General features: G+C 72.0%; 40 protein-coding genes, 2 pseudogenes and 1 riboswitch. Of the genes and pseudogenes, 21 read left to right on the top strand and 21 right to left on the bottom strand.

Annotated elements, in window-relative coordinates:
- Positions 1-116 precede the first annotated feature (116 nt).
- The 5 genes from AB0H82_RS33400 to AB0H82_RS33380 form a co-directional block, all read right to left on the bottom strand.
- The gene (locus AB0H82_RS33400) at positions 117-1,871 is read right to left on the bottom strand and encodes an ABC transporter substrate-binding protein (protein WP_362999266.1); all 1,755 of its coding nucleotides are present in this window, start codon (positions 1,869-1,871) and stop codon (positions 117-119) included.
- Positions 1,872-1,973: 102 nt separating this feature from the next.
- Positions 1,974-2,978, bottom strand: a complete 1,005-nt coding sequence (locus tag AB0H82_RS33395; protein WP_362999265.1) for an ABC transporter permease — start codon at positions 2,976-2,978, stop codon at positions 1,974-1,976.
- Positions 2,979-3,276: 298 nt separating this feature from the next.
- Entirely contained in the window at positions 3,277-4,044 is a 768-nt protein-coding gene (locus tag AB0H82_RS33390; protein WP_362999264.1) for an enhanced serine sensitivity protein SseB C-terminal domain-containing protein, read from the bottom strand.
- A gap of 78 nt (positions 4,045-4,122) precedes the next feature.
- Positions 4,123-4,905 (bottom strand): enhanced serine sensitivity protein SseB, encoded by a 783-nt coding sequence (locus AB0H82_RS33385; RefSeq protein WP_362999263.1) that lies wholly within the window; start codon positions 4,903-4,905, stop codon positions 4,123-4,125.
- 63 nt (positions 4,906-4,968) lie between these two features.
- The gene (locus AB0H82_RS33380) at positions 4,969-5,646 is read right to left on the bottom strand and encodes an AAA family ATPase (RefSeq protein WP_362999270.1); all 678 of its coding nucleotides are present in this window, start codon (positions 5,644-5,646) and stop codon (positions 4,969-4,971) included.
- 161 nt (positions 5,647-5,807) lie between these two features.
- Positions 5,808-5,914: riboswitch (glycine riboswitch) on the top strand.
- 148 nt (positions 5,915-6,062) lie between these two features.
- Here AB0H82_RS33380 and gcvT point away from each other — a divergent pair.
- The 6 genes and pseudogenes from gcvT (at position 6,063) to AB0H82_RS33350 (ending at position 11,464) form a co-directional block, all read left to right on the top strand.
- Positions 6,063-7,196 carry a glycine cleavage system aminomethyltransferase GcvT gene (gcvT, locus tag AB0H82_RS33375; RefSeq protein WP_362999262.1) on the top strand — a complete coding sequence of 378 codons (1,134 nt, stop codon included), beginning with the start codon at positions 6,063-6,065 and terminating at the stop codon, positions 7,194-7,196.
- A 58-nt stretch (positions 7,197-7,254) separates the two neighbouring features.
- Entirely contained in the window at positions 7,255-7,632 is a 378-nt protein-coding gene (gene gcvH, locus AB0H82_RS33370; RefSeq protein WP_362999261.1) for a glycine cleavage system protein GcvH, read from the top strand.
- Positions 7,633-7,655: 23 nt separating this feature from the next.
- Positions 7,656-8,915, top strand: a complete 1,260-nt coding sequence (gene glyA / locus AB0H82_RS33365) for a serine hydroxymethyltransferase (RefSeq protein WP_362999260.1) — start codon at positions 7,656-7,658, stop codon at positions 8,913-8,915.
- A gap of 159 nt (positions 8,916-9,074) precedes the next feature.
- Positions 9,075-10,460, top strand: a complete 1,386-nt coding sequence (locus tag AB0H82_RS33360; protein WP_362999259.1) for an L-serine ammonia-lyase — start codon at positions 9,075-9,077, stop codon at positions 10,458-10,460.
- Between the two features lie 41 nt (positions 10,461-10,501).
- Positions 10,502-10,717 (top strand): annotated as a pseudogene (locus tag AB0H82_RS33355) (alpha-glucosidase); the annotation flags it as partial.
- 162 nt (positions 10,718-10,879) lie between these two features.
- Positions 10,880-11,464: an SUKH-4 family immunity protein gene (locus tag AB0H82_RS33350; protein WP_362999258.1), complete on the top strand. Its 585-nt coding sequence runs from the start codon at positions 10,880-10,882 to the stop codon at positions 11,462-11,464.
- A gap of 46 nt (positions 11,465-11,510) precedes the next feature.
- Here AB0H82_RS33350 and AB0H82_RS33345 read toward each other — a convergent pair whose 3' ends face one another.
- Complete coding sequence (locus AB0H82_RS33345) at positions 11,511-13,052, bottom strand: alpha/beta hydrolase (RefSeq protein ID WP_362999257.1); 1,542 nt, start codon at positions 13,050-13,052, stop codon at positions 11,511-11,513.
- Between the two features lie 277 nt (positions 13,053-13,329).
- Between AB0H82_RS33345 and AB0H82_RS33340 the strand changes: the two genes are divergently transcribed.
- Complete coding sequence (locus AB0H82_RS33340) at positions 13,330-15,633, top strand: hypothetical protein (protein ID WP_362999256.1); 2,304 nt, start codon at positions 13,330-13,332, stop codon at positions 15,631-15,633.
- Here the strand turns inward: AB0H82_RS33340 and AB0H82_RS33335 are convergent.
- Positions 15,615-18,539, bottom strand: a complete 2,925-nt coding sequence (locus AB0H82_RS33335; protein ID WP_362999255.1) for an AAA family ATPase — start codon at positions 18,537-18,539, stop codon at positions 15,615-15,617. The two genes, AB0H82_RS33340 and AB0H82_RS33335, sit on opposite strands and share 19 nt — an antisense overlap.
- Positions 18,540-18,735: 196 nt before the next feature.
- On the opposite strand from AB0H82_RS33335, the gene AB0H82_RS33330 reads away from it, so the two are divergent.
- Positions 18,736-18,954: an EF-hand domain-containing protein gene (locus AB0H82_RS33330; protein ID WP_362999254.1), complete on the top strand. Its 219-nt coding sequence runs from the start codon at positions 18,736-18,738 to the stop codon at positions 18,952-18,954.
- 54 nt (positions 18,955-19,008) lie between these two features.
- Here AB0H82_RS33330 and AB0H82_RS33325 read toward each other — a convergent pair whose 3' ends face one another.
- Positions 19,009-19,809 (bottom strand): ATP-binding cassette domain-containing protein, encoded by an 801-nt coding sequence (locus AB0H82_RS33325; RefSeq protein WP_362999253.1) that lies wholly within the window; start codon positions 19,807-19,809, stop codon positions 19,009-19,011.
- Positions 19,806-21,509, bottom strand: a complete 1,704-nt coding sequence (gene leuA, locus AB0H82_RS33320; protein WP_362999269.1) for a 2-isopropylmalate synthase — start codon at positions 21,507-21,509, stop codon at positions 19,806-19,808. The genes AB0H82_RS33325 and leuA overlap by 4 nt, the downstream gene beginning before the upstream one ends.
- A gap of 263 nt (positions 21,510-21,772) precedes the next feature.
- Here leuA and AB0H82_RS33315 point away from each other — a divergent pair, with 263 nt between their 5' ends.
- Positions 21,773-22,462, top strand: coding sequence for an FCD domain-containing protein (locus AB0H82_RS33315; RefSeq protein WP_362999252.1), 690 nt, complete (start codon positions 21,773-21,775; stop codon positions 22,460-22,462).
- A 4-nt stretch (positions 22,463-22,466) separates the two neighbouring features.
- On the opposite strand, the gene AB0H82_RS33310 is transcribed toward AB0H82_RS33315, so the two are convergent.
- A complete protein-coding gene (locus AB0H82_RS33310) occupies positions 22,467-22,859 on the bottom strand; it encodes a Dabb family protein (protein ID WP_362999251.1) in 393 nt (130 codons plus the stop codon).
- A gap of 77 nt (positions 22,860-22,936) precedes the next feature.
- On the opposite strand from AB0H82_RS33310, the gene AB0H82_RS33305 reads away from it, so the two are divergent.
- Both AB0H82_RS33305 and AB0H82_RS33300 read left to right on the top strand, forming a co-directional pair.
- A complete protein-coding gene (locus tag AB0H82_RS33305; RefSeq protein ID WP_362999250.1) occupies positions 22,937-23,563 on the top strand; it encodes a TetR/AcrR family transcriptional regulator in 627 nt (208 codons plus the stop codon).
- A gap of 61 nt (positions 23,564-23,624) precedes the next feature.
- On the top strand, positions 23,625-23,831 hold the full coding sequence (locus AB0H82_RS33300) for a hypothetical protein (RefSeq protein WP_362999249.1): 207 nt from the start codon (positions 23,625-23,627) through the stop codon (positions 23,829-23,831).
- A gap of 5 nt (positions 23,832-23,836) precedes the next feature.
- Here the strand turns inward: AB0H82_RS33300 and bla are convergent, their stop codons facing one another.
- A complete protein-coding gene (bla, locus tag AB0H82_RS33295; RefSeq protein WP_362999248.1) occupies positions 23,837-24,814 on the bottom strand; it encodes a class A beta-lactamase in 978 nt (325 codons plus the stop codon).
- A gap of 126 nt (positions 24,815-24,940) precedes the next feature.
- Here bla and AB0H82_RS33290 point away from each other — a divergent pair, with 126 nt between their 5' ends.
- Positions 24,941-25,624 (top strand): NAD(P)-binding domain-containing protein, encoded by a 684-nt coding sequence (locus tag AB0H82_RS33290; protein WP_362999268.1) that lies wholly within the window; start codon positions 24,941-24,943, stop codon positions 25,622-25,624.
- 45 nt (positions 25,625-25,669) lie between these two features.
- Here AB0H82_RS33290 and AB0H82_RS33285 read toward each other — a convergent pair whose 3' ends face one another.
- The 7 genes from AB0H82_RS33285 to AB0H82_RS33255 all read right to left on the bottom strand — a co-directional run bounded on the left by AB0H82_RS33285 (position 25,670) and on the right by AB0H82_RS33255 (position 32,959).
- Positions 25,670-26,224, bottom strand: coding sequence for a glycoside hydrolase family 25 protein (locus AB0H82_RS33285; RefSeq protein WP_362999247.1), 555 nt, complete (start codon positions 26,222-26,224; stop codon positions 25,670-25,672).
- A gap of 90 nt (positions 26,225-26,314) precedes the next feature.
- Complete coding sequence (locus tag AB0H82_RS33280; protein WP_362999246.1) at positions 26,315-27,520, bottom strand: PQQ-binding-like beta-propeller repeat protein; 1,206 nt, start codon at positions 27,518-27,520, stop codon at positions 26,315-26,317.
- Positions 27,520-28,305 (bottom strand): polysaccharide deacetylase family protein, encoded by a 786-nt coding sequence (locus AB0H82_RS33275; RefSeq protein WP_362999245.1) that lies wholly within the window; start codon positions 28,303-28,305, stop codon positions 27,520-27,522. Before AB0H82_RS33275 ends, AB0H82_RS33280 begins: the two co-directional genes overlap by 1 nt.
- Before the next feature lie 388 nt (positions 28,306-28,693).
- Positions 28,694-29,197, bottom strand: coding sequence for an ATP-binding protein (locus AB0H82_RS33270; RefSeq protein ID WP_362999244.1), 504 nt, complete (start codon positions 29,195-29,197; stop codon positions 28,694-28,696).
- Positions 29,198-29,470: 273 nt separating this feature from the next.
- Positions 29,471-30,238, bottom strand: a complete 768-nt coding sequence (locus AB0H82_RS33265) for an enoyl-CoA hydratase-related protein (RefSeq protein ID WP_362999243.1) — start codon at positions 30,236-30,238, stop codon at positions 29,471-29,473.
- An 88-nt stretch (positions 30,239-30,326) separates the two neighbouring features.
- On the bottom strand, positions 30,327-31,568 hold the full coding sequence (locus AB0H82_RS33260) for an Ig-like domain-containing protein (RefSeq protein ID WP_362999242.1): 1,242 nt from the start codon (positions 31,566-31,568) through the stop codon (positions 30,327-30,329).
- 221 nt (positions 31,569-31,789) lie between these two features.
- A complete protein-coding gene (locus tag AB0H82_RS33255) occupies positions 31,790-32,959 on the bottom strand; it encodes an Ig-like domain-containing protein (RefSeq protein ID WP_362999267.1) in 1,170 nt (389 codons plus the stop codon).
- A gap of 196 nt (positions 32,960-33,155) precedes the next feature.
- Between AB0H82_RS33255 and glgX the strand changes: the two genes are divergently transcribed.
- From glgX to AB0H82_RS33215, 8 genes and pseudogenes are all read left to right on the top strand, one after another.
- Positions 33,156-35,462 (top strand): glycogen debranching protein GlgX, encoded by a 2,307-nt coding sequence (gene glgX / locus AB0H82_RS33250; protein ID WP_362999241.1) that lies wholly within the window; start codon positions 33,156-33,158, stop codon positions 35,460-35,462.
- 70 nt (positions 35,463-35,532) lie between these two features.
- Complete coding sequence (locus tag AB0H82_RS33245) at positions 35,533-36,486, top strand: LysR family transcriptional regulator (RefSeq protein WP_362999240.1); 954 nt, start codon at positions 35,533-35,535, stop codon at positions 36,484-36,486.
- A gap of 143 nt (positions 36,487-36,629) precedes the next feature.
- Positions 36,630-38,006: a carbohydrate-binding protein gene (locus AB0H82_RS33240; protein WP_362999239.1), complete on the top strand. Its 1,377-nt coding sequence runs from the start codon at positions 36,630-36,632 to the stop codon at positions 38,004-38,006.
- A 106-nt stretch (positions 38,007-38,112) separates the two neighbouring features.
- Positions 38,113-40,008 carry an ABC transporter ATP-binding protein gene (locus AB0H82_RS33235; protein WP_362999238.1) on the top strand — a complete coding sequence of 632 codons (1,896 nt, stop codon included), beginning with the start codon at positions 38,113-38,115 and terminating at the stop codon, positions 40,006-40,008.
- Positions 40,005-41,888, top strand: a complete 1,884-nt coding sequence (locus AB0H82_RS33230; protein WP_362999237.1) for an ABC transporter ATP-binding protein — start codon at positions 40,005-40,007, stop codon at positions 41,886-41,888. The genes AB0H82_RS33235 and AB0H82_RS33230 overlap by 4 nt, the downstream gene beginning before the upstream one ends.
- Positions 41,889-41,917: 29 nt before the next feature.
- Positions 41,918-42,532, top strand: a pseudogene (locus AB0H82_RS33225) (RHS domain-containing protein); the annotation flags it as partial.
- Between the two features lie 604 nt (positions 42,533-43,136).
- Positions 43,137-45,206 carry a M4 family metallopeptidase gene (locus AB0H82_RS33220; RefSeq protein WP_362999236.1) on the top strand — a complete coding sequence of 690 codons (2,070 nt, stop codon included), beginning with the start codon at positions 43,137-43,139 and terminating at the stop codon, positions 45,204-45,206.
- Positions 45,207-45,468: 262 nt separating this feature from the next.
- Positions 45,469-47,091, top strand: coding sequence for a M4 family metallopeptidase (locus AB0H82_RS33215; RefSeq protein WP_362999235.1), 1,623 nt, complete (start codon positions 45,469-45,471; stop codon positions 47,089-47,091).
- 100 nt (positions 47,092-47,191) lie between these two features.
- Here AB0H82_RS33215 and AB0H82_RS33210 read toward each other — a convergent pair whose 3' ends face one another.
- From AB0H82_RS33210 to AB0H82_RS33200, 3 genes are all read right to left on the bottom strand, one after another.
- A complete protein-coding gene (locus AB0H82_RS33210) occupies positions 47,192-47,611 on the bottom strand; it encodes a hypothetical protein (RefSeq protein WP_362999234.1) in 420 nt (139 codons plus the stop codon).
- Complete coding sequence (gene glgP / locus AB0H82_RS33205) at positions 47,608-50,235, bottom strand: alpha-glucan family phosphorylase (RefSeq protein ID WP_362999233.1); 2,628 nt, start codon at positions 50,233-50,235, stop codon at positions 47,608-47,610. The genes AB0H82_RS33210 and glgP overlap by 4 nt, the downstream gene beginning before the upstream one ends.
- Before the next feature lie 162 nt (positions 50,236-50,397).
- Entirely contained in the window at positions 50,398-51,735 is a 1,338-nt protein-coding gene (locus AB0H82_RS33200) for a carboxylesterase family protein (protein ID WP_362999232.1), read from the bottom strand.
- A 295-nt stretch (positions 51,736-52,030) separates the two neighbouring features.
- Here AB0H82_RS33200 and AB0H82_RS33195 point away from each other — a divergent pair.
- Positions 52,031-54,038: alpha-1,4-glucan--maltose-1-phosphate maltosyltransferase (locus AB0H82_RS33195; protein WP_362999231.1), on the top strand; the 2,008-nt coding region annotated here is incomplete at its 3' end.

Raw genomic sequence — 54,038 nt, 5'->3', positions numbered from 1 at the left:
GTGGCCGGGGCCCCCTTGTGAGGGGTCCCGGCCACCGCCCGGGGCCATCACCTGCCCTTCGGACTGGCGGGATTCGGCGGCGGTGGGACGGTCAACTGCGGTTCGTACGGCGCCTGTTACTTGACGACGCCGAGCGAGACGTAGTCGTACCGGCCGTTGTAGGCGTCGGACATGTAGGCGTTGGTCAGCCGCGATCCGCGCCAGGTGATGTTCTTCTCGTAGAGGAAGGGCATCCAGTCGGCGTTGTCGAGGATCCGCTTGTCGAGCTGCTTGTAGATCTCACCGGCCTTGGCCGGGTCGGTCTCCGCGATCGCCTTGTCGAAGAGCGCGTCGATCTTCTTGTCCTTGATCTGCGACTCGTTGTAGTTGCCGTTCTCGATCAGGAAGCGGCTGTCGAACAGCGGCTGCGCGTAGCCCTGGCCGGACGGGAAGTCCGGGCCCCAGCCGCTCATCTGCATGCTGTAGCCGCGCTTCTTCACGACGGAGGGCGAGCCGGTGATGCTGGCGGAGTCGGCGCCGTCGAGGGACTCGACACTGACGTCGATGCCGACCTTCTTCAGCTGGGCCTGGAGCGCCTCGGCGGCGTCGACCTCACCCGGGTTGTTGTTGCGGGCGGTGAGCTTGGCCTTGAAGCCGCTCGGCTTGCCGCACTTCTTCAGCTCGTCCTTGGCCTTGGCCGCGTCGGGCTTGCCCTTGCGCGCCAGGACGCCGTACGGGTCGTAGTCGCTGTGACCGGGGATCGCCTCGGGGAACGTGCTGTTGGCGATGTCACCGGCCGCGACCTTGCCGCCGCGGGTCTGCTGCAGGCTCGCGAAGTCCGTGCCGTAGAAGACGGCCTTGCGGCAGTGGACGTTGTTGAAGGGCTCCGCGGTGTGGATCAGCGCGACGTAGCGCACGAAGGACGTGTGCATGTTGTCGACGTTGTCGCGGTGGTCCGAGACGGCGGAGACGCGGCCGGACTGGGTCATGCCCGTGCCGTTGAGGTCGACGTCGTAGTCGCCCGCCATCAGCTTCTTGTCGTTCTCCTCCAGGTTGGCGGAGATCGTCACGTCGATCTTGTCGGGCAGCGCGGCGCGGATCGGGTCCGAGGACTTCTTCCAGGCCGTGTTGCGGACCAGCACGATCTTCTTGCCGGACTTGTACGACTCGAACTTGTACGGGCCCGAGGAGAACGGGCGCGCCGTGTACTTCGCCTTGGTGTCCTTGGACGCCTTCACCGCCGAACCGGTCGGCATGGCGAGGAACTGCTCGAAGTCACCGTTGCGCTTGGGCAGTTTGAAGATGATGGTCTGGTCGTCGGGCGTCTCGATCGCCTTCAGACCGCCCTTGTCCTTGTAGGGACCCTTGTACTTCTTGTCCGGGTCGAGCGCCTGGCGGATGTAGCCCGGGCCACCGGTGATGGTGTCCGTCGCCCAGGAGCGCTCGATGCCGTACTTGACGTCCTTGGAGGTCAGCTTGGAGCCGTCCTCCCAGGTGACCCCGTCACGCAGCTTGTACGTGTAGGTCTTGCCGTCGTCCGAGATCTTCGCGGTGGAGGTGGCGAGGTCCGGGACCAGCTTCGTGCCCGCCTTGCCCGGCTTGGTGTCGTAGGACACCAGCTGCCGGGTGTAGAAGCGCATGAAGTCCCAGGACATGCCGTAGTAGGCGCGCTGGGGGTCGGCCGAGTCGAGGTCCTGCTTGCCGACCATCCTCAGCGTCCCCCCCTTCTTCTTCGACGGGTTGGCGACCTTGTCGAGCGCGGCGTTGTAGCCGGCGCCCTTCGAGTCGCCGTCGCCACCGTCACCGCCGCCGCACGCCGTGGTGGTCACCAGCGCCGCGACGACGAGGGCCGCACCGCTGGTGAGCCGTCGTTTCGAGGAAACTGTGGGCATTTTCTCGTAACCTCCGAGATTCGCGGTCCCTGGCCATGTGCTGCCGGAGAACCATGGTGAAAGCCACCTGACATGCGGCAGGGGCAAGCCGGTTGGGCGCTTCTAGCGCGTCCCCTTCGGGTCGAGCGCGTCCCGCAGCGCGTCGCCGAAGAGGTTGAAGGCCAGCACGGTGATGAAGATCGTGACGCCCGGGAAGACCATGAACATCGGGTCGTGCTCGTACGTTTCGAGCGCGTCCCGCAGCATGCCGCCCCAGGACGCCGTCGGCGGCTTCACACCGGCGCCGAGGAAGCTCAGGGCCGCCTCCGTGAGGATGTTGGTCGGGATCATCAGCGTCGCGTAGACGGTGATGGGGGCGACCAGGTTGGGCAGCAGCTCGCGGAACAGGATGTGGCGCCGTCCGCCGCCGAGGCTGCGGGCCGCCTCCACGTACTCGCGCTCACGGAGCGAGAGCGTCTGGCCGCGCACGATCCGGCCGACGTAGGGCCAGCCGAAGAAGCCGATGACCAGCACGAGGATGCCGACCCGCACCCCGCTGCCGGTGAGCCCGAGCAGGTCGTCCGGCAGGACCGAGACCAGCGAGATGATGAAGAGCAGCTGCGGGAACGAGAGCAGTACGTCCATCACGCGGCTGATCAGGGCGTCGATCCAGCCGCCGAAGTAGCCGGCGATGATGCCGAAGAGCGTGCCGAGGGCGACGGCGACCACGGCGGCCAGGAAGGCCACGAGCAGCGAGATGCGTGCTCCGTAGACGATCCGGCTGAAGATGTCGCGGCCCTTGTTGGGCTCGACGCCGAAGAGGAAGTCGCCGCTGACACCGCCGAGCGCGCCCTTGGGGAGGTTGGTCAGCTCGTCGAGCTCCTCCTGGTGGAAGTCGTTGGGCGGGTGCCCCAGCAGACTCACGATCAAGGGCGCGAAGACGGCGACCAGCACCAGGAACAGCACCGTGATGCCGCCGGCCAGGGCGACCTTGTCCCGCTTCAGGCGGTTCCAGGCGATCTGCTTGAGGGACCGACCCTCGACCTTCTTCACCCCTGCATCAACTGCGGGGGCGACGTCCTCGGTCGGGTCCGCGTCCGCAGGTGTGTCATGCAATGGTGCCGTCATCGTGGCAGGGACCCCTCTCAACCGGTGGTGACCGGCCCGCACTTGCCGCTGTAGCGACGTGATCAGTCCGTCGTACACAGGGGGCGAAGGCCCCTGGAGCGGGAGTCTTCATCCACGTCGCGATCTGTTACCAGACTTGACGGGGAAAGGATGCGCAACCGTGATGCTGATCGAGGTGTTCCGTTATGCGGACGCGGGTGAACGAGGGGCGAACACGGGGCAGTTGGGGCGCAAGGCGCCACGGGAGCCCATAGGGCCCCACCGGCACCAGAACGGACATCGCGTCCGTCGGCGCTGCTCAGTACTGCGCGGGGTAGCCGTAACCGCCGGCCTGGGCGGGGGCCGCCTGTGCCTCGCGGTCGTAGAACGGGCGGGCGTTGGCGCGCAGCCACATCGCGACCGGGTCGTAGTCGTCGGACATCGCGACGGTCGAGACGGGCAGGCCCTCCGGGACGGCGGGGATGGACTGCCGCATCATCGTCCGCACCGCGTCGACCGACGGCGGCGACGTGTCGTATACGTCCAGGCCGATGGCCAGATAGGGCGCCCCCAGCGCGGGCTGCACCCAGGCGCGGCGCAGGGAGCGCACCGCGGGGGTGCGGTGCGCGTTCTGCGTCAACAGGGCGTAGAACTGGGGGATTTCGATGCTGGGCTCGGTGAGCCTGAGCGGTCCCGCGGGCAGCAGGTCGAGGCCGGTGGCGATGCGGCGCAGGTCGAGCCAGGGGATGCCGACGCCGCCGCCGGGCGCGTGCGGGTTGAGCCAGAGGCCGTAGTGGTCGGGGTAGAGGGTGCGGGCGATGTCGGTGCCGCGCACCACTTCATAGCTGCGGTTCCAGCCACTGGCGGAGAGTTCCTGGGCGGAGGTCACACAGGGGGCGTAGCCGAGGCCGTCGACCTCCATGTTCCCGTACTGGGCGTCGGGGGAGCCGGCCTGGCCGTGCCAGAGCAGCATCCACACCCGGTCGGCGGCGAGGGCGCGCAGCAGCGCCTCGTACGCGTCGTAACGCCCCGGCGTCACCTGGCGCAGCAACTGCTCCAACTGCCCGGCCGTGCCCGACGCACTCACCCGTAACCGCTCCTTCGTGACGATCTCGGTGGACCCGAGGAATGGACCCGAGTAATGGACCCAAGGAATGGAACCAGCTTAAGCGGCGATCCGGTGGTAGAACGGCCGCACCTTCGCACGCAGCCAGTCGCCGACCGGGTCCTGCGCCACGTCGAGCAGCACGAGGTTCACCGGCCACGGGGCCGGGACCTGGCCGAGGGCGCGGCCGAGGGCCGCCATGGGGAGCTCGCGGGCGTTGCCGTCCCAGGTGGCCAGTTCGACGCCGACGAAGAGGACCGGGGCGTCCGTCTCGATGTCGGCCAGGCAGCGGCGCGCGGTGAGCACCACGCCGGTCGCCTCGAACTCACGGCCGGCGGCGGCGAGGAAGTCGACCGGGTCGTGCTGCCAGTCCGGTTCGTAGAGGCGGACCCGGCCGCCGGTGGCGGGGCCGTCCAGCGGGGTGCGGCCGACTCGGCTGAGCTCGGCGACGGCGGGCGGCGGCAGCGGGACGCCGACGGTGCCGTCCGGGTTCAGCGCGATGCCCAGCTGCGGGGGGAGGCCGCGGGCGAACTCCACGGCGGGCGCCACGGTGCGGCCCATCCGGTCGGCGGCGTCGCCGAGGGCCTGCCGGAACTGCTGTTCGGAGCTGAAGACGGGGACGTACGCCTGGCCGTCGATCTCCAGGGTCGGCAGGTCCAGGGTGCCGCTGTCGGGGCCGCCGCCGTTCGGCAGCGGGATCCAGATCTGGCTGCGGCCGAGCACCTCGACGATCCGGCCGCCCGCCGACGCGTCGGCACCGAGGGAGGCGGCGAGGACCTCCTCCAGTTCGTTGCCCGGCCATCCGCCGTACGGATGGGCATGTGCCTGCGCCGGAAAGTCCATCTGTCCGTCCAACCCCTGCTCGCGACCGCTCTGCCTGCGGCTCGAACCCTAGCGCCGCTGGACTCAGCGGTCGAAGGCGATCGCCCGGAGCGCCTGTGCCGCGTCGCGGTCGAGCAGTACCGCGGAGTGGCAGCCGCGCGGCAGGTCGCCGCGCTCGGTGGCGCCGACGAGGCGGCCGACGGTCCTGCGGTGCCGCGTGAACGCGTACCGCGAGACGCCTCTGCCGCGCTCGCGCTGGCCCTGGAGCGCCGTGTCCACGGGGACGTCGAGCAGCAGCAGGTGCAGGGCGGCGCCGCGGCGGGCGGCCTCGCGGGCGAGCCAGCGGCGCACCCACGCCTGGGTACCGCAGTCGTGCACGACGACGCCGGCGCCGGTGCGCAGGGTGCGGCGCAGGCCCGCGTAGTGCGCGAGGCGGACCAGGGGGCGGTAGACCGCGTAGGGCAGCAGGCGCGGCATGCGGCGGGCCCAGCGGTCGCGGGTGTCCTGGGAGTCGATGCGCGGGCCCGTGACGGCCTGCCGCATCAGCGTCGACTTTCCGCCACCGGGCAGGCCGGAGACGACGACGAGGTCGCCCTCGCCGAAGGTGAGGCGGCGGGGGCTGTGGCCGGCCCGGTGCCGCAGGTCCCGGACGACGGCCACGGGGAGCGGGCCGCAGCTCTCCGCGGCCGGGGTGGTGGCCTGCTTGGGCAGCGCCACCCCCGTGGTAGTGGCAAAGACACTGGTCCTGCTGCGCACCGTGATCGGCCTCCCCGTAGCGGTCACGTACTGCTTTCCCCAGCAAGTGTAAAGAGAAGGTAATGCGGCACAAGAGCATTCCGGGCAGTGCGCTCCGTATCCGGGCACCACTCCCCGTGGACAGGGTCGCGTGCAATGATGTGCCCGCCAACTCCATACCGGCCGTTTGAATCCGCGCGGGAGAGTCCCCGGAGCCAGCACGCACGCGTGCCCGGGGCGCCGAAGGAGCAAGTCCCTCCCTTGAATCTCTCAGGCCCCGTACCGCGCGGGCGAGGCACATCTGAAAAGCGGGCCGCCCCGGTGGTCCCACCCAAGGTGCAAGCCGGGCGTCTCACATATCGGGACACGCTCGGCGAACCTCTCAGGTTCCGATGACAGATGGGGAGGATCGACCTCGCCCGTCATGCCCTGGGAGTTCCTTCATGAGCACTGCCCCCCGTCTGACAGCCCTCGATGCCGTGCATCGTGCGCTCGGCGCGACCATGACCGACTTCGCGGGCTGGGACATGCCGCTGCGGTACGCCAGCGAGCGCGACGAGCACAACGCCGTGCGCACCAAGGCCGGTCTCTTCGACCTCTCCCACATGGGTGAGATCACGGTCACAGGACCGGAGGCCGTGGACTTCCTGAACTTCTCGCTGGTCGGCAACATCGGCTCCGTCGGTGTCGGCCGTGCCCGCTACACGATGATCGTCGCCGAGGACGGCGGGATCCTGGACGACCTGATCGTCTACCGCCTCGGCGAGGCGGAGACCCCCGAGTACATGATCGTCGCCAACGCCTCCAACGCGCAGACCGTGCTGGACGAGCTGAGCGACCGCGTGGCGGAGTTCGACGCCGAGGTGCGTGACGACCGCGAGGCGTACGCGCTCCTCGCCGTCCAGGGCCCCGAGTCCCCCGGCATCCTGAAGTCAGTCACGGATGCCGACCTGGACAACCTGAAGTACTACGCGGGCCTGCCCGGCACCGTCGCGGGCGTCCCCGCGCTGATCGCCCGCACCGGCTACACCGGCGAGGACGGCTTCGAGCTCTTCGTCGCCCCCGGTGACGCCGAGCAGCTGTGGAACGCGCTGATGGAGGCGGGCACGCCGGTCGGCATGGTCCCGGCCGGCCTCTCCTGCCGCGACACGCTGCGCCTGGAGGCGGGCATGCCGCTGTACGGGCACGAGCTGACCGCCGAGCTGACGCCCTTCGACGCCGGGCTCGGTCGCGTCGTCAAGTTCGAGAAGACGTCACAGGCGGACTCCTTCGTGGGCCGCGCGGCCCTGGCCGCCGCCGCCGAGCGCGCCGAGACCGCCCCGCCGCGCAAGCTGGTCGGCCTGGTCGCCGAGGGCCGCCGGGTCCCGCGCGCGGGCTTCTCCGTGGTCGCCGACGGCAAGGTCATCGGCGAGGTCACCTCGGGCGCCCCGTCCCCGACGCTGGGCAAGCCGATCGCGATGGCGTACGTCGACGCCGAGCACGCCGCTCCGGGCACGCCGGGTGTCGGTGTGGACATCCGCGGTACGCACGAGCCCTACGAGGTCGTGGCCCTGCCGTTCTACAAGCGCCAGAAGTGACCCCCCGCACATCGTCCCCGTTCCGCAGCACCCACCCGCGTACAGGAGAATTCGACTCATGAGCAACCCCCAGCAGCTGCGTTACAGCAAGGAGCACGAGTGGCTGTCGGCCACCGAGGACGGCGTGGCGACGGTCGGCATCACCGAGCACGCGGCCAACGCGCTCGGTGACGTCGTCTTCGCCCAGCTGCCCGAGGTCGGCGACACGCTGATCGCGGGCGAGTCCTGCGGCGAGCTGGAGTCGACCAAGTCGGTCAGCGACCTCTACTCCCCGGTGAACGGCGAGGTCGTCGCCGCCAACCAGGAGGTCGTCGACGACCCCTCGCTGGTCAACTCCGCCCCGTTCGAGGGCGGTTGGCTGTTCAAGGTGCGCATCACGGACGAGCCGGACGACCTGATGTCCGCCGATGAGTACACCGCCTTCACCGCCGGCTGACCCATACCGATAGGGATCGTGTGATGTCGCTTCTGAACACCCCTCTCCACGAGCTGGACCCGGACGTCGCCGCCGCCGTCGACGCCGAGCTCCACCGCCAGCAGTCCACCCTGGAAATGATCGCCTCGGAGAACTTCGCTCCGGTCGCCGTCATGGAGGCCCAGGGCACCGTCCTCACCAACAAGTACGCCGAGGGCTACCCCGGCCGCCGCTACTACGGCGGCTGTGAGCACGTCGACGTCGCCGAGCAGATCGCGATCGACCGGCTCAAGGAGCTGTTCGGCGCCGAGTACGCGAACGTCCAGCCGCACTCCGGCGCCTCCGCGAACCAGGCCGCCCTCTTCGCAATCGCCCAGCCCGGCGACACGATCCTCGGCCTCGACCTGGCGCACGGCGGCCACCTCACCCACGGCATGCGCCTGAACTTCTCCGGCAAGCAGTTCAACGTGGTCCCCTACCACGTCGACGAGGCCGGTCTGATCGACATGGCCGAGGTCGAGCGCCTGGCCAAGGAGAACAACCCGAAGGTGATCATCGCGGGCTGGTCGGCCTACCCGCGCCACCTGGACTTCGCCGAGTTCCGCCGGATCGCCGACGAGGTCGGCGCGAAGCTGTGGGTCGACATGGCGCACTTCGCCGGGCTCGTCGCCGCCGGTCTGCACCCGAACCCGGTGCCGTTCGCCGACGTGGTGACCTCCACCACGCACAAGACCCTCGGCGGCCCGCGCGGCGGCATCATCCTGGCCCGCAGCAAGGACTTCGCGAAGAAGCTGAACTCCGCGGTCTTCCCCGGCTTCCAGGGCGGCCCGCTGGAGCACGTGATCGCGGCCAAGGCCGTCTCCTTCAAGGTCGCCGCCTCGGAGGAGTTCAAGGAGCGCCAGCAGCGCACCCTGGACGGCGCCCGCATCCTCGCCGAGCGCCTGGTCCAGGACGACGCGAAGGCCGTCGGCGTCGACGTCCTGTCCGGCGGCACGGACGTGCACCTGGTCCTCGTCGACCTGCGCAACAGCGAGCTCGACGGCCAGCAGGCCGAGGACCGCCTCCACGAGGTCGGCATCACGGTCAACCGCAACGCGGTCCCGAACGACCCGCGGCCCCCGATGGTCACCTCGGGCCTGCGGATCGGCACCCCGGCGCTCGCCACGCGCGGCTTCCAGGAGGCGGACTTCCGCGAGGTCGCCGACATCATCGCCGAGGCCCTCAAGCCAGGCTTCGACGCGGACGCCCTCAAGGCCCGGGTGACCGCTCTGGCCGACAAGCACCCGCTGTACCCCAACCTGTAGCATTTTCGTACGCTTTCCTTCGTACGAAACGACGGGGCACCGCGCACACTGGAAGTGAACACAGTGAGTGCGGTGCCCCGGCTCGTGTCCGGCTCACGCCCCGCTCTCTGCACCACCCCGGCAGACAACGGCGTCTACCAACCACCCTTTGGAGTTCTCGTGGCCATCTCGGTCTTCGACCTGTTCTCGATCGGCATCGGCCCGTCCAGCTCCCACACGGTCGGTCCGATGCGCGCGGCCCGCATGTTCGCGAGCCGCCTCAAGAACGAGGGCCTCATGGCCCACACCGCCGCGATACGGGCGGAGCTGTACGGCTCGCTCGGCGCCACCGGCCACGGCCACGGCACCCCCAAGGCCGTCCTGCTCGGCCTGGAGGGCGAGTCGCCCCGCACGGTGAACGTGGAGACGGCCGACGACCGCGTGGAGGAGATCAAGAGCGGCGGCCGCCTCAACCTGCTCGGCATGCACGAGATCGGCTTCGACTTCGACGAGGACCTGATCCTGCACCGCCGCAAGGCGCTGCCGTACCACGCCAACGGCATGACGGTCTTCGCGTACGACCACGAGGGCGCCCTCCTCCTGGAGAAGACGTACTACTCCGTGGGTGGCGGCTTCGTCGTGGACGAGACCGTCCTCAATCAAGAGGGCGCGGCCGGTGAGAACCCGATCGTGCCGGACGACACCGTCCTGAAGTACCCCTTCCGCACCGGTGACGAGCTGCTCCGGCTCGCCGAGGAGACCGGCCTGTCCATCTCCGCGATGATGCTGGAGAACGAGAAGGCCTGGCGCACGGAGGAGGAGATCCGCGAGGGGCTCCTCGACATCTGGCGGGTCATGCAGGCGTGCGTCTCCCGCGGCATGTCGCGCGAGGGCATCCTGCCGGGCGGCCTGAAGGTGCGCCGCCGGGCCGCGAACTCGGCCAGGCAGCTGCGCGCCGAGGGCGACCCGCAGGCCCGCGCCATGGAGTGGATCACCCTCTACGCGATGGCCGTGAACGAGGAGAACGCGGCCGGCGGCCGGGTCGTGACCGCCCCGACGAACGGCGCGGCGGGCATCATCCCGGCGGTCCTGCACTACTACATGAACTTCATCCCCGGGGCCGACGAGGACGGCGTGGTCCGCTTCCTGCTCGCCGCGGGCGCCATCGGCATGCTGTTCAAGGAGAACGCCTCGATCTCCGGCGCCGAGGTCGGCTGCCAGGGCGAGGTCGGCTCGGCCTGCTCGATGGCGGCGGGCGCGCTCGCCGAGGTCCTGGGCGGCTCCCCGGAGAAGGTCGAGAACGCGGCCGAGATCGGCATGGAGCACAACCTCGGCCTGACCTGCGACCCGGTCGGCGGCCTCGTCCAGATCCCGTGCATCGAGCGCAACGGCATGGCGGCGGTCAAGGCCGTCACCGCGGCCAAGATGGCGATGCGGGGCGACGGCTCCCACAAGGTCTCCCTCGACAAGGTCATCAAGACCATGAAGGAGACGGGCGCCGACATGAGCGTCAAGTACAAGGAGACGGCCCGCGGCGGCCTTGCGGTCAACATCATCGAGTGCTGACGCGCTGCGCGGTCGAGCCGCGCACGACCAGCTCGGTGTGCTTCGGCGTCCCCACCGACCCGGCACTCGGCACCCGCAGGGCCCGCGCCGCCGCCCTGCTCACCCTGGCGCTGCCCGGCTCGCTCTACCTGTACCAGGGCGACGAGTTGGGGCTGCCGGAGGCGGACATCCCCCGCGACCGCATCCAGGACCCGATCCACGCCCGCTCCGGCGGCCTCGCCCCGGGCAGGGACGGCTGCCGGGTGCCGCTCCCCTGGGACGACGGTCTGGTTGCGGGCGTGAGGTCCGGGGGGGGGCGGGTGACCGGGTGGATCAGGGGGCGTCGCCGGATGCGCCGTGATCGGTAACGTTGTCGTGGGGATCGCTTCGGTCCGTCCAGAGTCCTGCGGCGCCCGCGCCGCCGAGTTCGGAGTTCGGCAGTGCTTTTCGACATCACCCGCGGCGAGATCACCCGTTCTTCCGGCGCGGACCGGCTCGCGACCCTGCGGGCCGTCGGCGCTCCCACCGGGACGCTCCACCTGCGGGAGCCCGACCCGGACTCCGGCCTGCTGCCCGTCGTCCAGGACGTCGTCGACGTCGCGGACTTCGAGGACGCACCGGAGGGCGCGGGCGGGTGGCCCGTCATCGGCTGGCTCCTCAACGCCCACCTCGCCCTCGCCCCCGGGTCCGGCAAGGTCTACGCCTTCGACGCCGACGAGGAGACAGCGCGAGAACTCCATACGGACGTCTCCTCCCTCCTCCAGGTCACCCTCCAGTTCCAGCGCCTGCTGGAGGAGTTCACCTTCGGCGACGGCGACGGCGACGGCAGTGACGGTGACGGTGGCGAGGAGGCCGGCTTCGAGCGGCTGGAACGCGAGGTCGAGCGCATCCGTGAGGAGACGAGCCGCGTCGACCCGCTCCCCTTCCAGGACGACGACACCGTCTGGTCGGTGATCGCCGACGAGATCGCCGAGGGCCGGCGCTTCGCGGGCGACAGCCCGGGGGCCCGCTCGCTCTACGGGTGACCGTCGGCCGGTGCCGCCGAGATACCGCGAGATGCCGTGAGGTGTCTCAGCAGGTCGTGCCGCGGCGGACCGGTTCGAGGGCGATGAGGTAGGCGTCGACGGCGTCCGTGACGCAGGAGTTGCCGCGGCCGTACGCGGTGTGGCCCACGCCCTCGTACGTCAGGAGCATGCCGCCGGGGAACTGCCCGGCGAGGCTCTCGGCCTCCTCGTACGGGGTGGCGGGGTCGCCCGTCGTGCCGATCACCAGGACCGGCGGCACTCCGTCGGCCTCGACGCGGTGGGGGCGCTGGGTGCCCGCGGGCCAGTCCTTGCAGGTGAGTTCGTCGACGACGCTGGACGTGCCGTAGACGCCCGCGGCCTTCCCGGCGGCGTCGAGGGCGCTCCAGTAGGGGCCCGGGGTGCGCGGGTGCGGCACGTCCAGGCAGCTGACGGCGAGGATGGCCTCGTCGTCGTTCTCCGGGCTCCGCGCGCGGCGGCTGCCGGTGGCCGGCTCCTCGGCTTCGGCCAGTTCGGCGAGCTCGGTCGCGTCCCCCTCCCCCGCCTCGCTCAGCGCCTCCGACAGGCCCTCCCAGTCGTCCTCCGGGGTGTACATCGCGGCCGTGACCACGTCGAGCAGCGTCCTGGCGTCCACGTCGTACGCGTCCTCGCCGGTGACCGGCAACGGCTCGCGCGCCGCCCGCTCGTACAACCCGTCGATCAGCTCCGCCGTCTCCTCCGGTGTCGAGCCGGGGCAGCTGTCGCCCACGATGTCGGCGCAGTGCTCGGCGTAGTCGTCGACGGCCCGGCGGAACCCTTTCCCCTGGCTCAGCGCGCGCTGCCGCCAGTCCAGCGCCGGGTCGACGGCCCCGTCCAGCGCGAGGGCGCGCACGCGCTCCGGGAACTGTTCGGCGTACGACGTGCCGAGGCTGGTGCCGTACGACCAGCCGAAGTAGGTCAGCTTCCGGTCGCCCAGGGCGGCCCGCAGGACGTCCAGGTCGCGGGCCGCGTCCGCGGTGCCGACGTGGGGCAGGATGCCGCGGCTGCCCTTCGCGCACGCGGCGGCCTGCTCGTCGGCGCCCGCGAGGACCCGGGCCCGCTCGGCGCCGCCGCGCGGAGCGACCGGTTCGGGGAGGTCGTCCTCCGCTTCGTCCGTCGCCGCGCACTTCACCGCGGGGTCGCTGCCCCCGACGCCCCTCGGGTCGAAGGAGACGATGTCGAAACGGGCCCGCACCGCGGCGCTGAAGGAGTCGCTGCCGTCCGCCTCCATGTCGCTCACGCCCGAGGCGCCAGGACCGCCGGGGTTGTAGACGAGCGAGCCGACGCGCCGTTCCGGGTCGGCGGCCGCCGCCTTGGCCACCGGCAGGACGAACGTCCTGCCGTTCTCCGGACGCGCGTAGTCCATGGGGACGGTGAGCCGCGCGCAGCGGAGCTCACCGCACGCCTTCCACTTCAGCTCCTGCGCGTAGAACCGCGCGAGCTCCGACCGGCCGCCCCCGGCCTTGTCGCCGCCCGCCTCACCCACCGCCGTACACCCGGCGAGCGAGAACGCGGCGAGGGCCGCGAGGGCGAGGCGGACGGGCTGGCGTCGGTGCTGGTCGGCGCGGTGCAACGGGATACTCCCCAGATCGGCTCCCACCAGCTTGCCCGCTCGGCGCGGCGGCTCACGCGCGGGGTGCGCGCGAGGTACGCGCGGCGGATTGCGTAGCGGATTGCGTAGTTCTACGGATGCCGGGGGCCGGGGTGTTTTGACAGGCTCGGTCACGTTGTACACGCATCCATGAAGCACCGGCCGTACGCGCATCCATGAAGCACCGGCCCCGAGCCGCCACGCCGCTTCCGCCCTCCCGCCGACCGCACCTCGACCGCACCCCGACCTAGGAACACACATGGGCCCGCTGGACGCGACCAGGAACCGCTCCGTCTCCCCGGGAGCCCCGGCACCCGCCCGCCCCCGCCGCGAGATCCTGGCCGACATCCGCCGGCTCGACGCCGAGCCGTACGGCAGGGCGCGCGACGCCCGCGCCGAGGCGCTCGCCGACGAGGCGGAAGCCACCGGCGACCGGCCGCTGCTCGTGGCGGCGCTGTCCCTCCTCGTCCACTCGTACAGTTTCGGCGGCGAGTGCGCCAGGACGTCGGGGCCGTTCACGCGGCTGCTGCGCATGTACGACGAGGACCCGGCGGACTTCGGCGAGGACGACGTCCGCCGGCTGCACTGGATGTTCAAGTGGGTGGTGACCGACGCGCGGCGGCGGCCCGACGTGCCGCTCGCCGAGGTCGAGGAGTGGCTCGACCGGATGCGGCACCGCTACCGCGCCGCCGGCTACTCCGAACGGGCCGTGCACGGCGCCGAGTTCCGGCTCGCGCGGCAGCTGGGTGACACGGGGCGCGCCACCCGCGCGTACGCCGCGTGGACCGCGGCCGCCCGCGACGCCATGGCCGACTGCCTCGCCTGCGAGTACGCGACGGAGGGCCTCCGGCAGCTGGACCGCGGCGACGACCGCGCCGCTCTGGAGGGCTGGGAGCCCGTCCTGGGCGGCACGCACAGCTGCCACCGCGAGCCGCACGAGACCCTCGCCCGTTCGCTGCTCCCCCTGGTGCGCGTCGGCCGCACGGACCAGGCACGCGCCCACCATCTGCGCGGCTACCGGATGGTGCGCTCCGACGAGGCGTGCGGCCCCGTCGTCGCCCTGCACATGGAGTTCTGCGCTCTCACCGGCAACGAACCGCACGGCCTGCGCATCCTCGCCGAGCAGAGCCGGCGCTGGGCGGAGACGGGCGACCCGTCGGCCCACGTGGAGTGGCTGGTGGGCGCGGCTCTGCTGCTGCGCCGCCTGGTGGAGCTCGGCCGGGGCGACAGCCCGGTGCCGGGGCCGCTCGGCGGCGCGTGGACCGCGGCGTCCCTCCTCGACCACGCCCGGGACACGGCCCTCGACCTCGCGGGCCGCTTCGACCGGCGCAACGGCACCACGGCGGTCTCCGAGCGCGCCCGGGCCCGCATGGCGGCCCGCCCCCTGCTCGACACCCCGCTGCCGCTGGGACTGCGGCCGAAGGACCCCCCGAGCGGGCTCCTGAGCGGGCTCCCGCCCGCGGCTTCTGAGAGCGCTCCAGCCGGATCTCCGCAAGGATCTCCGCACGCCGAGCGGCTGCCCCCGCTCGACCGGGCCCGCCTCTGCCTCGCCCTCGCACGGAACCTGCCGCACCCCGACGACGGAACCGGGTTCGGCGCCCGGGCGGAACGGCTCCTGATCGACGCCGCGCACTTCGCCGACCTGGCCGGGGACAGCGCGCGCACCGGTGTGCGGGCCCGGCTGCGCCTCGGCGGGCTGTACTGCGAGGCGGGCCGCCACGAGGAGGCGGTGGCCGTCCTGGAAACGGTGCTGCCCGACCTCGGCGACGGCCACGGCCCGCACGACCGCGTCCAGGCCCACACCTGGCTCGCCCGCAGCTACCTCGGCACCGACGAACACCGCCCGGCAGCGGAGCAGTTCACGCTCGCCGCCGACTCCGCGCGGGACGGCTCCGACGGGTACCACGAGGCATCCCTGGCCCAGCAGGCCGCACAGGCGCTCGGCAGGGCCGGTCTGCGCGCGGAGGCCGGGCGGGCCTACCTGCGGGCCGAGGAGCTGTGGCGCTCACTCGGCGAGCACGGCGCCCTGGTGCGCGCGATGCGGGCCCGCGCCTGGGAGACGCTGGCCGCACAGGGCCCCACCGCGGCCGAGGCCGTCATGACCGAGGCCCTGGACACCAACCGGCACTGCGCGGACCGTGCGGACCAGGACCCGGAGCGCACCGAACTGCTCGTCGAACTCGGCCGCACCCACGCGCAGTTGAGCCGCCTGGCGCTGGAGCACGCCGACGGTCCGCCGGCCGACGGCCGGGGAAGCGCCGAGCAGCACGCCGCCAACGTACGCGCCTTCGAGAAGGCCCTCGGCCACGCGGAGCTGGCGATCGAGGCGCTGCGCGCCTGCGGCGGCCCCGGCGTGGCCGACCTGCACCCCACCGAACTCCTCGCCGCCCGCCTTGAGTTCGTGCTCGGCAGGCACGGGGCGGCGGCGGACCGCGCCCGGCGCGTGGGCGCCGCCGTGCGCGGACGTCCCGACCCGGACGGCACGCTGGCGTCCCTCGCCGAGGAGTGCGACCTGCTGGCCGGGGCGGACGGCAGGCAGGGCCCCTATCCGCGCGAGAACTGAGCGCGGCCGCCGGAGCCGCGCGCCACCAGTGAGGCCAGGGCCGCACGGGAGGCCACACCCGTCTTGCGGTAGATGCGGCCGACGTGGCTCTCGACCGTGCGCGTGCTGAGGCAGAGCCTCGCGGCGACGGCTTGGTTGGTGAGGCCCTCGGCGACCAGTGCGGAGATCTCCCGCTCGCGCGGCGTCAGGGCCGCGAACGGTTCGGACGGCACGGGGTGCGGGGCGGAGTGGGGCGCGGGATGCGGTGCGGGGGCCGCCGGCGGTCGGGGCGTCTTAGGTGCCTGCGCGGTCTTCAGCGACCGGGGCGCGTCCGGCACGCCGGAGGGCCGCACGCAGACGGGCCGGCCCGTGGGGCCCGCCCCGTCGAGGAGCAGGAGCGCGCCGCCCTCCTCCGCGACGCGCCGCCCGCGGCGGGCCATCGCGGCGGCCCTGGCGCCTTCGCCCGCCGCCGCCACGAAGGGCGCGCCGAGCAGCAGGCTCCGCGCCTCGGCCAGGGCCGCTCCGGCCCGCGCGCTCTCCCGCGCCGCCTCCGTGAACGCCCGTGCCGCCGCGGCCTGTTCGCCGCGCCGGGCCGCGACAAGGCCGGCGCTCCGCAGCGCGGCGCCCCGCTGGACGGGCAGCCCGAGGCGGTCGGCCTCCTGGAGCGCGCGTTCCGCCCAGCGCTCCGCGTCGGTGACGTCCCCCGTGTCCAGCGCCGAAGTGACGAGCAGCTCAAGGAAGGCGGGGCGGATGGAGGGCTGTACGCGGGGCAGGTCGCGGCCGCCGCCCGCGTCCAGCAGGACGTCCCGTACGCGGTACGGGTCGCCCGCGCCGAGCGCGGCGTACGCGAGCAGGCACCGGGACAGCGTCGCCGGCCAGCCGTCCACCGTTCCCACCGTGGCGGCCGCCTCCTCCGCCGCGGCGAGGGCCTCCGGGTCGCCCGCCGGGCGCGTCTGCAGGAGGATCATGGCGCGCAGGGCGCGGCCGAAGCCGAGGAGTTCGGCGCCGCCGAGGGTCCGCGCGACCGCCACGGACTCGTCGGCCCACGCCAGCGCCTCGGTCACCCGGCCCGCCGTGCAGCGGACGTACGCGCCGCAGAGCAGCAGCTGCGACAGCGCGAAGGGGAGTCCGGTGCGCCGGGCGATGTCGACGCCGCGTTCCGCGTGGCGCAGCGCGGCGGCGCAGTCGTCGAGGAACACCTCGCTCCAGGCGAGGCGCACCAACGACTCGCACCGCCCGGCGAGGTCGGCGTCGGTGGTCACGTCGGTGAGCGCGGCGGCCTCGGTGGCGTGGCGGCGGGCCGTCGGGGTGTTCCCCTCGTACGCCTCTCCGAGCGCGGCCACCGTCAGGGCCTCCGCGGTGGCGAGTTCGTCGCCGCGGGACCGGGCGTCGGCGAGGGTCCTCGTGAGCTCGTCGCGCACTTCGGGGTAGCGGGCGGCGAAGAGGGCGCTGTTGCCCCATTCGACGACGAGGCCGGTGCGCTGGGCCGGCGGGGGGCCGGGGCGCCGGTCGAGTTCGCGCCGGAGGAGCGCGCCCGCCGCCGCGTACCGCCCCAGGTGGCGCTCCATGAAGGCGCACTGCACGACGGCGGCCGTACGCAGCGGGTCACCGCCCGAGGGTTCCGGGCCGCACATGCCGACGAGGCGGTGCAGCAGGTCCCTGCTCTCCCGCACCGCGCCGGTCATGCCGAGCGCGGTCGCGCGCCGGAGCGTCAACTCGCGTCGGGCGTCGAGGTGTTCGGCGTCGTCGGGCAGAACGCGCAGGACGGCTCCGAGGAGCCGGGCGCAGACCGCGGGTGCGGTGGCGGCCACCTTGCCCGCGGCCTCCGTCAGGACCGCGGCCGCCCGGGGGTCCCAGCCGGTCAGGGACTGTTCGATGTGGTGGGCGCGGTCGGCGAGGGGCGCGCAGGACCGGGTGAGCTCGGCGGCGGCCGCGCGGTGCAGCTCGTGGCGCCGCCAGGGGTCGACGGCCTCGTGCATCCGGGCTCGCAGGAGCGGGTGGCGGAACATGAGGCGGCAGCCGTCGGGGTGCGGTCGGAGCAGGTCGCGTCGTAACAACGTGCTGAGCGCGGCGACGAGTTCGGGGCGCGCGGCGCCGGTGACGGCGCCGATGAGGTCCGTGGTCGCGTGGTCGCCGAGCACCGCGACGGCGTCGGCGGCGGCCCGTTCCAGCGGGGTCAGCGCGGCCAGTTCGTCGAGCGGCAGCGGGGCGGGGCGCCCCCGGAGGAGGGCGAGGAAGTACAGGGGGTTGCCTTCGCTCGCCGCGTACAGCTCCTGGGCCCGCTCGCGCGGCAGGCCCGCGGCAGCGGTGAGCCCCTCGGTCAGCTCCTCGCTGCCGAGCGGGCCGAGCGCGGTCCGCAGCACGGCGCCGGTGTCGAGCCCCCGGGTGAGCGCGGCGCCGAGCGCGGCGGGCGACTGCCGCTCGCGCCGCGCTAGGGCGAGCAGGAAGGGTGCGCGGACGGGGTGCCGTACGAGGTGGTCGAGGAGTTCGACGGACGCCTCGTCCGCCCAGTGCATCTCGTCGAGGACGACGACGAGCCCGGGCCCGGTCAGTCCGCCGAGGGCCTCGGCGGTGGCCCGGCAGAGGCCGAAGAGGTCCCCGCCCGCCGCGTCGAGGGGCCCGTCGCCCCGCACGGCCGCGGGCAGCCCCGCCAGCGAGGGGAACGCCTGCCGGGCCCGCGGGTCCAGCTCGGCGAAGGCATCGGTGAAGGGCCGCAGCGGGCGTGTCCGTGCCCGCTCCGACGCCCGCCCCCGCAGCACGGTCACGCCCCGGGTGCGGGCCCGCGCCGCGAACTCGGTCAGCAGCCTGCTCTTGCCGATGCCCGGCTCCCCCACCACATCGACGACTGCGGCTCCCGCGCCCGGCCCCGTGCTGCCCATGCTCTCCAGAAGCGCTTCGAGGCGGCCCAGGTCAGGGGCCCTGCCCACGAACTTCTCCACCACGTCCCCCTCACGGGGACACGCGGCCCCCTCGGTGACGTTCTACCTCACCCGTCCCGCGCGGGACGCGGGCACGGATCTCGGTTCGTGAACAAGAATCGAGCGAAGATCTCATTTCGGGAACGAAGGCGCCCGGCCGTTACTCTGACCCCCGTCAGTAGTGCACCAAGAAGGGGTGGATCCGGTGGCGGACATCGAGGAAGCGCGCAAGACGTTCGACCAGTTCGACGCGGACGGCGACGGCTTCATAACGGCGGCCGAGTGGAAGAGCGCCATGGCCAGGATGGGCGACTTCTACGTGACCGAGACGGTGGCCGAGGCCGTGATCGGCACGAAGGACACCAACGCGGACAAGCGTCTGTCGTTCGACGAGTTCTGGGCGAGCCTGAACAAGCAGGCCTAGTACGGGCGGGAGAGGGGCCCGGCGCGTCAGGTGCGCCGGGCCCCTCCCGCATCCTCAGCGCCGCGTGCGCACGCTCCACCGGCCGTCCGTGCGCTCCAGCCGCACGGGGTGGTCGAAGCACTTGCCGACCTGGTCGCTCGTGAGCACGTCGTCGACGGCGCCGGAGGCGAGCACGCGTCCGTCGCGCAGGAGCAGCGCGTGCGTCGTCCCGACGGGCAGCTCCTCCAGGTGGTGCGTGACCAGCACGGTGGCGAGGTCCGGATGAGCCTCCCGCAGCGTGTCCAGGCTGTCGAGGAGACGTTCGCGCCCGGCGAGGTCGAGTCCGGTGGCCGGCTCGTCGAGCAGGACGAGGCGGGGCCTCGGCATCAGGGAGCGCGCGATCAGCGTGCGGCCGCGCTCGCCCTGGGACAGCGTGGGCCAGCGCGCGTCGGCACGGTGCGCGAGGCCCAGCAGGTCGATCAGGCGGCCGGCCTGCTCCTCCTGCTCCGGCGTGGGGCGCCACCGGGGCACCCGCTCGATACTGTTGGTGAGCCCGGTCAGGACGACGTCGCGCACCGGCAGCGGTGAGCGCAGCGGATGGCGCGGGTTCACATGCCCGACGTACGCCCGCAGCTCGCGCAGGTCGACGCTGCCGAGGCGGCGGCCGAGCACCTCGACCGTGCCGTGCGTGGGGTGGGTGACGGCGCCGCAGAGGCTGAGCAGGGTCGACTTGCCCGCGCCGTTCGCGCCGAGCAGCGCCCAGTGCTCGCCGGGGCGGACGGTGAGGCCGACCCCGTCGAGGATGGGCCGGCCCTCGCGGACCACGGTGACGTCGTGCGCGCGCAGGACGGGAGGGGCGGGGGCCTGCGGGGTCACCGCGCCGCGCCCGCCCGGTTCACGGCGGCGAGCACGGCCTGCACGGAAGCGGTCAGGACCGACGTGTCCAGGCCCGCGCCCCAGCACTCCACGTCCCCGACCCGGCACCGCACATACGCGACGGCCTCACTGCCACCGCCCTCCGTGACGGCGTGCTCGGCGTAGTCGAGGATGCCGACCGTGATGCCCGCGGCGGCCAGCGCGTCGACGAAGGCGGACAGCGGACCGTTCCCCGTGCCCTCGAAGTCACCGGTCCGCTCCCCCACTTGGAGCGTGCAGACGAAGCGGTGCGCGCCGTCCGGCGCCCGGTCGGTGGTCCACGCGCTCAGCGCCACCTCACCGTCGAGCCCCGGCGCGACATACGTCGCGCGGAACAGCTCGTACAGCTCCTTCGCCGTCGCCTCCTGCCCGCTGTCGTCGGTGGCCTCCTGCACGACCCGCGAGAAGTCGGGCCGCATCGCCCGCGGCAGGTCGAGGCCGTGCCGGGTCTGCAGCAGGTACGCCATGCCGCCCTTCCCCGACTGGGAGTTGACGCGGATGACGGCCTCGTAGGTGCGGCCGATGTCGGCGGGGTCGATGGGCAGATACGGCACGTCCCACGGCGCCTCACGCTCCGGCACACCCGACTCGGCGGCGCGCCGGGCGTGTGCGGCGAACCCCTTGCTGATGGCGTCCTGGTGGGTGCCGGAGAACGCGGTGTGCACGAGGTCGCCCGCGTAGGGGTGGCGGGGGTGCACGGGCAGCCGGTTGCAGTGCTCGACGACTTCGCGTACGGCGTCGATGTCGGAGAAGTCGACCATGGGGTCGACGCCCTGCGCGTAGAGGTTCAGGGCGAGGGTGACCAGGTCGACGTTGCCGGTCCGCTCCCCGTTGCCGAAGAGGCAGCCCTCGACGCGCTGGGCCCCGGCGAGGACGGCGAGCTCGGCGCAGGCGACGCCGGTGCCGCGGTCGTTGTGCGGGTGGACGGAGAGGATGACGGAGTCGCGGCGCGCCAGGTGCCGGTGCATGTACTCGATCTGGTCGGCGTACACGTTCGGGGTCGCGATCTCCACGGTCGCCGGCAGGTTGTGCGTCACGGGCCGGTCGGGGCTCGCGTCCCACAGCTCGGTGAGGCCGTCGCAGACTTCGAGCACGAAGTCGGGCTCGGTGAGGTTGAAGGTCTCCGGCGCGAACTGGAAGCGGATGTCGGCGTGCGGCCGCGCGTCGGCGAGCCGCGCCATGTGCGCGGCGGCCTCCTTCGCGACGCCGTACACCTCGTCGCGCGACCGCCCGAGGACGACGTCCCGCCAGACGGGCGAGGTGGGGATGTACAGATGGACGACGGCGCGCGGCAGCCCCTCGATCGACTCGAAGGTGCGGTCGATCAGCTCGGGCCTGGCGGGCGTGAACACGACGACGGTCACGTCGTCGGGCAGCCCGCCGCGAGCGGCACGCCCGGCCAGATACCGCACGAACTCGAAGTCCGTCCGGCTGGCCGACGGATAGCCGACCTCGATCTCCTTGAACCCCATCGACACCAGCAGGTCGAAGAAGCGCCGCTTGCGCTCGGTGTCCATGGGCTCGGCGAGCGCCTGGTTCCCGTCCCGCAGGTCGACGGGCACCCACAGGGGCGCCCGCTCGATCCGGGCACCCGGCCAGCTCCGCTCCAGCGCGGGGACGTCGACCCGCCGATGGTGGGGCCGGTAGCGGTGGTACGGCATGGGACCGGGGCGCTGCGGATTCCAGTCGTACGAGGGACTGCTGACGGTTTCGGTCACGGGACTCTGCTCCTGGGCTCGGTCGGGAAGACCGGCAGCACGGCACCCCGCGGCGGGGTGCCGGTCGCTTCAGGCCCCGCCGCGGCAGCCGAGAAGAAGGAGACCGCGGAAGATCATGGCGGTACACTAGCCACACGTCAGCTCCTCAGACAAGTACTCCTCAGACAAGTTCTCCCCGCGCGCACCGCCCGCCCGAAAAGGTCCCCATGCCGCTAGGCCCCGTACGTCCCAGCCCCCTCGTCGAGCAGGCCGCCACCCGACTCCGCGAGCAGATCACCGAAGGCACCTGGCCCGTCGGCACCAGGCTCCCCGGCGAGACGACCCTCGCGAAGGAGCTCGGCGTGGGCCGCTCCACGCTCCGCGAGGCCCTGCGCGCCCTCGCCGGCGCCGGCCTCGTGCAGCCGCGCCAGGGCGCCGGAGTCTTCGTGATCGCCACGGAACCGGTCGCGGACTGGCCCACCCGGCTGCGGCGGGCGGCGGTCACGGACGTGTACGAGGTGCGGATGCTGGTGGAGGTGCAGGCGGCCGGGCTCGCGGCGCTGCGCCGCACCGACGAGGACATCGCGGCGATGACGGCCGCGCTCACCGACCGCAAGGCGGCGGCCGCCGCGGCCGACCCGGAGTTCGTGGACGCCGACATCGCCCTGCACGCGGCGGTCGTGGCGGCGGCGCACAACCCCGTACTGACCGACCTCTTCGCGGAGTTCACCCCCGCACTCCGCCAGGGCCTGATCGACCTGCTCGAACTCACCGACGTACGGGCCGAGGAACGCGACCACGGAGACGCCGCGCACACGGCGCTCGTCCGCGCGGTCGAGTCGGGGGACCCGGACGCGGCGGCCCTCGTGGCCCAGCAGGAACTCCAGTCGACGCTCGACCTGCTGCGCGCCGCCTAAGAGCTCACGACGCCGCCAGCAGCGGGCCGAGTCCGGCGGCCCACTCCGGGTAGAGCGCGACCTTCTCCTCGTGCAGGGCCAGGGTGTCCGCGGCCAGGGTGGGCGTCATGTCGTCGGACACGTCCGGGCCGATGCCGATCCTGGCCAGGAAAGGCATGATCAGCGGGTCGCCGGCCAGGTGGACCGGGTCGTGCATGTACCGCCGCAGCGCCGGCAGGTCGGCGATGCCGACGCAGCAGGCATGGGTGAAGCCGTCGGAGTCGCCGAGTATCTGACCCACCGTCGAGAACGACACCGACTCGACGGAGGCCGTCCGCCGTATCACCGCGAGCACCTGCTCGCGCTCCTCCTCGGTCGCCGTCTCCTTGAACGCGAAACGCAGCATGTGAACGATCACGCCTGTCACCCTTCAGACACACTGAACCCACTGGTTCAGCAAACTATTCTTACTGGTTCAACAGCTACACTGAACCCATGGGTTCAGAAGTGTCAACCAGGGCCGGGCGTACGGCTCGTGGGGCGGTCGAGCGGCGGCAGGCGATCCTGGACGGCGCGTTCACCGTGTTCGCACGGCGCGGATACGCCCAGGCGTGCGTGAAGGAGATCGCGCAGGAGGCGGGTGTGGCCAAGCCGACCGTCTACAACCATCTGCACGACAAGGAGAGCCTCTACCGCGAGGCCGTCGAGGCAGCCGCCGACCGGATCGGCACGCGCACCCTCGCCGTCGTCGAGCAACTGCGCGAAACCGCCGCCGGCACCGGCCCGCGCGCCGCGCTCACGGCCGTGGCCCGCGGCCTGCTGCGGGAGTTCGGCGCCCAAGAGGCGGTCGCCGTACGGCAGTTGGCGAGCGCGCAGGCGGCGCAGTTCCCCGACCTGGCGGCGAGCGTGCGCGAGCGCACCGCCCTGCGGGTGCGCTCGGCCCTCGCCGACCGCCTGGCCCGCCTGGCCCTCGACGGCCACCTGAGCGCACGCGACCCGGAGCTCGCCGCCGAGCACTTCCTCTCCCTGCTCACCGGCTCACTGGAGTACCACCCGGCCGCCGCCCCGGAAACCGCCGCGGACCCCGCCGTGGACGTCTTCCTGCGCGCCTACGGAAACTGACCCGCCGGACCGCCGTGCGCCGTCTCGCGTGACCCGCGACGACGGAGATCGTTGGCAGGCCATGACCAACACCAAGCGTGTACTCGCCGCGGTCGCCCTCACCGGTGCCGCCCTGTCCTTCTCCGGCGCGGCCCAGGCGCAGGAGTCCAACCCGGCCGCCCCCGTACCGGTGGGCGACGTGACCAACGACGGGGCCGATGTCGTCGCCGGCCTCGTCCCCGTCGTCGAGAAGCAGACGCAGGACGTGCTCCGCGCACTCGGCAGGTAGTCGGCTCACGTCAGTTCGGCGACGGCCCGTTCCGCGGCCTCGGCGATGAAGGTGTTCAGCGGGGGCGCGGCGCGGCCCGGGCGGTCGGTCAGGACGGCGATCACGAGTGGGGCGCCGTCCGGGGGCCAGGCCACGGCGATGTCGTTGGCCCGGCCCCAGTCGCCGGTGCCGGTCTTGTCCGCGACCCGCCACCCCTCGGGCAGCCCGGCCCTGATCCGCAGCTCGCCCACCTCCGTGGCATTGCGCAGGAGCCAGCCCTTGAGCAGGGCCCGCTTGTCCGCGGGCAGCGCGTCGCCGAGGACGAGTTCGCGGTAGTCGTCGGCGACCGCGCGCGGCGTGGTGGTGTCGCGCAGGTCCCCGGGGCGTACGTCGTTCAGCTCGGGTTCGTAGTCGTCCATGCGGCTGACGCGGTCCCCGAGTCCGCGCAGGTAGGCGGTCAGCCGGGCCGGGCCGCCGATCTCGCGCATCAGCAGGTTCCCCGCCGTGCCGTCGCTGTACCGGATCGCGGCGTCGCACAGCTCCCTGAGCGTCAGGCCCGTCGCGATGTGGTCCTCGGTGACCGGTGAGACGGAGTCGACGTCGGCGGCGGTGTAGGTGACCCGCTCGCCCAGCCGGCTCAGCGGGCGGTGGTGCAGGACGGCCGCCGCGGCGAGCGTCTTGAACGTCGAGCAGAAGGCGAAGCGTTCGTCCGCGCGGTACGCCACCGTCGCGCCGGTGCCGGTCGCCAGGGCGTACACGCCGAGGCGGCCCCCGTGCTCGCGCTCCAGCGCGGCGAAGCGGGCGGCGAGGCGCGAGGCGTTCGGGGAGGGGGTGCCGGTCCTGCCGGAGGCGCGTCCCGGCGGAGGGGCCGAGGAGGACGGGGTGGACGGGGCGCGGCCGGTCGTCGGCCGCTCGTCCGCACCGCCGCCGCAGCCGCTCAGCGGCAGGACCGCCGCAGCCGCCAGCAGGGCCCGGCGTCGCGGTCCGAAGTGCTCCGTTGGCATGCGCCGGCGCCTGCTTTCACTCGTCCCGGCGAGCCGCGACCGCCTCGCCGTCACCACCGTCAAGACTATCGCCGCGGAGCCGGAATACCCGAGCGGATCCGGAGGTTACCTCCGTTACGACAGTGGATCTCCGGAAGGCAAGGCACAGTCATGAAGATCGGCATCATCGGCGCCGGCAACATCGGCGGCAACCTCACCCGCCGCCTCACCGCCCTCGGCCACGACGTCTCCGTCGCGAACTCCCGCGGCCCGCACACCCTGACCGCTCTCGCCGAAGAGACCGGTGCGAAGCCCGTCACCGTCGAGGAGGCCGCGCTCGGCGCGCAGGTCGTCGTCGTGACGATCCCGCTCAAGGCCGTGCCCGGCCTGCCCGCCGGCTTCCTCGACGGCGCGGCCGAGAACGTGGCCGTCATCGACACCGGCAACTACTACCCGCAGGAGCGCGACGGGAAGATCGCCGAGATCGAGGACGGCCTCACCGAGAGCCGCTGGACGGAGCGGCAGATCGGCCACCCCGTCATCAAGGCCTTCAACGGCACGTACGCCCAGGACATCCTCGACAAGCCGCTGCCGAAGGGCGCGCCCGGCCGGGTCGCGCTGCCGGTGTCCGGTGACGACGAGGCCGCCAAGAAGGTCGTACGCGACCTCATCGACGAACTCGGCTTCGACACCGTCGACAACGGCGGCCAGGACGAGTCGTGGCGCCAGCAGCCCGGAACCCCCGTGTACGGGAACACCGGTGGCGTCGACGAGATCCGCAAGGCCCTGGACGCGGCGTCGCCGGAGCGCACGGCGGCGTGGCGCGCCTAGGGCCTGCCCCTGCCTTTGACCCTGCCCGGGAGTCGAGGCCCGCCCCTACTGGGGCGTGGCCCACTCGCGCAGCTCGTCCACGCTGTCGAAGGCGGCCAGGTTCTTGTCTATCGGCGACGACGTGTACTGGTGGATCTTCCACTTCGCCTGGATGCGGGGCTTGCCCGCCCTGACGTAGTCGGCGATCCACAGGCCGTCGCCCGCGTAGGACGTGGTGTCCCGGTTCAGCCAGAAATCGCGATTGCAGTAGAGGAGCACCCGGTGGTCGGGGCGCAGTCGCTTCACCTCGCGGATGAACCGGTCCTTCTCCGCGTTCGACGCGGCCGTGCGGTCCCCCGTCCACTCCCAGTCGGCCGCCAGCAGGTCCCCCTCCTCTTCGGGGGCCTTGCTCACGAAGTACTCCGCCTGGGCCTTGATGTTGCCCGGCCACAGGAAGTGGTAGTAGCCGACCACGCAGCCGGCGTCGCGGGCGCGCTTCGTCTGGGCGGAGAGCTTCGGGTTGACGTACGAACGGCCCTCTGTCGCCTTTATGATGACGAAGGAGAGGCCGTCCGTATCGAAGGTCGACTGGTGCGAGCTGACATCGATGCCACGGATCACGGGCGCCTCCAAGGTGGGGGGAAGGCGGGTTTCTGAACTGCCCGTTTGGTGCCCGTTGTCAGCTACGGCCAACCGTCAACCATCAATTGTTCAACGGAAGATCCCGGTGTGCCCGAGCGAGTAGCGGCCGGGCTGCGGGTAGACCGCGAGTCCGTGCGGGCCGTCGCCGACCGGGATGCGGGCCACCTGGACTCCGGTGCGGGTGTCGATGGCGTACACCTCGGAGTCGTAACGCCCGGACAGCCAGAGGGTGTTGCCGTCCGCGGAGACGCCTCCCATGTCGGGGCTGCCGCCGTCCGGGAGCTTCCACTTCTTGGTGAGTTCGTTCTTCGGGAAGTCGAAGACGGAGACCGTGCCCTCGCCTCGGTTGGAGATGTACATCTCCTTGGAGTCGCGGCTGACGTACAGGCCGTGGCAGCCCTTGCCGGTGCGCAGCAGCTTCGGTTTCGTGAACTTCTTGCCGTCGAGGACCCACATGCCGTGCGCCATCATGTCGGCGATGTAGAAGGTCTTGCCGTCGGGGGACATCTTCACGTCCTGCGGCATGGCGCCCTTGAAGGGGATCTTCTGCTGGCCGACGATCTTCATCTTCTCCGTGTCGACCTTGAGGAGTTCGCCGGAGAACTCGCAGGACACGATGAAGTAGCGGCCGTCCATGGAGAAGTCGGCGTGGTTGACGCCGGCGCAGGTGACGGGGACGGTCTTGACGCGCTTCATGGTCTCGGGGTCGCGGAAGACGAGTTCCCGGTCCATGGAGGCCATGACGACGGCGTGCTTGCCGTTCGGCGTGAAATAGAGGTTGTAGGGGTCCGAGACCTCGACCGTGCGGCCCGTCTTGCCCGTCACCGGGTCGATGGCGGTGAGGGTGTCGCCGAGGTCGTTGTTGACCCAGAGCGTCTTCATGTCCCAGGAGGGGACGACGTGCTGCGGCTGGTTGCCGACCTCGATGGTCTCGATGACCTCGTACTTCTTGGGGTCGATGACCGACACCGTGTTGGACTCGGTGTTGGGGACGTAGACGCGGTCCAGGAACTTCTTGGCGACGGGCTGGAGGGCGTTCGGCCGGTCGGCGGCGTAGGCGTCCTTGGGGTCGAGGACCGGTGGCATGCCGGGCAGTCCGGGGGCGGCCTTGGGCTTCGCGGGCTTGCGGACGCCGTCGGTGCCGATGGCTTCGTCCGACCGCTTGTCGCTGCCGCAGCCCGCGAGGGCGGCGAACACGGCGCCGGCGGCGAGGACGGCCGCGGTGCGCTTGGTCAGGTTCAGTTTCCTGTGGGGCATGAGGGTCTTGTGGGGCATCAGGTCAGTAGCTCCGTGGTCGTGACCGCGCGCAGGCCGCGGCGTTCCAGTTCTTCCAGGACGGCGGGCAGCGCGGCGACCGTGTCCGCGTACCCGAAGTGCAGGCTCACGACGGATCCCGCGCGGATCTCCGCGGCGATCGCCCGGGTGACGGCCGGGGCGCCCGGCGACGTGAAGTCGAGGGAGTCGACGTCGTACGAGAGGACGTGCGGGTAGCCCGCGCGGCGGGCGAGGCGTTCGACGAGGGGGGTCGCCGTGCGGGTGCGCGAGGGGCGGAACCAGGTGCCGATGGAGCCGGTGAGGCGGCGCAGGCGGTCCGCGCAGCCGGTGATCTCGGCGTAGGCGTCGGCCTCGGACATGGCGTTGATGTCGAGATGACGCAGGGTGTGGTTGCCCAGGTCGTGGCCGCCGTCGAGGATGCGGCGGGCCAGGCCGGGGTGGTCGTCGAGCCAGCTGCCGACGGCGAGCACGGTGACCTTGGCGCCGGCCTTCTCCGCCTGGCCGAGCAGCGCCTTCGCGGTGGCGGGGTCGCCCTGGCCGTGGAAGGTGAGGGCGACCCGCGGGCGGGTGCGGGGGCCGTGGGTGATCTGGGCGGGCAGGCCGGGGAGGCGGCGGGGCGCGGGGGCGGCCGGGGCGGGGCGGGCCGGGCGGGGGGTGTCGGCTGCGGGCGGGGGGTCGTGCGCGGGGGCGGCGGGGCCGGTCGCGGCGCACCCGGTGGCGAGCGCGCCCGCGGCGACCAGGCGTGTGCCCGCGCGCAGGACGCTGCGGCGGTCGGTCTCGATCACGCGACCATTTAATGGGGAAAAGAAGGAAAAGACGCTGATTGCCCGCTTCGCGGCCGGTACGGGTCGGAGTACCGGGCCTGGCGCCTCCCTGGCGGCCCTTGCGTATCGCCTGTCACAGCGTCCGCTTAACCAGCGTTTACCAGGCAGGTGTCCCATCTCACCAAGGATTCACCTCTAAACTGTCACGGTTTGTCCCAGTAAGAGTGGGTATGAACTTTTGGCTCACTGGCGTCCATCTGCCATAGTCGGAGACACGACCCCCATTGACCCGGGCTCAGGTCGTCATCAGCGGCCGTGGATCACACCCCAAACGTTCACGGCCCTTCACGAAGGCCCCCATCACGCCGACCACGGCTGCCGGGGGCTTTCGCGTATCAGCGGTCGGCCGTCAGCGGTCGGCGGCCCGCATCTCGAACCAGGTCGTCTTGCCGCGCGGCAGCAGATCCACGCCCCAGCGGTCGGAGAGCTTGTCGACGAGGAAGAGCCCGCGGCCGCTCAGGTCCATCTCGTGCACGGGCAGCAGGCAGGGCAGTCCGCGCGAGGGGTCGCGGACCTCGACGCGGATCCAGCCGCGCCGCCGCTGCATGCGGAGGCCGAAGACGCGGGCGCCGGTGTGCCGCACGGCGTTCCCGACGAGTTCCGAGACGAGGAGGACGACGTCCTCGGTGAGTTTCGGGGAGAGCCCCCAGTGGCGCAGGACGACGACCTGGGCGAGGCGGCGCGCGATGGCGGCGGACTCCGGGCGCGACGGCAGCGGCACCTCCGCGTCCGTCGGATTACCGAACAACTCAAGCGCTTTCAGCGCGTGTTCGTCCTCTACCGCCGGCGACCAGCGTGCCGCGGTCGCACTGCCGTGCCGCCGCGGCCGTTCATTACCCTCCAGCCCCGCCATGCCCCCATCATGGCCGCCCAGAGCGCTTCCCGGGGCCGTTCCGGCGGAATAAGCCCCCCGGAACCATCCATTCCGGGGGGTTCGCTTGACATATGCCAGTGGCAGTTAAATGGCTGCGAATCCCCGGTGACCTGCGATGACTTCCCGCTTACGCATGATCACTTACCGCTTCGGGGCACACGCGCTTAAGGCTCCGTTAAGCCGTCCATAATCCGCTCCTTCGAGGGACCCCCGCGCTGACGTACGTTCAACTGAGCGACGACGGGGCCGAGTTCAGACGAACTTGGCCTTGCCCGGGCCCTCCTCGACGAAGCTCCGCATGCCCCGCTCACGGTCCTCGGTGGCGAACAGGGCCGCGAACCACGTGCGTTCGATGGCGAGGCCGGTGTCGATGTCGGTCTGCAGGCCCGCGTCGATGGACTCCTTGGCGGCGCGCAGCGCGATGGCCGGGCCCCGCGCGAGGCGCGCGGCCCACGCGTGCGCCTGCTCGTACACCTCGGCGGCGGGCATGACGCGGTCGACCAGGCCGATGGTGAGCGCCTCGTCGGCCTTCACGTGGCGGCCGGTGAAGATGAGGTCCTTGGCCTTGGACGGGCCGACCAGGCGGGCCAGGCGCTGGGTGCCGCCCGCGCCGGGGATGAGGCCGAGCAGGATCTCCGGCTGGCCGAGCTTGGCGTTGTCGGCGGCGATGCGGAAGTCGGCGCAGAGCGCCAGCTCGCAGCCGCCGCCCAGCGCGTAGCCGGTGACGGCGGCGACGACGGGCTTGGGGATGCGGGCCACGGCGGTGAAGGACTCCTGGAGGGCGCTGGAGCGCACGACCATGGCCGCGTGGTCCATGGCCTGCATCTCCTTGATGTCCGCGCCCGCCGCGAACACCTTCTCGCCGCCGTAGAGCACCACGGCGCGTACGTCGTCGCGCCGCGTGGCCTCTTCGGCGAGCTCCTTGAGGCGGTCCTGGGTGGCGATGTCCAGGGCGTTCATCGGGGGACGGTCGAGTCGGATCGTGCCGACGCCTTCGGCGACTTCGAGGTGTGCAGTCATGACAGGCACGTTAGCGGGGGTTAACACCGCGGGGCCCGGTGCACTTGGTCACAGTGCGCCGGGCCCCGGTTCGGAGGACAGGCGGGGCTTACGCCTTCCACTCCTCCCACGACATGTTCCAGCCGTTGAGGCCGTTGTCCGGCTGGATCTTCTTGTCCGCGGAGTTCTTCACCACGACGACGTCGCCGATGAGCGAGTTGTTGAAGAACCATCCGGCGGGCGTCTTCTTGCTGTAGCCGCCGCGCACGTCGCTCAGGCCTATGCAGCCGTGGCTCGCGTTGGTGTTGCCGAAGGCGCCGCCCGACCAGTAGTTGCCGTGGAGGAACGTGCCGGAGGTCGACAGGCGCATGGCGTGCGGGACGTCCTTGATGTCGTACTCGCCGCCGAAGCCGACGGTCTCGCCGTTCATCCGGGTCACCTGGAGCTTCTCGCTGATGACCATCTCGCCGTTGTACGTGGTGGTGCCGGGGGCGCCCGCGGTGATCGGGATCTTCTTGATCTGCTTGCCGTCGCGGACGACCTTCATCTGGTGCGTCTTGGCGTCGACGGTGGAGACCTGGCTTCGGCCGATGGTGAAGTTCAGGGTCTTGGCCTGCTTGCCGTAGACGCCCGGTCGGCCCTCGACGCCGTCGAGGTTGAGCTTGACGGTGACCTTCGTGCCGGCCTTCCAGTACTTCTCCGGGCGGAAGTCGAGGCGGTCGTTGCCGAACCAGTGGCCCTCGACGGGCACGGACGGCTCGGTCTTGATCTCGATGGCCTTCTCGACGGCCTCCGGGTCGGTGATGCCCCGCGTGAAGTTGACCGAGAACGGCATTCCCACGCCGACCTTCGAGCCGTCCTCCGGAGTGAACTGGCCGATGAAGGTGTTCTTCGGCGTCAGCGTCGTGAAGGAGGTGTCCTTGGCGGAGACGCGGCCCTCGGAGTCCTTCGCCACCGCGTGGACCTTGTACTTGGTGGCGGCCGCGAGGTGGTGCGCGGGCGTCCAGCTGGTGCCGCCCCCGGATATCCTGCCCGGCACCGGATTGCCCTTGCCGTCCTCGACCTCGACCTCGGAGAGCTTGCCCTTCTCGGCGCCTATCTTGAGGGCGCCGCTGGTGGCCACCGACTTCGCACCGTTCTTCGGGGCTATCGTCACGACGGCCGCCGAGGGGGCGTTCTTGTCCGCCTCGCCCTTGCCGTCACCGTCGCCGCCCGAGTCCGAGCCGCCCCCGCATGCCGCGACGAACAGCAGTGCCGCCCCCGACACCACCGCCGTCAGTCCCCTGGCGCCCCGCCGCCGAGCGCGCAGCCGCGCGCCAACCGACGTCCCCGATATCGGTCGCCCGTTCAAGATGTCGTCTCCCCTCGCACGGCCTGGATCCAGGCCCGCACCCCAGTGCACCTGCGCGTTTCAGACACGCGCCAGCGATAGATAACCACACGGTTCCGGGCGATGACTCCCCGCCAATGTCACCGTTCCGTTCCAACTGCCCGTGGGGTGCGGGCGGTCCAAGATCACCTGGTGGTGGTCCGCCGGTCACCCGGCGGTCACCTGGGCGACCGCCCGGGGGATCAGCTGTTCCTCACCCAGTCCTTCCACTCCATGTTCCAGCCACCGAGGCCGTTGTCGGGAGCGACTTTCTTGTCATCGCTGTTGACCACCTCGACGACGTCACCGATGAGGGTCCGGTCGAAGAACCAGCCGGCGGGCGTGCTCGAACTGCCGCCCTTCACGTCGCGCAGGCCGACGCAGCCGTGGCTGACGTTCGTGTTGCCGGGGGCGTCCGGCGCCCAGTAGTTGCCGTGCAGGAAGGTGCCCGAGGTGGTCAGGCGGATGGCGTGCGGCACGTCGGGGATGTCGTACTCGCCGCCGAAGCCGACGGTGCGGCTGTTCATGCGGGTCACCTCCAGCATCTCCGTCACCACCATCTTTCCGTTGTACGTGGTGGTCTTGGGGGCGCCCGCGGTGATCGGCACGGTGGAGAGCAGCTCGCCGTCGCGGCGTACCTCCATGGTGTGCTCGGCGGCGTCGACGAGGGAGTGCTGGTGGCGGCCGACCGTGAAGGTGAAGGTCTTGTCCTGGAGGCCGTAGACGCCGGGGGCGGCCTCGACGTCCCGCAGGTGCAGGCCGACGGTGACCTTGGTGCCGGGCTTCCAGTACTTCTCGGGGCGGAAGTCCACGCGGGTCTTGCCGAACCAGTGGGGGCGGATGTCGACGGCGGGCCGCGCGGTGACGTGGATGGCGCGCTGGACGGCCGCGCGGTTCTCGATCTCCCGGTTGAACTCCAGGGAGACGATCATGCCGGTGCCGACGGTGGAGCGGTTCTCCGGTGCGACGTAGCCGGTGAAGCGCTCGTCGGGGACGTACGTCCGGAAGGTGGTGTGCCGGGCGGAGCGGCGGCCGTGGCCGTCCAGGGCGACGGCGTCGATCTGGTAGGTGGCGGCGAGCGCGAGCGGGCCGTCGTCGAGGGGGCGCCAGGTCATGCCGTCCTGGTCGATGCGGCCCGGCACGTCGAACTTCTGCGCGTCCTGCGTCCGGACCACCTTCACCGACTCCAGGCGGCCGCTGGGGACCTCGACCTCGATGCGTTCGTCCGGCTCGACCCCCTTGCTGTTGTCGCCCGGTGACACCCGGATCGCGTCCGCGGGCGAGCGCGGCTTCCCCATGAATCCGTCGGCTCCCCCGGTGGCGCAGCCCGTCGCCCCGGCCAGCAGGCCCGCCCATGTCAGTACCGCGGCCAGCACGGCCCCTGCGCGCCGTGCGCGCCTCGCATCCTGTCTCACGTGGGTCCCAACGACCGTCCCCCTGCCGGGGAAACGTGAGTGCGACGCGCACGGTGGGCAGAACCATGGGGAGGACGCCGTATGGGGAGGCGCGGCCGGGACGCCGCACGCCCTTCTTCGCGCGTCGGCCGACGGAGCCGCGGGAGGCTGACAGGTGTCGAGCGCAGCCGGGCAAGAGGCAGTGCAGGCGGGGCGGGCGCCGGGGAGCGGCACGACCGGGCGGCCCGCCCCCTCGGTGAACGGGAGCAGGCGGGCGACGCCGCGTGCCGCGCCGGCCCGGCCGGTGTGGCCGGGGGCGCCGACGCCGCTCGGGGCCCGCTTCCGGATCGGTCCCGACGGGGTCGCGGGCACCAACTTCGCGCTGTGGGCGGGCGGGGCGGAGGCGGTGGAGCTGTGCCTGTTCGACCCGGAGGGCGGCAGGGTGGTCGAGACGCGCTGTCCGCTGACCGAGCTGACGCACGAGATCTGGCACGGTTTCGTGCCGGGGGTGCGGCCGGGGCAGCGGTACGGGTACCGCGTGCACGGCCGCTGGGACCCCTGGACGGGCGCCCGCTGGAACCCGGCGAAGCTGCTCCTCGATCCGTACGCGCGCGCGGTGGACGGCGGTCCGGGCAACGACTACGGCCGGCTGCCCGCCGAGGTGTACGGGCATGTGCGGGACTGGCCCCAGCAGCATGTGGCGGACACGGTCCGCGACGACAGGGACTCCGCGCCGTACGTCCCCAAGGGTGTGGTCGTGCACGACGACGCGCCGGACGACGAGTGGGCGGACGACCGGCGGCCGAAGACGCCGTGGGCGGACTCGGTCATCTATGAACTGCACGTGCGCGGTTTCACGAAGCTGCACCCGGGGGTTCCGCCGGAGCTGCGGGGTACGTACGCGGGCCTCGCGCACCCCGCCGCGCTCGACCACCTCGTCCGTCTCGGGGTGACGGCCGTCGAGCTGCTGCCGGTGCACCAGTTCGCGCACGAGGACCATCTGCTGCGGCGGGGGCTCAGGAACTACTGGGGCTACAACTCCATCGGCTACTTCGCCCCGCACGCGGCGTACGCGGCGTCGGGCACGACGGGTCAGCAGGTCGGCGAGTTCAAGCGGATGGTGCGGGCGCTGCACGAGGCCGGGATCGAGGTGATCCTGGACGTGGTCTACAACCACACGGCGGAGGCGGGCGAGCTCGGTCCGATGCTGTCCCTGAAGGGCATCGACAACCGCGGCTACTACCGGCTGCAGCCGGGCGACGCGCGGCGGTACGCGGACTACACGGGCTGCGGGAACACGCTGCAGGTCGTCCAGCCGCACGTGCTGCGCCTGATCACGGACTCGCTGCGGTACTGGGTGACGGAGATGGGCGTGGACGGCTTCCGCTTCGATCTGGCGGCGGCGCTCGCCCGCTCGTTCCACGACGTCGACATGCTCTCGCCGTTCCTCGCGGTGATCGCGCAGGATCCGGTGCTGCGGCGCGTGAAGCTGATCGCCGAGCCGTGGGACGTGGGTTCGGGCGGCTATCAGGTGGGGGCGTTCCCGCCGCTGTGGACGGAGTGGAACGACCGCTACCGGGGTGCGGTGCGGGACTTCTGGCGGGGCGCGCTGCCGGACGTACGCGATCTGGGGTACCGGCTCTCGGGGTCGAGCGACCTGTACGCGTGGGGCGGGCGCAGGCCGTACGCGTCGGTGAACTTCGTGACGGCGCACGACGGTTTCACGCTGCGGGACCTCGTGACGTACGAGAGGAAGCACAACGAGGCCAATGGGGAGGGGAACCGGGACGGCTCCGACGACAACCGGTCGTGGAACTGCGGCGCCGAGGGTGAGACGGACGACGCGGACATCGCGGCGCTGCGGCGGCGCCAGCTGCGCAACCTCATGACGACGCTGCTGCTCTCGACCGGGGTGCCGATGCTGGTGGCGGGTGACGAGATGGGGCGTACGCAGCGCGGCTCCAACAACGCGTACTGCCAGGACAACGAGGTCAGCTGGGTCGACTGGGGGCTCAGGGAGGAGCCGGGGTGGCGGGAGCTGTGCGCGCTGACGGCGCGGCTGATCGGGCTGCGGCTGCGGCATCCGGTGCTGCGGCGCCGGTCGTTCTTCTCGGGGCGCGCCCACTCGGCGGACGGGCTGCGGGACCTGGCGTGGTTCACGGCGGGCGGCACGGAGATGACGGAGGCCGACTGGTACGCGCCCACGGCGACGCTCGGCATGTATCTGTCGGGGCGCGACATCCCCGGCCGCGACGCCCGGGGCGCGCAGGTCGTCGACGAGAGTTTCCTCGCGGTCCTGCACGCGGCGGCGGAGCCGTCGTCCTTCGTGCTGCCGGGGCCGCCGTGGGCGGAGGCGTACGAGCTCGTGGTGGACACCTCCTTGGAGGACCAGGCCACCGCTCCCGGAACCGTGCACCGGGCGGGTGACGCGGTGACCGTGGCGGAGCGTTCCGTGGTGCTCCTGAGGGTGTCCGACAGCTGATGTGCACATGGTCAGTTCTGGTCCGTACCTGAGTATTGCCCCGGCCCACGGGGGACCCCAAGCTCGCCTTATGGACCTGGAGTTGCGGCACCTGAAGACGATCCGGGCGATCGCCGACGCGGGCAGCCTGACGAAGGCCGCCACGGCGCTGGGGCTCGCGCAGCCCGCTCTGAGCGCCCAGCTGAAGCGGATCGAGCGCGCCCTCGGCGGTGAGCTCTTCGAGAGGGGGCGGCACGGGGTGCGGGCCACCGCGCTCGGCGAGTTCGTGCTGGAGCGGGCCCGGGTGGTTCTGCCCGCGGTGACCGGGCTGCGGGAGGAGGCGCAGCGGTTCGCGCGGGACTGGGAGGGCGGCGCGGGGTTCCGGCTCGGCGGCATCCACGGGCCGCTGCTCGGCGCGCTGGTGGACCGGCTCGCCGCCGCGTATCCGGGGGTGCGGGTGACCACCCACACCTCGTGGTCGGAGCGGGAGATCGCGGCGCGCACGGCGGCAGGACGCCTCGACTTCGCGCTGGTCGGCACGTGCGGGGCGAGCGCCCCGCCGGAGAGCGACCTCCTGGTGTGGCGCGAGGTGGCCCGCGACCCGGTCTTCGTGATGCTGGCGACCGGCCACCCGCTGGCCGGCCACCAGGAGATCGACCTGGCGCGGCTCGCGGACGAGGCGTGGACGGACGTGCCGGGCGACGGCTGTTTCGCGGACTGCTTCTCCGCGGCGTGCGCGCGGGCGGGGTTCACGCCGTCGCGCGTGTACGAGACGGATGTCGCGTCCTGCGTCCATCTGGTGCAGGTGGGGCGGGCGGTGGGGCTGTGCCGGGCGACGTTCCCGCCCACCCCGGGTCTGGTGACGCGGCCGCTCTCCGGTGCGCCGCTGTACTGGCGCCATCTGCTGGGCTGGCATCCGGCGGCCCCGGCCCACGACACGGCGGCCGCGGTCTTCGCCCACGCCCGCGCGGCCCACGCGGAGGCCGCCGCCCGCAGCGACAGCTACACGGCGTGGCTGGCGGCCCCTTCGCCGCCCCGGCCGTGACGCGTCGGGCCGCTGCCGCAGTGCCCCGCGCCGCTTCCATAACGTCGGGGACGGGGGTCGAGTGACAGCTACTGGGGGGCTGTTGAGGCTTCTACGGTGTGGGCGATCCCCGCTCATCCCTCGCACACCGAGGAGTCCCCCGCATGCTCCCCACCCATCACAGACGCCTCGCCGCCGCCTGTGCCGCGGTCACCGCGGCCGGTGCGCTCGTCTTCGCCGGGCTGCCCGGCGCCGCGTCCGCCTCCCCGGCCGCTTCCCCGGCCGCCTCCCCCTCGCTCTCCCCCGCCGAGAGCGCCGCCGTCGGCAAGACCTCTCCCGGAGTCTTGAAGGCCATGCAGCGCGACCTCGGCCTCACGTCGGCGCAGGCCGAGGCCCGTCTGGTCAACGAGGCCGAGGCCGGCGCCGACGCGGGACGCCTGCGCAACGCGCTGGGCCGTGACTTCGCGGGCGCCTGGGTGCACGGCGCCACGTCCGCGAAGCTCACCGTGGCCACCACGGACGCCGCCGACGTCCCCGTGATCGAGGCCCGGGGCGCGCGGGCCCGCGTCGTCGCGCACTCCCTGGCCCGACTGGACGCGGCGAAGGCCGAGCTGGACCGCGCGGCGAAGAAGGTCGCGACGCGCGACGCTCCCGTCTGGTACGTCGACGTGCGGTCCAACGCCGTCGTGGTGGGTGCCGCGAAGACGTCCGCCGCGAAGTCCCTCGTCTCCGCGGCGGACGTGGACTCCTCCCTCGTACGCGTGACGAAGACGGCGGAGCGGCCGCGGCCGCTGTACGACCTCGTGGGCGGTGAGGCGTACTACATGGGCGGCGGCCGCTGCTCCATCGGCTTCCCCGTCACCAAGGGCACCCAGCAGGGCTTCGCCACGGCGGGCCACTGCGGGCGCGCGGGCACGGCGACCACCGGCCACAACCGGGTGGCCCAGGGCACGTTCCAGGCGTCCATCTTCCCCGGCAGGGACATGGCCTGGGTCGCCACGAACGCCCAGTGGACCGCCACCCCGTACGTGAAGGGCCAAGGTGGCCAGCGGGTCGGCGTCGGGGGCTCCACGCAGTCCCCGGTGGGTGCGTCGATCTGCCGGTCCGGCTCCACTACGGGGTGGCACTGCGGGACGATCTCGCAGCACAACACCAGTGTCACCTACCCCGAGGGCACCATCAGCGGGGTGACCAGGACGACGGTCTGCGCGGAGCCCGGCGACTCGGGCGGCTCCTACATATCGGGTAGCCAGGCGCAGGGCGTCACTTCGGGCGGCTCGGGCAACTGCCGCAGCGGTGGCACGACGTACCACCAGCCGATCAATCCGCTGCTGCAGCAGTTCGGTCTGACGCTGAAGACCACCGGCGGCGACCCGGGCCCGGGTGACCCCGAGCCGGGCGGCACGTGGGCCGCGGGCAAGGTGTACGCCGCGGGTGACACGGTGACCTACGGCGGGTCGACGTACCGCTGCCTCCAGCCGCACCAGGCGCAGCCGGGCTGGGAGCCGCCGAACACGCCGGCGCTCTGGCAGCAGGCGTAGGCCTCGGCCGGGGGCCCTGGGCCGGCGGGCCCAGGGCCTTCGGCACGCCCCGGGCCGTCCAAAACTCGGTGGGCCGTGTCAGTGGCGATCCGTAGGCTCGCCCCTGATGCCGAAATCAGCTGCCCCTGCCAAGGATCGGTCCACCGTACGGACGCTGTTGCGCCTCTGGCCGTACGTGCGACCGGTGCGAACCCGCCTCGTCGTCGCGGCGGTCGTCGCGATCGTCGCCTCCTGTACGGGGCTCGTGTTCCCCCTCGTACTGAAGTGGATGGTCGACGGCCCGGTGGCCGACCGGGACTCGGCGGGGGTGTGGCTCGGGGCTCTGCTGCTCCTGCTCCTCGGCATCGCGGAGGCGCTCCTCTTCGGACTGCGGAGGTGGCTGGTGGCCCGGCCCCTCGCGGGCGTCGAGGCGGCGATGCGGGCCGACCTCTACCGCCATCTGCAGCGGCTGCCGGTGGCCTTCCACGACCGGTGGGCGTCCGGACAGCTGCTGTCGCGCGGCACGACGGACCTGATGCTCCTCCGCATGTTCCTCGCCTTCCCACTGACGTTCCTGCTGGTCAACGGCGCGACCATCGTGGTCGGCGTGATCATCCTGCTCGGGCAGGACTTCACGCTCGGCCTGGTGCTGCTCGCACCCGTGGCTCCGATGGTGATCGCCCTCGCGTACTACGAGGGGCGGTACACCGCCGTGGCGCGGCGCGCGCAGGACCAGGTCGGGGATCTGACGACGGTCGTCGAGGAGAGCGTGCTCGGCATCCGCATCATCAAGGGCTTCGGCCGCCACCGCAGCCAGGCGCGGGCGTTCCGCGAGCTCTCGCACACGCTGCGCGGCACGGAGCTGGCCAAGGCGCGGATCCTCGCCGCGATCTACGCGGTGATCATGACCCTGCCGGAGATCGCGATCGGGGCGGCGCTGGTGATCGGCACGGTGCGGGTCGCGGACGGCGGCCTGTCGGCGGGCACGCTGGTCGCGTTCCTGTCGACGGCGCTGGCGCTGCGCTGGCCGGTGGAGTCGATCGGTTTCCTGCTCGCGATGAGCCAGGAGTCTGCGACGGCCACGGAGCGGTACTTCGAGGTGATGGACGCGGAGCCGGAGGGGGAGGCGGATGCTGTTTCCCCGGTGGGCCAGGGTGCCGGTCGCGAGGTCCTTCCCGCGGACGGTGACGGTGGTGGCGGTGGGGGTCTGCGGTTCCACGGCGTGGAGTTCCGGTACCCCGACGCGGCGCAGGACGCGCCTCCCGTCCTCACCCGCATCGACCTGCACATCCGCTCCGGCGAGACGATGGCGCTCGTCGGCGCGACCGGCAGCGGCAAGACGACACTGACCGCGCTGGTGCCCCGGCTGCACGAGGTGACCGCAGGCCGCATCACCCTGGACGGCGAGGACATCACGGCGATGGACCGCGAGCGCCTCCGTACGCTCGTCGCCGTCGCCTTCGAAGAGCCCACACTGTTCTCCGCGACGGTCGGCGAGAACGTCCTGATGGGCGCCGAAGAGGGCGCCGGGGAGCCCGAGTTGGCCCGCGCGCTCGACGTGGCGCAGGCCGGCTTCGCGTACGCGCTGCCGCACGGCACCGACACACAGGTCGGCGAGCAGGGCCTGAGCCTCTCCGGCGGCCAGCGCCAACGCCTGGCCCTGGCCCGCGCGGTGGTGGGCCGCCCCCGCTTCCTGGTCCTCGACGACCCGCTGTCCGCCCTCGACGTCCACACGGAGGCGCTGGTGGAGGCGGCGCTGCGGCGGGTCCTCGCGGACACGACCGCGCTGATCGTCGCCCACCGCCCCTCCACGGTGCTGCTCGCCGACCGGGTCGCCCTGCTGTCGGGCGGCCGCGTCGCCGCCGTGGGCACGCACCAGGAGCTGCTGCGGGAGAACGCGGAGTACGCGTGGCTGATGTCGGGAGCCGACGCACCCGGCCCGGACGAGAGCGCCGACCGCTCCCCCGACGCCGCTCCCCGCTCCTCCCACTCCTCCCACTCCTCCCAGGAGGCCTGCCGATGACCTCGTCGACGTCCGTCCGGGAGAAGCCTGCCGGACCCGACCCCGAGGAGCCGGACCTCGCGGCGGGCAACCCCGCGCCGGGCGATCCCTTCGACAGGGACGAGCTGCCCGCGCCCCCCGGCGCCACCCGCACCCTGCTCCTCTCCCTCCTCTCACCCCTGCGCGGCCGCGTCACGCTGGCCGCCGTGCTGCTGCTGGTCCAGCAGGCCGTGGTGCAGGCGGGACCGCTGCTCGTCGCGTACGCCATCGACCGGGGCGTGCCCGCCGTGCGCGCCGACGACTACGGCCCGCTGATCGCGGTCGGCATCGGCTATCTGTGCTGCGCGGCCGCCTCCGGCGCCCTCCAGTACGCGTTCGTCGTCGCCTCCGCGCGCGTGAACCAGGACGTGCTGCTCGACCTGCGCGGCCGCATCTTCCGGCACGCGCAGGCGCTCAGCGTCGACTTCCACGAGCGGTACACCTCGGGCCGGCTCATCTCCCGCTCCACCACCGACGTCGAGTCACTGCGCGAGCTGCTCAGCGAAGGCCTGCAGGAACTCCTCACGGTCCTGCTGTCCTTCGTCTACATCTCGGCGATGCTGCTCTGGCTGGATCTCGGTCTCGGCGCGGTGGCCGTGGCGTCGTTCGTGCCGCTCTACCTCCTCATACGCCTCTACCAGCGGCGTGCGGCGGTCCTGTTCCGCGACCGGTCGACCGCGATCGCCGCCGTCATCGTGAAGTTCGCGGAGACCATGAACGGCATCCGGCCGGTGCGGGCCTTCCGCAGGGAGCGGGCCAACGACGCGGACTTCGCCGTGCTCAACCAGCGGCACGAGCGGACCAACGGCTCCGCGATCCTGGAGATGGCACGCTATGTCGTCGGCTCCCGGCTGGTCGCCAACACGGCCGTGGCCGCCATCGTCCTGTGGGGCGCCCAGCGCGTCGCGGACGGCGGGCTCGCGCTCGGCGTGCTGGCCGCCGCCGTGCTGTACCTGCGGCGCCTGTACGACCCGATCGACCGGCTCGGCATGTTCCTCAACTCCTACCAGTCGGCGGCCGCTTCACTGGAGAAGATCGCGGGCCTGCTCGCCCAGACCCCGACGGTGCCCGAACCGGATCCTGCCGCCACCCGCCCCCTTCCCGCCCTGGAGTCGGACCACCCGGGCCGCGAAGTCCGCTTCGACGGCGTGAGCTTCGCCTACCGCACGGGCGGCGAGGTGCTGCCCCGCTTCGACCTGACGCTGCCCGCCGGGCAGACCGTCGCCGTGGTCGGCTCCACCGGCGCGGGCAAGTCCACGCTGGCCAAGCTGCTCGCCCGCTTCTACGACCCGACGGAGGGCCGCGTCCTCCTGGACGGCGTCGACCTGCGCGAACTGTCGGGCGCCGAGCTACGGCGCGGGGTCGTGATGGTGACCCAGGAGGCGTTCCTGTTCTCCGGGACGGTCGCGGAGAACATCGCGATCGGCCGGCCCGACGCCACCCGCGAGGACATCGAGCGCGCCGCGAAGGCCATCGGCGCCCACGACTTCATCGCGTCACTGCCCGACGGCTACGACACCGACGTACGCAAACGGGGCGGCCGCATCTCGGCGGGCCAGCGCCAACTGGTGGCCTTCGCCCGCGCCCTGCTCGCCGACCCCGCGGTGCTGATCCTCGACGAGGCGACCAGCTCCCTGGACATCCCCGGCGAGCGGGCCGTGCAGCGCGCCATGCACACGGTGCTGCACGGCCGCACAGCCGTGGTGATCGCCCACCGCCTCTCCACGGTGGAGATCGCGGACCGGGTGCTGGTGATGGAACACGGCCGGGTGGTGGAGGACGGCAGCCCCGCCGAACTCGTCGCGGGCGACGGGGCGTTCGCCGGTCTGCATCGCGCGTGGCGGGAGAGTGTGGTGAGCTGACGGGCGCCCAGCCCGTACGACGACCTCCTCGCACGTACACCGGCACCCGCATCACGCGCGCGGGAAGAGTCCGCTACGACCACGACCCGCTGGGCCGCAGCACCCTCCGCCAGAAGACCCGCCTGTCCCGCAAGCCCGAGACCTGGCGCTACACCTGGGACGCCGACGACCGCCTGCTGTCGACGGTCACTCCGGACGGCACGGTGTGGCGCTACACCTACGACCCACTGGGCCGCCGCACGGCCAAGCTCCGTATGGCGCCGGACGGTGAGACGGTCGCCGAAAGGGTCGACTTCACCTGGGACGGCACCACACTGTGCGAACAGACCACCACCAGCGATGAGATGCCCCACCCGGTCACCCTGACCTGGGACCACCGGGGACTCCACCCCATCCCCCAGACCGAACGCGTCACCGCGGCCACCGCTCCGCAGGACGAGATCGACTCCCGCTTCTTCGCCATCGTCACCGGTCTCGTCGGCACCCCCACCGAGCTTGTCGACGAACAGGGCGACATCGCCTGGCGGGCCCGCAGCACGCTATGGGGCACCACAGCATGGGCGACGGACAGCACCACGTACACGCCCCTGCGCTTCCCGGGACAGTACTTCGACCCCGAGACCGGCCTGCACTACAACTACTTCGAGGACAGGCCGGCCGAGATGGAGGAAGACGGCAACCGTCTCATCTGCTGGGCGACCACGGACAACAGGGAGTACCTGTACTGGCTCGTGGAGCCGGGTGACGATCCCGACTCCCGTCCCGTGATGGTCAACAGCGCGTCCGGGGAGGAGTGGGAGCGGTACGACATGACGGTGACCCGGTTCCTCGTCGCAGTCCTCAGTGGTGAGGTCCGGTCACAGATCCTGTGGGACGAGTTTCCGTGGCCCACGCACGAGTTCCGCGCCGCGACCGAGATGAGCGCGTAAGACAAGGCCGGTCACCTGCCGTCGGCGCCCACCGCGCCACTCCGCATAGCGAACGCCCCCAACCGGCCAACGGACTATTTCCGGCCAACTATTGACGCGCTCCTGACAGAGGTGGCGCTCCGGTGTCACTCTTCCCCTCGACCACCACACAACATTCAACAACGCGGTGGTCAACGGTTCCTCTCACGCAACCCGCACCACGCACCACCCTGTGTGCACCGCCCAGTTCTGCGTACCGCCTTGCTCTGCCCGGACGGCGACCCAGCCGTCCGGTAGCTCTGGCCGCGCACCCGCCGCGGCCGCGCAGAAGGAGTCCGTGTTGAGAAGCACCTCCCACAGACACACCCCCCGCACCCGTTCGCTCCGCACGCGTGCGACCGCCGCCGGCGCCCTCTCCGCCGTCGCCGCGCTCCTCGCCGTCGCCGTTCAGGCAGGGCCCGCCTCCGCCGATGACCCGGCCGTCAAGGCGAGCCCCGCGGCGTCCCAGAAGCTCGGCAAGGTCGACCCGGGCGCGCTCGCCGCCAAGCTCTCCCCCGCGCAGCGCGCGGAGCTGATACGCGACGCCAATGCCACCAAGGCCGACACCGCCAAGGACCTGGGGCTCGGCGCCAAGGAGAAGCTCGTCGTCCGCGACGTCACGAAGGACCGTGACGGCACCGTCCACACCCGCTACGAGCGCACCTACGACGGCCTGCCCGTCCTCGGCGGCGACATGGTGGTGGACACCGCCAAGTCGGGGAAGACCAAGAGCGTCACCAAGGCCGCGAAGGCGCAGCTCAAGGGCGTCGACACGAGCGCCGAGGTCAAGGCATCGGCCGCGGAGAAGCAGGCGCTGAGCGCCGCGAAGGCCGAGGGCTCGAAGAAGACCGACGCGGACCGGGCGCCGCGCAAGGTCGTGTGGCTGGCCAAGGGCGAGCCGGTCCTCGCGTACGAGACCGTGGTCGGCGGCCTGCAGCACGACGGCACGCCGAACGAACTGCACGTCATCACGGACGCCGCGACCGGCAAGAAGCTCTTCCAGTGGCAGGGCATCGAGAACGGCACCGGCAACACGCAGTACAGCGGCCAGGTGACGCTGGGCACCGCCCAGTCGGGGTCCAACTACACCCTGACCGACACCACCCGCGGCAGCCACAAGACGTACAACCTGAACCGCGGCACCTCCGGCACCGGCACCCTCTTCTCGGGTCCGGACGACGTGTGGGGCAACGGGCTGCCCGCCAACCTGGAGACCGCGGGCGCCGACGCGCACTACGGCGCGGCGCTCACCTGGGACTACTACAAGAACGTGCACGGCCGCAGCGGCATACGCGGCGACGGTGTCGGCGCGTACTCGCGGGTCCACTACGGCAACAACTACGTCAACGCCTTCTGGTCGGACGCCTGCTTCTGCATGACGTACGGCGACGGCGCGGGCAACGCCAAGCCGCTCACCTCGATCGACGTCGCGGCGCACGAGATGACGCACGGTGTGACGGCCGCGACCGGCAACATGACCTACAGCGGCGAGTCCGGCGGCCTGAACGAGGCCACCTCCGACATCTTCGCGGCCGCCGTCGAGTTCAACGCCAACAACGCCCAGGACAAGGGCGACTACTACGTCGGCGAGAAGATCGACATCAACGGCGACGGCACCCCGCTGCGCTACATGGACAAGCCGAGCAAGGACGGCTCGTCCAAGGACTCGTGGTACTCGGGCATCGGCAACATCGACGTGCACTACTCGTCGGGTGTCGCCAACCACTTCTACTACCTGCTGAGCGAGGGCAGCGGCAAGAAGGAGATCAACGGCGTCCAGTACGACTCGCCGACCTCCGACGGCCTGCCGGTCACGGGCATCGGCAGGGACAAGGCGTCGCTGATCTGGTTCAAGGCGCTCACCACGAAGTTCACCACGACCACCAACTACGCGGCGGCCCGCACCGGGACGCTCGCGGTCGCCGGTGAGCTCTACGGCACCAGCAGCGCCGAGTACGCGGCCGTGGCCCACGCCTGGGCCGCCGTGAACGTCGGCGCCCGCCCCGGCGGCGAGACGCCCGGCACCGACTTCGAGAACACCACGGACGTCTCCATCCCGGACAACGGCGCCGCGGTCACCTCCTCGGTCAACGTCACCGGCCGCACCGGCAACGCGCCCAGCGCCCTGAAGGTCGGCGTCGACATCGTGCACACCTGGCGCGGTGACCTGAAGGTCGACCTGCTCGCCCCCGACGGGACGGTCTACCCGCTGAAGCCGGCCAGCTCCTCGGACTCGGCGGACAACGTCAAGGAGACCTACACGGTCAACGCCTCCTCCGAGGTGGCCAACGGCACCTGGAAGCTGCGGGTCCAGGACGTGGCCCGACAGGACACCGGCTACATCAACAGCTGGAAGGTCACCTTCCCGTAAGCCGAGCAGTTCCGCACACACCGTTCCGCACAGACACGCCGCCGCTCCGGGTGATCAACTCCCCGGGGCGGCGCGCGTGTTGAGGCACAAGGCCGTTCACGGTCCGTTCGCATTGCGTATGTCGACCATCGCTCAACGGACGATTTCCGGCCAACATCCAGTCGGGGTCCTGACATGTACCTGCTCCCAGTGACACGCTTCCCCACGCGTCCGGGTAGGCCCCCACGCCACCCGGTTCCCTCCCCCCACAGAAGGAGCCCGCGTGACCCCCCACATATCCCGTAAGCGCTCGACACTGGCCATCGCCACCGCAGTCGCCGCCGGAGCGCTGCTCACCGCCGGACTGACCACCGGCGCCTCCGCCCAGCCCGCCGCCCCGTCCGGCGCGCCCGTCAGTCTCTCGGCGAACGTCCGCGCGGACCTCCTCCAGGACGCGGACGCCGACAAGGCCGCCACCGCCGATCAGATCGGCCTCGGCGCCAAGGAGAAGCTGGTCGTCCGCGACGTCGTCAAGGACCGCGACGGCACCACCCACACCCGCTACGAGCGCACCTACGACGGCCTGCCCGTCCTCGGCGGCGACCTCGTCGTGCACACCGCCAAGAACGGCAAGGTGAAGAGCGTCACGAAGGCCACGAAGGCCACCGTGAAGGTCGCCTCCACCGACGCGAAGCTCGCCAAGTCCGCCGTCGCGAAGTCCGCCGAGTCCACCGCGGCCGAGGCGAAGACCGCGAAGGCCGACGCGCAGTCGCCGCGCAAGGTGATCTGGGCCGCCTCCGGCAAGCCGGTCCTCGCGTACGAGACCGTCGTCACCGGCGTGCAGAAGGACGGCACGCCCAGCAGACTGCACGTCATCACGGACGCGGCGACCGGCAAGAAGCTCTACCAGTACCAGGCCATCGAGAACGGCACCGGCAACAGCCAGTACAGCGGCAAGGTCGAGCTCGGCACGAAGAAGGGCGCGAACGGCTTCGAGCTGACCGACGACGCGCGCGGCGGCCACGGCACGTACGACCTGAACCACGCCCAGAGCGGCGGGGGCAAGCTCCTCACGGACGCCGACGACACGTGGGGCTCGGGCAAGCCGGACGACGCCCAGACCGCCGCCGTCGACGCCGCCTACGGCGCCCAGCTCACCTGGGACTACTACAAGTCCGTGCACGGCCGCAGCGGCATCAACGGCGACGGCAAGGGCGCGACCTCGCGGGTCCACTACGGCAACAACTACGTCAACGCCTTCTGGGACGACAGCTGCTTCTGCATGACGTACGGCGACGGCGAGGGCAACAAGAAGCCCCTCACCTCGATCGACGTCGCGGCCCACGAGATGACCCACGGCGTCACCTCGGCGACCGGCAACATGGAGTACAGCGGCGAGTCCGGCGGCCTGAACGAGGCCACCTCCGACATCTTCGCCGCCTCCGTCGAGTTCAACGCCAAGAACCCCGAGGACGTCGGCGACTACCTCATCGGCGAAGAGATCGACATCAACGGCGACGGCTCCCCGCTGCGCCACATGGACAAGCCCAGCAAGGACGGCTCGTCCCTGGACAGCTGGAGCGAGGACGCGGGCAACGTCGACGTCCACTACTCCTCGGGCATCGCCAACCACTTCTTCTACCTGCTGTCCGAGGGCAGCGGCGCGAAGGAGATCAACGGCGTCAAGTACGACTCGCCGACCGCCGACGGCTCCAAGGTCGAGGGCATCGGCCGCGACAAGGCCGAGAAGATCTGGTTCAAGGCCCTGACCGCGTACTTCACCTCGACGACCGACTACAAGGCGGCCCGCGAGGGCACGCTGAAGGCGGCGACGGACCTGTACGGGGCGGACTCGGCGGAGGTCAAGGCGGTGGGCGCGGCCTGGACGGGCGTCGCGGTCAAGTAGGCCTTCGCGGCCGGCCGTTCTGACCGGCCGGCCGCGCCTGCTCCACCACGACGGGCGGCACCCGGAGGTTCCTTCCTCCCTCCGGGTGCCGCTTTCCCGTTCATCCAGTTCTCAGCTCGCGGCTTCGGGCCCTGTTCTCCGCGATGTTCCGGGTCTTCCTGGTGCGGGCCGACCCGGCGACGACGGCGAGCACCTCCGTCGACGTCGACCACTCGGCGAGGTGGCGCTGCATCCAGTCCGTGACCGCCGCCAGCTCGTCAGGTGTCGGCACGTGACCGTCCTCGACGGACAGGTAGAACTGCCAGTCGTGGATGCGGCGGCGAATGAACTCGCGGTGTCCCTCGGCCTCGAACCGGTCGATCTCCGGCAGCAGTCCGGCCGACCACTGCCGGAACGCGTCGGGACCGGTCGTCTTCATCGCGATGCCGTCCACGAGGGCGACCACCGCCGTCTTGGACGACATCTCGTCGACGTCCCCGTCGAAGACGCCGGCCTCGGCCACATCGGTGTGCAATGTCATCGCATCAAGACCCCCGCCTCCTCCCCCGTCGCCTCCGACGGAACGGCCACCAGGCCCAGCTCGGCGCCGCTGGCGAGCAGGCGGTGCGAGGGCAGGATGCGTACCGTATATCCGAAGGGGCCCGTGCGGTCCAGGGCGAGGGGGCCCTCGTAGACCCGGCGGCCCTGCGCGTCGGGGCCGCTCGTCGGCTTCAGCGGTACCGAGGACGCGTCGGCGATGTGGTCCTCGGGGTCGACGCGCCCCGCGAGGACCTGCACCTCCACGTCGTCCGGCGTCAGCTCACCCAGATGCACGCGCACCCGCAGGGAGAACGTGGCGCCCAGCTCCGCGGTGGAACCGGTCGCGGACGCCTCCACGTGGTCGACGGCGACCCGGGGCCAGGCCGCGCGGACCCGGGTCTTCCAGGCGGCCAGTTCGCCGGCGGCCTGCGCGTCGAGGGTGCGGTGGGCGCGCGCGGCGGGGGCGTACAGCTTCTCGACGTACTCGCGGACCATACGGCCCGCCAGGACCTTCGGGCCGAGCCGGGTCAGGGTCCTGCGGACCATCTCGATCCAGCGGTCGGGCAGGCCGCCGGGGCCCTGTTCGTAGAAGCGGGGCGCGATGCGGTGCTCCAGGAGGTCGTAGAGGGCGGCGGCCTCCAGGTCGTCACGGCGGTCGTCGTCGCCGCCGGCGCCGTCCGCGGTGGGGATGGCCCAACCGAAGTCGGGCTCGAACCACTCGTCCCACCAGCCGTCGCGGACGGAGAGGTTCAGGCAGCCGTTCAGCGCGGCCTTCATGCCGGAGGTGCCGCACGCCTCCAGGGGCCTGAGCGGATTGTTGAGCCACACGTCGCAGCCGGGGTAGAGCTTCTGTGCCATCGCCATGCCGTAGTCCGGCAGGAACACGATGTGCCGGCGCACCCGCGGGTCGTCGGTGAACCTGACCAGCTCCTGGATGAGCCGCTTGCCGCCGTCGTCGGCCGGGTGCGCCTTGCCCGCGACGACGATCTGCACGGGCCGCTCGGGGTGGCGAAGGAGTTCCATCAGCCGGTCGCGGTCGCGCAGCATCAGCGTGAGCCGTTTGTACGAGGGGACGCGGCGGGCGAAGCCGATGGTGAGGACGTCCGGGTCGAGCACCCCGTCGATCCAGCCGAGCTCGGCGGTGGCGGCGCCGCGCTGCCGCCAGGAGTCGTGCAGGCGCCGCCTGACCTCGTGGACCAGCTGTTCGCGCAGGGTGCGGCGGAGCTCCCAGATGTCGGCGTCCTGGATGTCGGCCACGGCGTCCCACCGGTCGGAGCCGCCGACGGACAGCGCGTCCTCGGTGCGCCGCTCGCCGATCTGGCGGGCGCCGAGCCGGAAGACCTCGGGGGCCACCCAGGTCGGGGCGTGCACGCCGTTGGTGACGGAGGCGATCGGGATCTCCTCGGGGTCGAAGCCCGGCCACAGGCCCGCGAACATCTCACGGCTCACCGAGCCGTGCAGGGTGCTGACGCCGTTGGCGCGGCTGCCGAGCCGCAGGCCCATCACCGCCATGTTGAAGAGGTTGGGCTCGCCGCCCGGGTAGGTCTCCATGCCGAGCCGCAGGACGTCGCCGGCGTCGATGCGGGGCAGCTCGGCGCCGGGGCCGAAGTGGTGGGCGACCAGCTCGCGGTCGAAGCGGTCGATGCCGGCGGGCACGGGTGTGTGGGTGGTGAAGACGGTCCCGGCCCGCACGGATTCGAGCGCCGCGTCGAACTCGACGTCGCGCAGGGCGAGTTCATGGATGCGTTCGAGGCCGAGGAAGCCCGCGTGGCCCTCGTTCGTGTGGAAGACCTCGGGTTCGGGGTGGCCGGTCAGGCGGCAGTACGCGCGGACGGCACGCACTCCGCCGATGCCGAGGAGCATCTCCTGGAGCAGCCGGTGCTCGCTGCCGCCGCCGTAGAGCCGGTCGGTGACGTCGCGCTCGCCGGGGTCGTTCTCCTCGACGTCGGAGTCGAGCAGGAGCAGCGGTACGCGGCCGACCTGCGCCTGCCAGACGTGGGCGCGCAGCTGCCGGCCGCCGGGCAGGGCGAGCGCCACGATGGCGGGGGTCCCGTCGTCCTCGCTGAGCAGGGTGAGGGGGAGCTCGTTCGGGTCGAGGACGGGGTAGTGCTCCTGCTGCCAGGCGTCGCGGGACAGGGACTGGCGGAAGTAGCCGTGGCGGTAGAGCAGGCCGACGCCGATGAGGGGGACGCCGAGGTCGCTGGCGGCCTTGAGGTGGTCCCCGGCGAGGATGCCGAGGCCGCCGGAGTACTGGGGCAGGGCGGCCGTGATGCCGAACTCGGGCGAGAAGTAGGCGACGGCACGTGGCAGGTGCCCGTCGTTCCTGGCCTGCTCCTGGAACCAGCGGTCCCCGGTGACGTAGTCCCGCAGGTCGTCGGCCGCCTCGTCGAGCCGCCGCAGGAAGTCCGCGTCGTCGGCGAGCTCGACGAGCCGTGCGGGCGGCACCTCGCCGAGGAGCCGCACGGGGTCGCAGCCGGACGCCTCCCACAGCCGTGGGTCGACGGACGCGAAGAGGTCACGGGTGCGCGGGTGCCAGGACCAGCGCAGGTTGCGGGCCAGCTCGGCCAGCCGGCCGAGGGGCTCGGGAAGGACGGGACGTACGGTGAATCGACGGATGGCCTTCACTGCGACTCCACCTCTGCGGGGAATGCCTTACGTATCGACACGTATCGACCTACGCGTCGACGGTAGCGGTGATCGGGCCTCGGCAACTACGGCGCGCGGACGGGCGCAGTCGGGGTGCGGGGCGGGGTGTGCGGGGTGCGGTGGGGCCGGTTCCGGCCGTGGTCACCGGTATGCCGGGCCCGGTCCGGTGTCCCAGAGCCGGGTCGCGCGCCGCCCGGCCGTGTGACGCGGCCATCCGCCGCCCGGGTCGAGATCGCGGACGAAACTCACCCAGGCGGCGTGCATCGCGTCGGCCAGGGGCTGCGGCGGGGACTCGCCCGCGGCGGCGGTGACGCCCTCCGCGCCCAGCAGGTCGAAGGCGAAGGGCAGGTCGAGGCAGTGGAAGGCGAGACCCTCCGTTTCGCCGGGTACCGGCGTGGGCCAGGTGAACTCGTACAGCCATGTGGGGTGCGCGCGCCGGGCGCGCGCCCGCGCGATCGCGAGGGTCGGGCCCCGGAAGACGAGATCGGTCAGCTCCTGACCGCCGAACGCGTGGAACTCGTGCCGCGTATGGCCGAGAAGCAGCGGTGTCCCTGCGGCGAGGGTGCCCTCCGTGAGCTCGGTGAGCGTCGGCCTCGGAATCAGCTCGCCGTCCACGACCGGCCCGAGCAGCGGGCCGGGCAGCCGCTCGCGGCCGGGGCCCGGCGCGGTCAGCTCGTCCTGGAGGGCGAGCAGCCGGTCGTCGGGCAGGGGGCGGAGGGCCGCCGCCGTGGCGGGCACGCCCGTGCGCCGGGTGAACAGCTCGGCCACGGCGGGGCCGACCCAGCGCTCCTGGGGGTCGATCAGCGAGCCGGACATGGATATCGCCGCGCGGAACAGGCCGCGGGCGGCGGGCGTGGCGAGCAGCGTCTGGACGGCGCCGCCGCCCGCCGACTGCCCGGCGACCGTGACCGCGGCGGGGTCGCCGCCGAACGCCGCGATGTTGTCGCGCACCCACTCCAGGGCGGCGAGCCAGTCGCGTACGCCGCGGTTGTCCGGGGCGTCGGCCAGGTGCAGGAAGCCCTCGATGCCGAGCCGGTAGCCGAGCGAGACGAGGAGGACGCCGTCGCGGTTGAACGCGGCCCCGTCGTACCAGGGGCTCGCCGCGGACCCGGCGACGTAGCCGCCGCCGTGGATCCAGACCAGGACGGGCAGCGCGGTTCCCGCGTCCGCGGCGGGCGTGAAGACGTTCAGGTTGAGGATGCCCGTGCCGGGGACCGACGGCTCGGGAACGGTCGCTCCGTCGCCGAAGCCGCGGCGCTGCGCGGTCGGCCCGTAGGCCGTGGCGTCCAGCGGCGCGGTCCACGGGCCGGGCGGCACGGGCGGCGCGAAGCGGAGGGCGCCGACGGGCGGCGCCGCATACGGAACGCCGAGGAACCGGTCACCGCTCGCGCGACGCTCGCCGCGGACGGGGCCGTGGGTGGTGACGACGACGGGGGCGGGGCCGTGACTCCCCTCTCGCCGTGCGTTCCGTGCACTCATCGGCCAGCTTCCCCGTTCGTCCGTCTCATGAGTCCGGGGGGATCGTGCCAGATTTACGCGACCTGCGAACAGTTCAACAACCCATAGGGCATATGCGAATTGGGACCGGTCCGGCCATTCATGGCGGGACCGGTCTTGCATGCGCCCTTACGCACTAGTAGTTAACAAAGCGCCGGATTGCGCACCCGAAGGCTGTGGGAAGGCTCCTCCGGTACGCACTCGGCCCACGGGCCGGCACGCACCGCGGAAGCCTCCACACCCACGTATCCGTGCACGCGGACAGGAGCGGTCAGACATGCCTCTAGGCTCACCCCCGCCAGACACGTCGGCGCAGCCCCCTCAGACCCCTCAGCCCTCGCAGCCCACCATCCCCGTCCAGGACGTAGGACCCGCCGTCCACGGCGGGCGAAAACCGGCGAAGGCGGTCCCTGGAGAAACGTTCCAGGTCACCGCCACGGTCTTCCGCGAAGGGCACGAGGCCGTCGCCGCCAACGTCGTCCTGCGCGGTCCCGACGGGCGCCCAGGACCATGGACCCCCATGCGGGAGCTCGCGCCCGGCACCGACCGGTGGGGCGCCGACGTCACTCCGGACGCCGAGGGGCGCTGGACGTACGCGGTGGAGGCGTGGGGCGATCCGGTCACGACCTGGCGCCACCACGCGCGGATCAAGATACCCGCGGGCCTCGACACGGACCTGGTCCTGGAGGAGGGCGCCCGCCTCCACGAGCGGGCCGCTTCCGGCGTCCCCCGCACCGAACGGGCCGCCGTCCTCGACGCGGCACGGGCGCTGCGCGACACGGGCCGCTCACCGGCGGCCCGTCTCGCTGCCGCGCTCACCCCGGAGGTGCGGTCGGCGCTCGCGCGGCATCCGCTGCGCGAATTCGTCACCGCTTCCGAGGAGTTGCCGCTTCTCGTGGAGCGGCAGCGGGCTCTTTTCGGGTCCTGGTACGAGTTCTTCCCGCGCTCGGAGGGTGCCGTCGTCGAGGAGGACGCCCCGCCCGTCTCGGGGACGTTCCGTACCGCGGCCGAACGGCTGCCCGCCATCGCCGGGATGGGCTTCGACGTCGTCTATCTCCCGCCGATCCACCCCATCGGCTCCACCTTCCGCAAGGGTCCCGACAACTCCCTCTCGGTGGGCCGGTACGACGTGGGCGTGCCCTGGGCGATCGGTTCCCCGGAGGGGGGTCACGACGCGGTCCACCCGGACCTCGGGACGCTCGACGACTTCGACGCGTTCGTGCGCCGGGCCGGTGAGCTCGGCCTCGAAGTCGCCCTGGACTTCGCTCTGCAGTGTTCGCCGGACCATCCGTGGGTGGAGAAGCATCCCGAGTGGTTCCGCCGGCGGGCGGACGGCTCCATCGCGTACGCCGAGAACCCGCCGAAGAAGTACCAGGACATCTATCCGATCGCCTTCGACCAGGACATGCCGGGGCTGATCGCCGAGACCGTACGGCTGCTGCGGTTCTGGATGGCCCACGGCGTGCGCGTCTTCCGCGTCGACAACCCGCACACCAAGCCCGTCGTGTTCTGGGAGCGGGTGCTCGCCGAGGTCAACGCCACCGACCCCGACGTCGTCTTCCTCGCCGAGGCGTTCACGCGGCCCGCGATGATGCGGACCCTGGCGGCCATCGGCTTCCAGCAGTCGTACACCTACTTCACCTGGCGCAACGACAAGGCGGAACTCACCGACTACCTCACCGAGTTGTCGCGCGAGACGGCCCACTTCCTGCGCCCCAACTTCTTCGTGAACACCCCGGACATCCTGCACGCCTACCTCCAGGACGGCGGCCGGCCCGCCTTCGAGGTGCGGGCCGTGCTCGCCGCCACGCTGTCGCCGACGTGGGGCGTCTACAGCGGATTCGAGCTGTGCGAGAACACCCCTGTGCGGCCCGGCAGCGAGGAGTACCTGCACTCGGAGAAGTACCAACTCCGGCCCCGCGACTGGGAAGGGACCGCCCGCCGGGGCGAGACGATCGCCCCGCTGATCACCGCGCTGAACCGGCTCCGGCGGGCCAGTCCCGCCCTCCGGCAACTGCGCGACCTGCACTTCCACGAGACGGACAAGGAAGCGGTGATCGCGTACTCGAAGACGGCCGCGGACGAGCACGGATCGAACACGGTTCTGGTGGTCGTGAACCTCGACCCGCACCACACCCAGGAGGCCACGGTCTCGTTGGACATGCCGCAACTCGGCCTCGAATGGCACGAGTCCGTGCCGGTGCGCGACGAGCTCACCGGCGAGACCTACCACTGGGGCAGGGCCAACTACGTGCGCCTCGAACCGGGCCGCGCCCCCGCGCACA

Source organism: Streptomyces sp. NPDC050732, assembly GCF_040654255.1.
Taxonomy (GTDB): Bacteria; Actinomycetota; Actinomycetes; order Streptomycetales; family Streptomycetaceae; genus Streptomyces.
The sequence above is the reverse complement of the archived record's forward strand: the minus strand, read 5'-3'. Positions and strand labels throughout refer to the sequence as shown.

Excerpts from the sequence above, each read along its gene's own strand:
- AB0H82_RS33400 (WP_362999266.1), bottom strand. The coding sequence starts at position 1,871 with ATGCCCACAGTTTCCTCGAAACGACGGCTCACCAGCGGTGCGGCCCTC.
- AB0H82_RS33395 (WP_362999265.1), bottom strand. The coding sequence starts at position 2,978 with ATGACGGCACCATTGCATGACACACCTGCGGACGCGGACCCGACCGAG.
- AB0H82_RS33385 (WP_362999263.1), bottom strand. The coding sequence starts at position 4,905 with ATGGACTTTCCGGCGCAGGCACATGCCCATCCGTACGGCGGATGGCCG.
- gcvT (WP_362999262.1), top strand. The coding sequence starts at position 6,063 with ATGAGCACTGCCCCCCGTCTGACAGCCCTCGATGCCGTGCATCGTGCG.
- gcvH (WP_362999261.1), top strand. The coding sequence starts at position 7,255 with ATGAGCAACCCCCAGCAGCTGCGTTACAGCAAGGAGCACGAGTGGCTG.
- glyA (WP_362999260.1), top strand. The coding sequence starts at position 7,656 with ATGTCGCTTCTGAACACCCCTCTCCACGAGCTGGACCCGGACGTCGCC.
- AB0H82_RS33340 (WP_362999256.1), top strand. The coding sequence starts at position 13,330 with ATGGGCCCGCTGGACGCGACCAGGAACCGCTCCGTCTCCCCGGGAGCC.
- leuA (WP_362999269.1), bottom strand. The coding sequence starts at position 21,509 with ATGCCGTACCACCGCTACCGGCCCCACCATCGGCGGGTCGACGTCCCC.
- AB0H82_RS33315 (WP_362999252.1), top strand. The coding sequence starts at position 21,773 with ATGCCGCTAGGCCCCGTACGTCCCAGCCCCCTCGTCGAGCAGGCCGCC.
- AB0H82_RS33305 (WP_362999250.1), top strand. The coding sequence starts at position 22,937 with ATGGGTTCAGAAGTGTCAACCAGGGCCGGGCGTACGGCTCGTGGGGCG.
- AB0H82_RS33300 (WP_362999249.1), top strand. The coding sequence starts at position 23,625 with ATGACCAACACCAAGCGTGTACTCGCCGCGGTCGCCCTCACCGGTGCC.
- bla (WP_362999248.1), bottom strand. The coding sequence starts at position 24,814 with ATGCCAACGGAGCACTTCGGACCGCGACGCCGGGCCCTGCTGGCGGCT.
- AB0H82_RS33280 (WP_362999246.1), bottom strand. The coding sequence starts at position 27,520 with ATGCCCCACAAGACCCTCATGCCCCACAGGAAACTGAACCTGACCAAG.
- AB0H82_RS33270 (WP_362999244.1), bottom strand. The coding sequence starts at position 29,197 with ATGGCGGGGCTGGAGGGTAATGAACGGCCGCGGCGGCACGGCAGTGCG.
- AB0H82_RS33265 (WP_362999243.1), bottom strand. The coding sequence starts at position 30,238 with ATGACTGCACACCTCGAAGTCGCCGAAGGCGTCGGCACGATCCGACTC.
- AB0H82_RS33245 (WP_362999240.1), top strand. The coding sequence starts at position 35,533 with ATGGACCTGGAGTTGCGGCACCTGAAGACGATCCGGGCGATCGCCGAC.
- AB0H82_RS33240 (WP_362999239.1), top strand. The coding sequence starts at position 36,630 with ATGCTCCCCACCCATCACAGACGCCTCGCCGCCGCCTGTGCCGCGGTC.
- AB0H82_RS33235 (WP_362999238.1), top strand. The coding sequence starts at position 38,113 with ATGCCGAAATCAGCTGCCCCTGCCAAGGATCGGTCCACCGTACGGACG.
- AB0H82_RS33230 (WP_362999237.1), top strand. The coding sequence starts at position 40,005 with ATGACCTCGTCGACGTCCGTCCGGGAGAAGCCTGCCGGACCCGACCCC.
- AB0H82_RS33210 (WP_362999234.1), bottom strand. The coding sequence starts at position 47,611 with ATGACATTGCACACCGATGTGGCCGAGGCCGGCGTCTTCGACGGGGAC.
- AB0H82_RS33200 (WP_362999232.1), bottom strand. The coding sequence starts at position 51,735 with ATGAGTGCACGGAACGCACGGCGAGAGGGGAGTCACGGCCCCGCCCCC.